Annotated in this window: 44 protein-coding genes and 1 other annotated feature (1 of these 45 running past the window's edge); of the genes, 7 read left to right on the top strand and 37 right to left on the bottom strand. The window is 41.2% G+C overall.

Annotated features, from left to right (window positions below):
• From CSX02_RS02200 to CSX02_RS02190, 3 genes are all read right to left on the bottom strand, one after another.
• Nucleotides 1–791, bottom strand: the 5' portion of a protein-coding gene (locus CSX02_RS02200) for an NADP-dependent isocitrate dehydrogenase (RefSeq protein ID WP_099385465.1). The gene continues 421 nt to the left of window position 1, outside the view; 791 of the gene's 1,212 nt are visible here — the first part of the coding sequence; its start codon is at nucleotides 789–791; the stop codon falls past the left edge of the window.
• A gap of 73 nt (nucleotides 792–864) precedes the next feature.
• On the bottom strand, nucleotides 865–2,145 hold the full coding sequence (locus CSX02_RS02195) for an InlB B-repeat-containing protein (protein WP_099385464.1): 1,281 nt from the start codon (nucleotides 2,143–2,145) through the stop codon (nucleotides 865–867).
• Entirely contained in the window at nucleotides 2,132–4,222 is a 2,091-nt protein-coding gene (locus tag CSX02_RS02190; protein WP_031545496.1) for an elongation factor G, read from the bottom strand. Before CSX02_RS02190 ends, CSX02_RS02195 begins: the two co-directional genes overlap by 14 nt.
• 172 nt (nucleotides 4,223–4,394) lie before the next feature.
• Between CSX02_RS02190 and CSX02_RS02185 the strand changes: the two genes are divergently transcribed.
• On the top strand, nucleotides 4,395–5,492 hold the full coding sequence (locus CSX02_RS02185) for a prephenate dehydrogenase (RefSeq protein ID WP_099385463.1): 1,098 nt from the start codon (nucleotides 4,395–4,397) through the stop codon (nucleotides 5,490–5,492).
• A gap of 9 nt (nucleotides 5,493–5,501) precedes the next feature.
• Here CSX02_RS02185 and aroA read toward each other — a convergent pair whose 3' ends face one another.
• The 6 genes from aroA to CSX02_RS02150 form a co-directional block, all read right to left on the bottom strand.
• The gene (gene aroA / locus CSX02_RS02180; RefSeq protein ID WP_099385462.1) at nucleotides 5,502–6,731 is read right to left on the bottom strand and encodes a 3-phosphoshikimate 1-carboxyvinyltransferase; all 1,230 of its coding nucleotides are present in this window, start codon (nucleotides 6,729–6,731) and stop codon (nucleotides 5,502–5,504) included.
• 67 nt (nucleotides 6,732–6,798) lie between these two features.
• Nucleotides 6,799–7,137 (bottom strand): PilZ domain-containing protein, encoded by a 339-nt coding sequence (locus tag CSX02_RS02175; protein WP_031545502.1) that lies wholly within the window; start codon nucleotides 7,135–7,137, stop codon nucleotides 6,799–6,801.
• A gap of 80 nt (nucleotides 7,138–7,217) precedes the next feature.
• Nucleotides 7,218–8,255 carry a tRNA preQ1(34) S-adenosylmethionine ribosyltransferase-isomerase QueA gene (gene queA, locus CSX02_RS02170; RefSeq protein ID WP_031545504.1) on the bottom strand — a complete coding sequence of 346 codons (1,038 nt, stop codon included), beginning with the start codon at nucleotides 8,253–8,255 and terminating at the stop codon, nucleotides 7,218–7,220.
• A gap of 14 nt (nucleotides 8,256–8,269) precedes the next feature.
• On the bottom strand, nucleotides 8,270–10,690 hold the full coding sequence (gene pheT / locus CSX02_RS02165; RefSeq protein ID WP_099385461.1) for a phenylalanine--tRNA ligase subunit beta: 2,421 nt from the start codon (nucleotides 10,688–10,690) through the stop codon (nucleotides 8,270–8,272).
• Nucleotides 10,691–10,713: 23 nt separating this feature from the next.
• Entirely contained in the window at nucleotides 10,714–11,736 is a 1,023-nt protein-coding gene (gene pheS / locus CSX02_RS02160; protein ID WP_031545508.1) for a phenylalanine--tRNA ligase subunit alpha, read from the bottom strand.
• A gap of 56 nt (nucleotides 11,737–11,792) precedes the next feature.
• Nucleotides 11,793–12,024: a binding site (T-box leader), on the bottom strand.
• Nucleotides 12,025–12,366: 342 nt separating this feature from the next.
• Nucleotides 12,367–12,711: a hypothetical protein gene (locus CSX02_RS02150; protein WP_099385460.1), complete on the bottom strand. Its 345-nt coding sequence runs from the start codon at nucleotides 12,709–12,711 to the stop codon at nucleotides 12,367–12,369.
• Nucleotides 12,712–12,843: 132 nt separating this feature from the next.
• Here CSX02_RS02150 and CSX02_RS02145 point away from each other — a divergent pair, with 132 nt between their 5' ends.
• Nucleotides 12,844–13,221 carry a response regulator gene (locus tag CSX02_RS02145; RefSeq protein WP_099385459.1) on the top strand — a complete coding sequence of 126 codons (378 nt, stop codon included), beginning with the start codon at nucleotides 12,844–12,846 and terminating at the stop codon, nucleotides 13,219–13,221.
• 75 nt (nucleotides 13,222–13,296) lie between these two features.
• A complete protein-coding gene (locus tag CSX02_RS02140) occupies nucleotides 13,297–14,112 on the top strand; it encodes a chemotaxis protein CheX (protein ID WP_242970397.1) in 816 nt (271 codons plus the stop codon).
• A gap of 33 nt (nucleotides 14,113–14,145) precedes the next feature.
• Here CSX02_RS02140 and thrC read toward each other — a convergent pair whose 3' ends face one another.
• Nucleotides 14,146–15,642, bottom strand: coding sequence for a threonine synthase (thrC, locus tag CSX02_RS02135; protein WP_099385457.1), 1,497 nt, complete (start codon nucleotides 15,640–15,642; stop codon nucleotides 14,146–14,148).
• A 111-nt stretch (nucleotides 15,643–15,753) separates the two neighbouring features.
• On the opposite strand from thrC, the gene CSX02_RS02130 reads away from it, so the two are divergent.
• Nucleotides 15,754–16,554, top strand: coding sequence for a hypothetical protein (locus CSX02_RS02130; RefSeq protein WP_099385456.1), 801 nt, complete (start codon nucleotides 15,754–15,756; stop codon nucleotides 16,552–16,554).
• On the opposite strand, the gene leuD is transcribed toward CSX02_RS02130, so the two are convergent.
• Nucleotides 16,541–17,029, bottom strand: coding sequence for a 3-isopropylmalate dehydratase small subunit (gene leuD, locus CSX02_RS02125; RefSeq protein ID WP_031545519.1), 489 nt, complete (start codon nucleotides 17,027–17,029; stop codon nucleotides 16,541–16,543). The two genes, CSX02_RS02130 and leuD, sit on opposite strands and share 14 nt — an antisense overlap.
• 38 nt (nucleotides 17,030–17,067) lie before the next feature.
• Nucleotides 17,068–18,327, bottom strand: a complete 1,260-nt coding sequence (leuC, locus tag CSX02_RS02120; RefSeq protein WP_031545521.1) for a 3-isopropylmalate dehydratase large subunit — start codon at nucleotides 18,325–18,327, stop codon at nucleotides 17,068–17,070.
• A 155-nt stretch (nucleotides 18,328–18,482) separates the two neighbouring features.
• Here leuC and CSX02_RS02115 point away from each other — a divergent pair, with 155 nt between their 5' ends.
• Both CSX02_RS02115 and CSX02_RS02110 read left to right on the top strand, forming a co-directional pair.
• Nucleotides 18,483–19,385, top strand: a complete 903-nt coding sequence (locus tag CSX02_RS02115; RefSeq protein WP_099385455.1) for a LysR family transcriptional regulator — start codon at nucleotides 18,483–18,485, stop codon at nucleotides 19,383–19,385.
• Nucleotides 19,382–20,149, top strand: a complete 768-nt coding sequence (locus tag CSX02_RS02110; RefSeq protein ID WP_189281287.1) for a DUF6062 family protein — start codon at nucleotides 19,382–19,384, stop codon at nucleotides 20,147–20,149. Before CSX02_RS02115 ends, CSX02_RS02110 begins: the two co-directional genes overlap by 4 nt.
• A 46-nt stretch (nucleotides 20,150–20,195) precedes the next feature.
• Here CSX02_RS02110 and leuS read toward each other — a convergent pair whose 3' ends face one another.
• The 8 genes from leuS to CSX02_RS02070 form a co-directional block, all read right to left on the bottom strand.
• Nucleotides 20,196–22,610, bottom strand: a complete 2,415-nt coding sequence (leuS, locus tag CSX02_RS02105) for a leucine--tRNA ligase (RefSeq protein WP_099385454.1) — start codon at nucleotides 22,608–22,610, stop codon at nucleotides 20,196–20,198.
• A 121-nt stretch (nucleotides 22,611–22,731) separates the two neighbouring features.
• The gene (gene ilvC, locus CSX02_RS02100; RefSeq protein WP_099385453.1) at nucleotides 22,732–23,757 is read right to left on the bottom strand and encodes a ketol-acid reductoisomerase; all 1,026 of its coding nucleotides are present in this window, start codon (nucleotides 23,755–23,757) and stop codon (nucleotides 22,732–22,734) included.
• A 45-nt stretch (nucleotides 23,758–23,802) separates the two neighbouring features.
• Entirely contained in the window at nucleotides 23,803–24,300 is a 498-nt protein-coding gene (gene ilvN, locus CSX02_RS02095; RefSeq protein ID WP_031545531.1) for an acetolactate synthase small subunit, read from the bottom strand.
• A gap of 118 nt (nucleotides 24,301–24,418) precedes the next feature.
• On the bottom strand, nucleotides 24,419–26,488 hold the full coding sequence (topA, locus tag CSX02_RS02090) for a type I DNA topoisomerase (RefSeq protein ID WP_099385452.1): 2,070 nt from the start codon (nucleotides 26,486–26,488) through the stop codon (nucleotides 24,419–24,421).
• A 27-nt stretch (nucleotides 26,489–26,515) separates the two neighbouring features.
• A complete protein-coding gene (gene dprA, locus CSX02_RS02085; protein WP_099385451.1) occupies nucleotides 26,516–27,601 on the bottom strand; it encodes a DNA-processing protein DprA in 1,086 nt (361 codons plus the stop codon).
• Entirely contained in the window at nucleotides 27,601–29,124 is a 1,524-nt protein-coding gene (locus CSX02_RS02080) for a YifB family Mg chelatase-like AAA ATPase (RefSeq protein WP_099385450.1), read from the bottom strand. Before CSX02_RS02080 ends, dprA begins: the two co-directional genes overlap by 1 nt.
• Before the next feature lie 122 nt (nucleotides 29,125–29,246).
• On the bottom strand, nucleotides 29,247–29,867 hold the full coding sequence (locus CSX02_RS02075) for a DUF5662 family protein (protein ID WP_099385449.1): 621 nt from the start codon (nucleotides 29,865–29,867) through the stop codon (nucleotides 29,247–29,249).
• A gap of 1 nt (nucleotide 29,868) precedes the next feature.
• Nucleotides 29,869–31,740 carry a glycogen operon protein GlgX gene (locus CSX02_RS02070; RefSeq protein ID WP_099385448.1) on the bottom strand — a complete coding sequence of 624 codons (1,872 nt, stop codon included), beginning with the start codon at nucleotides 31,738–31,740 and terminating at the stop codon, nucleotides 29,869–29,871.
• 86 nt (nucleotides 31,741–31,826) lie between these two features.
• On the opposite strand from CSX02_RS02070, the gene CSX02_RS02065 reads away from it, so the two are divergent.
• Nucleotides 31,827–32,150, top strand: a complete 324-nt coding sequence (locus CSX02_RS02065) for a DUF1292 domain-containing protein (RefSeq protein WP_031545542.1) — start codon at nucleotides 31,827–31,829, stop codon at nucleotides 32,148–32,150.
• Here CSX02_RS02065 and CSX02_RS02060 read toward each other — a convergent pair.
• From CSX02_RS02060 to CSX02_RS01980, 17 genes are all read right to left on the bottom strand, one after another.
• Complete coding sequence (locus tag CSX02_RS02060; protein WP_031545544.1) at nucleotides 32,137–33,963, bottom strand: ATP-dependent helicase; 1,827 nt, start codon at nucleotides 33,961–33,963, stop codon at nucleotides 32,137–32,139. The two genes, CSX02_RS02065 and CSX02_RS02060, sit on opposite strands and share 14 nt — an antisense overlap.
• A gap of 21 nt (nucleotides 33,964–33,984) precedes the next feature.
• Entirely contained in the window at nucleotides 33,985–35,439 is a 1,455-nt protein-coding gene (gene gltX, locus CSX02_RS02055) for a glutamate--tRNA ligase (protein WP_099385447.1), read from the bottom strand.
• A 20-nt stretch (nucleotides 35,440–35,459) separates the two neighbouring features.
• Nucleotides 35,460–36,617: an AAA family ATPase gene (locus CSX02_RS02050; protein ID WP_099385446.1), complete on the bottom strand. Its 1,158-nt coding sequence runs from the start codon at nucleotides 36,615–36,617 to the stop codon at nucleotides 35,460–35,462.
• Between the two features lie 2 nt (nucleotides 36,618–36,619).
• Nucleotides 36,620–37,459: a hypothetical protein gene (locus CSX02_RS02045; RefSeq protein ID WP_099385445.1), complete on the bottom strand. Its 840-nt coding sequence runs from the start codon at nucleotides 37,457–37,459 to the stop codon at nucleotides 36,620–36,622.
• 9 nt (nucleotides 37,460–37,468) lie between these two features.
• A complete protein-coding gene (locus CSX02_RS02040) occupies nucleotides 37,469–38,689 on the bottom strand; it encodes a DUF5716 family protein (protein WP_031545551.1) in 1,221 nt (406 codons plus the stop codon).
• Between the two features lie 12 nt (nucleotides 38,690–38,701).
• A complete protein-coding gene (locus tag CSX02_RS02035) occupies nucleotides 38,702–42,250 on the bottom strand; it encodes a DUF5717 family protein (RefSeq protein ID WP_143248122.1) in 3,549 nt (1,182 codons plus the stop codon).
• 54 nt (nucleotides 42,251–42,304) lie between these two features.
• Nucleotides 42,305–44,734 (bottom strand): cation-translocating P-type ATPase, encoded by a 2,430-nt coding sequence (locus CSX02_RS02030; RefSeq protein ID WP_099385443.1) that lies wholly within the window; start codon nucleotides 44,732–44,734, stop codon nucleotides 42,305–42,307.
• Between the two features lie 24 nt (nucleotides 44,735–44,758).
• Nucleotides 44,759–46,150 carry an NADPH-dependent glutamate synthase gene (gene gltA / locus CSX02_RS02025; protein WP_031545557.1) on the bottom strand — a complete coding sequence of 464 codons (1,392 nt, stop codon included), beginning with the start codon at nucleotides 46,148–46,150 and terminating at the stop codon, nucleotides 44,759–44,761.
• The gene (locus CSX02_RS02020; protein ID WP_031545559.1) at nucleotides 46,150–47,040 is read right to left on the bottom strand and encodes a sulfide/dihydroorotate dehydrogenase-like FAD/NAD-binding protein; all 891 of its coding nucleotides are present in this window, start codon (nucleotides 47,038–47,040) and stop codon (nucleotides 46,150–46,152) included. The genes gltA and CSX02_RS02020 overlap by 1 nt, the downstream gene beginning before the upstream one ends.
• A gap of 28 nt (nucleotides 47,041–47,068) precedes the next feature.
• Nucleotides 47,069–48,013, bottom strand: coding sequence for a TIGR03943 family putative permease subunit (locus CSX02_RS02015; protein ID WP_031545561.1), 945 nt, complete (start codon nucleotides 48,011–48,013; stop codon nucleotides 47,069–47,071).
• A 56-nt stretch (nucleotides 48,014–48,069) separates the two neighbouring features.
• Nucleotides 48,070–49,197 carry a CobW family GTP-binding protein gene (locus CSX02_RS02010; RefSeq protein ID WP_099385442.1) on the bottom strand — a complete coding sequence of 376 codons (1,128 nt, stop codon included), beginning with the start codon at nucleotides 49,195–49,197 and terminating at the stop codon, nucleotides 48,070–48,072.
• A gap of 140 nt (nucleotides 49,198–49,337) precedes the next feature.
• Nucleotides 49,338–51,332: a 2-isopropylmalate synthase gene (locus CSX02_RS02005; RefSeq protein WP_099385441.1), complete on the bottom strand. Its 1,995-nt coding sequence runs from the start codon at nucleotides 51,330–51,332 to the stop codon at nucleotides 49,338–49,340.
• A 196-nt stretch (nucleotides 51,333–51,528) separates the two neighbouring features.
• Nucleotides 51,529–53,343 (bottom strand): glutamine--fructose-6-phosphate transaminase (isomerizing), encoded by a 1,815-nt coding sequence (gene glmS, locus CSX02_RS02000; RefSeq protein ID WP_099385440.1) that lies wholly within the window; start codon nucleotides 53,341–53,343, stop codon nucleotides 51,529–51,531.
• Nucleotides 53,344–53,618: 275 nt separating this feature from the next.
• Nucleotides 53,619–54,689 carry a DUF5050 domain-containing protein gene (locus CSX02_RS01995; protein WP_099385439.1) on the bottom strand — a complete coding sequence of 357 codons (1,071 nt, stop codon included), beginning with the start codon at nucleotides 54,687–54,689 and terminating at the stop codon, nucleotides 53,619–53,621.
• Entirely contained in the window at nucleotides 54,682–55,893 is a 1,212-nt protein-coding gene (locus tag CSX02_RS01990) for a hypothetical protein (RefSeq protein WP_099385438.1), read from the bottom strand. The genes CSX02_RS01995 and CSX02_RS01990 overlap by 8 nt, the downstream gene beginning before the upstream one ends.
• On the bottom strand, nucleotides 55,894–56,589 hold the full coding sequence (locus tag CSX02_RS01985; protein WP_099385437.1) for an ATP-binding cassette domain-containing protein: 696 nt from the start codon (nucleotides 56,587–56,589) through the stop codon (nucleotides 55,894–55,896).
• Between the two features lie 2 nt (nucleotides 56,590–56,591).
• Nucleotides 56,592–57,419 carry a hypothetical protein gene (locus CSX02_RS01980; RefSeq protein ID WP_099385436.1) on the bottom strand — a complete coding sequence of 276 codons (828 nt, stop codon included), beginning with the start codon at nucleotides 57,417–57,419 and terminating at the stop codon, nucleotides 56,592–56,594.
• Between the last annotated feature and the right edge of the window lie 252 nt (nucleotides 57,420–57,671).

Here is a 57,671-nt window from a genome sequence, read left to right as displayed (position 1 = left end):
ATATAGCCGCCTTCGGATTTCATTACACGGGCAACCGCATCATCGATCAGGGTATAAAAGTATGTAATTCCGGCCTTGTCAAAAGCATCCTTATATTCACGATCAAAGATTTCCTGGAAGATATCTTTGAAGGTATGATCATATTTCTTGGAAATGGTGTCCTTGGTTGCAAACCACAGATCCTGCTTGGTATCGAGTGCATATTTGAAGCAGCTGTGTGCAAAACTTTCGATGGAATCGCAGAGATTATGCTGTCCCTGAATCACACCGGCGCCCTTGAACTCATGAATCAGTTCTCTGGTTTCCGTTCCGTCTGCAGCAGTATAAACAAGTTCTGCTTTTCCGGCAGCCGGAATTTTCATCTCAGTTGCCTTATATACATCACCATATGCATGCCTTGCAATGGTAATTGGTTTTTTCCATGTTTTAACATTCGGTTCAATTCCTTTGACGACAATCGGAGCACGGAAAACGGTTCCGTCAAGCATTGCACGGATCGTGCCGTTCGGGCTCTTCCACATTTCTTTTAAATCATATTCTGTCATACGCGCAGCATTCGGTGTAATGGTTGCACATTTTACTGCCACACCGTATTTTTTTGTTGCATTGGCTGAATCTACAGTCACTTGATCATTGGTGCGGTTTCTCTCTTCCAAACCAAGATCATAATATTCTGTCTTTAAATCCACAAACGGAAACAGTAACTCATCCTTGATCATCTGCCAGAGGATTCTGGTCATCTCGTCTCCATCCATCTCAACCAACGGGGTGCTCATTGTAATCTTGTTCATAATTTCTCCTTCACACTCGGCATTTACAGCTTTAGTTCATTAAATTAAAGTATAAAAGCCACATGCGATTTCGTCAAGGAAAAATTTGCTCGGAAATATTAGGAATAATCAGCAATTTATCCAAAGGGTATTCCGCAATCCCCTTTCCGTCAGTGCCAAGATAATACTTTTCTCCCGCAGTTTCAAAAACGATATGGATATCATTTTCCGGATCTATATCAATTTCTTCCGATCCCGGTGGCATTTCCACTTCCGCTACAGGCCTGTTTGGCTGTGCCGACAAATCCGCAACCGACTGATAGATTTTCAGATAGGAGGAAGAATTGCGACCGTAGGAAGTACTCAGATAGACATGACCGAAGGAGTCAAATGCGATTCCCTGCACTTTGGACGGAATTGTATAGCCTCCCATCTTCTTTAATGTATTGCGATTCCCATCATAATAATAGGATACCAGTTTACCGTTCATCAAAATATTATGTGTGGCGACCCAGATTCTGCCATCATAAAAACTGATGCAGGATGGTTTGTTGCTGACCTTATACGAATCTACCACAGCGGAAGCATCAACGACTTCCCCTCTGTTTTTATTTACCATCAAATCGATAAAATCAAGCGAAATCCGCTCGATTGTCATGCGTTTGGAATTGCATACCCAGACATTTAAGCCATCAAAGGCAACGCCTCCGAGATGGCTCTTTGGATCCATCGCAAGCGTCACAAGATAAGAATTGGTTTCGCGGTCAAATACCATCAATTCACCCATTGCATTTTCCTGTGTGGAATAGGCTGTAATCAGAACATATTTTTCCGTAAAACAGAATCCCTGCGGTAATTGATCTGTACTTGAAATCATGCGACTGATAAAATCTTTTTCTTTTGTTGATGGCATACCCGGAATATTTAAATCTTCAAGAAAATAATAATCCATATTCTTTAATGCATAATAATCTGCCGAAGTGGAAAGAAATGAAAGTTTTTCCTCATAAGGATAATGCATTACATTCCCGACATTATCAATATTGGCATCCCATCTGGCATACAATACCAGTGTCATTGCTGAAGAAGTATCCACCCAATGAACTCTGTGCGTATAATGACTGTCCAGATACCAGCCTTTGAAAGCAAATCCGTTTTTGTAAGGTGCACGCAAATAGATTTCCCCTTGATCTGTGGTAAAATCCGATTGATTAAAGGGATTATTGGTACCGCCAAACAGGATATATACAATATGCGTATGTCCCTGATGTCCGTCAGGGAGTACTTCTGCATGTAAAGAACGGGGAGCGATTAAAATCGCTCCCCAGAATATCAGCACAAACAGTATGCATTTTATAATACTACTCTTCTGCATCAACAATCTTGTTTGCCCTTTCCTGAATTTCTTTGTCTGCAACTTCCGGTGGAGCCTGTTCATATCTGGAGAACTCATATGAGAAGGTTCCGCTGCCGCTGGTCATTGACCGAAGCTGCGTATTATAACCATATAATTCAATATATGGAATATCTGCAACGATTTCCTGCGCACCGTTATCGGTTGGATTCATACCCATGACACGTCCGCGTCGCTTATTCAAATCGCCCATGATATCTCCGGTATACTGATCCGGAACGACGACCTTTAATGTCGCAATCGGCTCAAGCAATACAGGTTTCGCTTTCATAAATCCATCTTTAAATGCGCCTTTTGCAGCTACTTTAAATGCCATTTCCGAAGAATCAACCGGATGATAAGAACCATCATAAAGAACTGCCTTCACACCGATGACAGGATATGCGGCAAGCGGTCCGCTTAATACCGCCTCTGCAATGCCTTTCTCTACCGCCGGGAAGAAGTTCTTCGGTACAGCACCGCCGACAACACATTGATCAAATTCATATGCCTCTTCCATATTGCCGGACGGCTCGAATGTCATCTTAACATGACCATACTGTCCATGTCCACCGGATTGTTTCTTGTATTTGTATTCCACATCCGCTTTCTGCTTTATGGTTTCTCGGAATGCCACCTTCGGGCGCTTCAATTCGATATCCACTTTGTACTTGTCAAGCAGGATGGATTTGACAACATCCAGATGCTGATCGCCCATGCCATATAGAAGCGTCTGTCCGTTCTCACTGTCATTTTCATGACGAAGTGTCAGATCCTCCATCATCATCTTTTGGATTGCCTGAGAAATCTTATCCTCATCGCCTTTGTTGACCGCTTTATAGCGCATCGATACATAAGGCTTGGAAAGATTCGTACGCAAATAAGCGACCGGACGCGCTTTTGTGGAAAGCGTATCTGTTGTCAATGTCTTGCTGAGTTTCTGCAATGCGCCGATATCTCCGGCATGCAATTCCGAAACCTCTTCTGCTTTGCCACCGCACATCACATAGATATGGCCAAGCTTTTCTTCCGTATCACGATGATAATTGTAAAGGACATCATCTGTCTTGATGACACCTGAATTCACTTTGATCAGAGAATATTTTCCGATGAACGGATCCACAATGGTCTTAAATACATATGCTGACTTTGGTTTTGAGAAATCATAATTGGCTTCAAAAACTTCATTGGTCTTCGTATCAATTCCCGCACATTCTACTTTTTCCGGAGAAGGGAAATATTTCACGATATCCGCCATCAATGTATACATTCCGCGTGCAAGCGTATTTGAGCCCATCAGAACCGGAACAATCGATCCGTCAAGAACATTCAGGCGCAGTGCGGAACGAATCTCATCATCCGAGAATTCGTCGCCGTTAAAATAGCGGTCCATAAATTCCTCACTGGTCTCAGCCACAGCTTCCAATAAAGCTTCACGACATAATTTCAGATTATCAAGAGAATAGTCCGGAACTTCAAATTTGTCCACGCTTCCGGATGCATTCCATTTCTTTGCTTTTTGCTGGATTACATTTACATATCCGACAAATTCCTGGTTTTCACGAATCGGCAGATGGAATGGAGCAATCTTCTTGCCATACAGGTTCTGCAAATCTTCTACGACCTGTCTGTAGCTTGCATTGTCAATATCCATCTCCGTTACAAAAATCATACGAGGGAGTTTGTATTTATCACATAATTCCCAGGCTTTTTTTGTCCCCGTTTCAATTCCGCTCTTGCCTGAAACAACAATAATGGCAGCATCTGCGACCGAAACCGCTTCTTCCACCTCTCCTACGAAATCAAAATATCCCGGAGTGTCGAGAATATTGATTTTGTACTCTCCCCAAGGAATAGGAAGGACGGAAGCAAAAATAGAAAACTGACGTTTCTGCTCTTCTTTGTCAAAATCGCTGATGGTATTCTTATCAGCAATTGTTCCCATGCGGTTTGTCATTCCTGCCAGATAGGCCATTGCCTCTGCAAGCGATGTCTTGCCGCAGCTTCCGTGTCCCAAGAGTACAACATTACGAATCTTGTCGGTTGTGTAAACATTCATGGTAAAAATCCTCCCGTATAAAATTTTAGTATGGTTATATTCTACTAATTAACGAATGATTTTACAATAGATTTATGCAAATTTACCATATATTCTTTTTGCCGGAAATACTATAAAATAAATTTATTGTAATTTATGAATGTAACAAGTAAAAGGAATACAGAAAAGAATTATGAAACTCGATAAAATTGGATTCATCGGACTCGGTCTGATCGGCGGATCCATCGCCATGAAATTAAAAGAATTGCATCCCAATGCACAGATCATTGCAACCGCTCACAGTCAGTCTACCATAGAGACAGCGCATAAAATGGGGATCATTGAAAATGACAGTCTGCTCTCCATTGATCGGTTTGCATCCTGTGACTTGATTTTTTTATGTGCCCCGGTCGAAAAAAATATTGAATATCTGACAAAGCTCAAACCGGTCATCCAACCGGACTGTATCATCACTGATGTCGGAAGTACCAAAGCAACCATTCATGAAAAAGTAAACGAGCTGGGGTTAAACAGGCAGTTCATCGGCGGACATCCTATGACAGGATCGGAAAAAACAGGAATCGCCTATGCCAATCCGCTCTTTTTGGAAAATGCATATTATATCATTACACCTACCGAGCAGACCGCTCCGGTTCATGTACAGCAATATGTGGAAATGGTACGTTCATTTGGTTCAATTCCACTCGTGCTTGACAGCCAAAAACATGATCGCGCCACTGCGGCAATCAGTCATTTGCCGCACATGATTGCTTTTTCGCTGGCCAATTTTGTGGAGTCCATTGATGACGATGATGAAATTATGCGCACCATTGCTGCAGGCAGTTTTCGTGATATGACCCGCGTCGCCGCTTCAAGTCCGGCCATGTGGGAAAGCATCGCAAGCACCAACCGCAGTCAGATTATTCGTTTAATGGATGAATATATTGCCTTTTTTAATGATTTGAAGGAAAAGATGGTTCATTATGATGCCAAAGAAATCACCGATTATTTTGAAAATGCCAAAAATTATCGTGATTCGCTGAATCTGCCGGGCAAGCCGGGCAAGAGTATGGTCCATGAAATTTTCCTTGACCTGAATGATGAAGCCGGAAAAATTGCCAATATCGCAACCATTCTTGCCTATCATCAGGTCAATATCAAAAATATCGGAATCATTCACAACCGTGAATTCGAAGAAGGTGTTCTGCGCATTGAATTTTACGAAGAACAAGCCAAAGAACGCGCAATCTTATTGCTCAAAGGACATAATTTTGTCATTCATGTCCGCTAATAATCAAACTTAGTACAAATCCTGTTCAAGGCATTCGAAATAATTCTCGAATGTCTTGCGACAGCACATCGGATTTTCAATGATAATCCCATCTATGATCAGCCCCGGCATCGTAAATGCCATTGCCACACGATGATCGTCAAACGTCTGAATCTGCGCCGCATGCGGTTTGGACGGATGAATTGTAATCACGCCATCAGATTCGGCAGCCTCAATTCCCATTTCTTTTAAATTACACAAAATCGCATTGATCCGGTCGCACTCCTGCATCCGAATATGATCGACGCCTTCGATTTGGACATCGGAATCTGCAAATACTGCAATCGCTGCCATGGTTAAAGCCTGATCCGAAAATTCACTGAAATCAAAACTGCCTCCGTGCAACTGTTTGCCCGGAATCAGTTCAATGCCTTCTTCCGTCTCTCTCAACTGACATCCCATTTTCTCTAAAACATGTAAAAAAGCAAGATCTCCCTGCATACTGTCAAAATGTACATTTGCCACTATGCTCTTTTGTCCGAGAATCGCTCCCATCGCATAAAAATAGCATGCTGCCGACACATCCGGCTCAATGATATAATCGCCGGTATGAAAATCCGCAATCATTTTTTCGGTAATTTCGACATATTTCATACCATGCGTTCCGGTAATATGGATTTCAAAGGCTGGCGGCAAAAGCGGTTTTGCAATCAAAAGAGCACTCAAAAACTGGCTGCTCTTGTCTATGCAGACCGTCGTGCTGTTTGTACGCAGACGCCCCATCCCGATTGTAAACGGAAAATGATACGGTTCCTGCTCATATTCGATTCGGACGCCGATTTCTTCGAGTGCACCAAGCAGTTCTTTCATCGGGCGTTTTTGCATCTGTTCGGAACAGGTCATGCGATATCGACCGATTGACAGCCCCAGAAAAGCAGTCAGAAAGCGTGCTGCAGTTCCGGCACTACCGACATATACCTCTGCACATTCCTTTGGAATACGACCGCCAAGTCCGGTGATTGTCACACATGCATTTGTTTCATCAATATCCACTTCAAAACCCAAATCCAGCAGAGCCTGCATGAACACACGCGAATCATCGGAAAACAGAACAGAATGCAGACAGGTTTTCCCGTCCGCCATCGCAGCCAGAAGCAAGGCACGATTAGTAATGCTCTTCGATCCCGGCACCTGTGCATGAATTTCATGTGGGTTTGTAACCGGTCTGACCGGATAAAGTTCGAGTTGATTTGCTTTCATAAAATTCTCCTCATCGTAAGAAAAAAGGCCCGCAAACTGCAGGCCTTTGAAAAACATGTTCTAAATTTTATAAATCATTGAAAATCTGATAAATATCAATCTTTAATGCATCCGTATCTGTCATGCCGATAAAGATGGCACCATAATGATATTCACCGTCTCTTTCTTCTCCACGAACGATCTCAATTACCGCATCGACAACTTCTTTTGTCCAAATCTGAATCTTGGTATCATAATAAGTGCCGACTTCAAGCTTCTGATTCGCACGGAATCCAAGACCGCTGCGGGAAATATCTGTGACATTCACATGCACATACTTTAATGTAGTAACCCCATCCTCATCCAATCTTTCCAATTGAACTGAGACATCCAAGTCTAAGCGTTTGTGCTTTCTTTTTTCTTCCATTGTAAAAATCTCCTGTCCTGTGATATAACAACCCGATTTAACTAATATCATCATATTACAAGGAGCATATTTTTACAAGTTTATTTTTCGTCATCCGTGATAAACATGGCATCTCCGAAACTGAAGAAACGATAGCGTTCTTTCACCGCCTCTTCGTAGGCAGCCAATACATGTTCTCTTCCCGCAAGTGCTGAAACAAGCATGACTAACGTAGACTCCGGCAAATGGAAATTGGTGATCAGGCAGTCAATCACCTTAAACTGATAACCCGGATAGATAAAAATCTGGGTCCATCCGCTGGTTGCCTTCAGGAAACCATTTTCATCCGCGGCAGATTCCAATGTTCGGGTGCTTGTGGTTCCAACAGAAATGACACGGTGTCCGTTTGCCTTGGTCTGGTTGATCAAATCCGCGGCCTCTTGCGTGATCTGATAATATTCCGAATGCATATGGTGGTCGAGTACATTCTCCACCTTTACCGGTCTGAATGTACCCAATCCTACATGCAAAGTAACCTCAGCAATCAAAACCCCTTTGTCTTTTACTTTCTGCAGCAGTTCTTTTGTAAAATGAAGTCCGGCCGTCGGTGCGGCAGCTGAGCCGTCATATTTCGCATAAACGGTCTGATAACGATTTTTATCTTTGAGTTCATGCGTGATATATGGCGGAAGCGGCATCTGGCCAAGCTGGTCGAGAATTTCCTCAAAAATGCCTTCATAAGTAAAATGAATTTCACGATTTCCTTCTTCAAGCACATCGGTAATCTCACCGTGCAGCAGTCCGTCACCAAAAATCACCTTGGCGCCCGGCTTTAATTTTTTGCCCGGACGGACAAGACATTCCCAGTTGTCGTTCTCTTTGCGCTTCAGCAACAGAACCTCAACATGAGCTCCTGTTTCTTCTTTTACGCCAAAAAGACGGGCCGGAATGACTTTTGTATTATTTAAAACCAGACAGTCACCCGGATTTAAATAATCAATGATATCCGAAAAAATCTTATGTGTTACCGCACCTGTTGTCCGGTTTAATACCATCAGTCTTGAAGAGCTTCTGTCCTCAAGCGGATCCTGCGCAATCAGTTCCTGTGGTAAATCATAATAAAAATCTTTTACATCCATTTTTTTGCCTGCTATTACGCTCTGAGTGTTGCCCCGAGATTTTCTTTTAAGTCATTTAAGATGGTCTCAACAAAGCCTTCCACCTTTTTGCCTTTCAATTTTTCATCTCTCGGAGTAAATACAACCGAAAATGCCATACTCTTCTTGTCATCCGGAAGCTGACTTCCTTCATAAACATCGAACAGTGTAACAGAGGTGACATAATCGCATGCAGCATAGATTCGTTTTTCTACTTCTGCACAGGTTGTATTCTTATCTACAACAAAAGCGAAATCTCTCTTTTCTTCATCAAATTTTGAAATTGGTACAAATACCTGTGGCTTACCATAATACTTCGAAAGAACACGAAGGTCAAGTTCCATCACAAAAGAATCCACGGTCATATTCAGCTCATCGGCCACTTCGTAGGATACTTTTCCGACATAACCAACCGTTTCCCCATCGCAGGAAACAATTGCTGTCTGATATGGATGAAGGAATGTCTTTGTGCCTGCTTCATAATCAAATTTCACACCAAGTGTATCGGCAACTACATCACCAAGTCCCTTGATGGTAAAGAAATTCTCTTCTTTTCCAAACACACCGATGCAGATAGTTTCTCTCTCATCCGGATATTCGGTCAACGGAAGAGACTTTGGAATGAAGATATTGCCAAGTTCAAAAATGCGTCCTTCCGTGATTCCTTTTTTCTGGTTTCCAGCCATTGCACGGAGCATTTCCGGTGCCAGTGTGGTTCTCATCAAAGACAAATCAATATTGATTGGATTGATCAGCTGAATCGCATTGCGCTCTTTCGCATTCTCCGGCAAACGAAGGAGATCCAGGTCACTTGGGGAGAAGAAAGAATAATGCATACCTTCATAAGCACCTGCAGCACAGAGTGCACGTTTGATCTTTAATTCACTCTTCTGACGCAGATTCAATCCACCCATGGTTACCTGCGCGGTAGGCATGAAAGTAGATTTGACATGATCATATCCATACATACGGATTACTTCTTCCGCAACATCCGGATAATCTTCCATATCTTCACGATATGCCGGGATCTGTAAAGTCAGTTCATCGCCGTTGATTACCGGAGCCATATTCAGGTTGGTAAGAATTCGGACAATATCCTCATTCGGTACGGTAATTCCCAATACGCCATTGACTTTATTAATCGACACTTTCATCTCGGTCGGCTCAACGGAGTTGCCGGTATTCTGTTCAAAATGGGAAGCCGAAACGGTTCCGCAGCCCAGCTCTTCGATCAAATGAAGCGCACGCTTCATCGCCATCACGGTTGTATATTCGTAAACGCCCTTTGCATATAAAGCGCTGGAATCCGATGCCTGTCCAAGGGCACGGGATGACTTGCGGATATTGTCTCTGGCAAATTTTGCAGCCTCAAACATTACCTCAGTCGTATCATCTTTGATTTCGGAATTTAAGCCACCCATGATTCCGGCCAAAGCAACAGGCTTTTTGCCGTCGCAGATAATCAGATTCTGATCATTTAATTCAAATTCCTTCTCGTCGAGTGTCACGATTTTCTCGCCTTCTTTTGCACGGCGAACACAAATTTGATTGCCTTCGATAAAGCGATAATCAAACGCATGCATCGGCTGACCAAATTCTTTTAATACATAATTGGTGATATCGACAATATTGGAAATCGAAGAAATTCCGGTCAGTGCCAGACGACGTCTCATCCATGCCGGTGAAGGTCCAATCTTGACATCATATACATAATGTGCCGAATAACGCGGACACAAATCCGTCGCTTCTACCGATACCGAAAAATCATCTTTCATTGTATCCTTCGGTGTAAAATCCAAAGAAGGTGCTTTTAATTCCTTGCACAATACGGCAGCAACTTCTCTTGCGATACCGTAAATGCTCTGGCAATCCGGACGGTTTGCCGTAATTGCAATATCATAAATCTGATCATCCAGACCAAGAATCGGCTTCACATCCGCTCCGATCGGTGCGTCCTCAGGCAATACCAAAAGACCGTTGTATCCTGCTCCCGGGTAAAGATCCTCATTTAAGCCAAGTTCTACTCCGGAACAAAGCATTCCGAAAGAATCATAGCCGCGCAATTTGCCCTGTCCGATTTCCATCACGCCTTCGATGGTTACATGATCTTTTGCTGTCGCATAAACCGTTGCTCCGATTAATGCAAGCGGATATTTGCCGCCGGCTTTCACGTTATCTGCGCCGCAGCAAATCTGGAGGATTCCTGCTTCTCCCGCATCCACTTTGCACAAATGCAAATGGGTATCCGGAATCGGTTCACACTCCTTGACATAACCTACTACGACCTTTGAGATATCTTTGCCGACTTCATATCGCTCTTCTACCTCAAATCCGCATGAAAATAATTTATCTTCCAACTCCTGTGGAGTGACATCAATATCTACATATTCTTTTAACCAGCTCAGTGGTGCTAACATAATGGTATCTCCTTTCCCAATTTCTAGTCGTCAATCTGCTTTAATACACGCATATCGGATTCAAATAACAATTTGATATTATTGATTCCGTACTTGAGCATTGCAATACGCTCAACGCCGATACCAAATGCAAATCCACTGTAGATGTCCGTATCAATGCCGCAGCCTTCCAGTACCTTTTTGTTGACTACACCGGCTCCGAGCACTTCAATCCATCCTGTTCCCTTGCAGAGTTTGCAGCCTTTTCCGCCGCACTGGAAGCAGCTGACATCAACTTCTACGGATGGCTCGGTAAACGGGAAATAAGAAGGTCTCAAACGTGTTGTAGTACCTTTTCCGAATACTTCCTGTACGAATTCATCCAGCATACCCTTCAAATCGCAAAGTGTGATACCTTTGTCCACGACCAGTCCCTCCATCTGAGAGAACATTGGTGAATGGGTTGCATCATCATCGGAACGGAATACCTTTCCCGGAGAAATGATTTTAATCGGTGGCTTCTGATTTTCCATAACATGAATCTGACCAGCAGAAGTCTGTGTACGAAGCAAAAACTCCGGAGACAGATAGAATGTATCCTGCATATCACGCGCCGGATGATCCTGCGGAGTATTTAAAGCAGTGAAATTATAATAATCCGTCTCGATTTCCGTTCCTTCATATACTTCAAATCCCATTGAGCCGAAAATATCGGTCAACTGATTTTTCACCTGTGTGATTGGATGCAAATTGCCATGCGTATGCTTGGAAGAAGGCATTGTAACATCGATTTTCTCTGATTCATAACGCTTTTTAAGTGCTTCCTCTTCGAATTTTACCTTTTTTTCTTCAAGCAATGCTTCAATGGCTTCTCTTGTCTCATTGACAAGCTGTCCCACTTTCGGTCTGTCTTCCGGGGCCACATCTTTCATGCCCTTTAATACAGCAGTCAATTCACCGGTTTTGCCGAGTACAGCCATACGAACATCATTTAATTTTTCCAGTCCGTCTGTTGCTTCAATTGCTGCAATTGCTTTTTCTTTAATCTGTTGCAGTTTCTCTTTCATTGTCTTTCTCCTCTTTTTTCTGAAAATAAAAAAAGCTCCGTCACCTTATCTGCATAATAAGGGACGAAACTGTCTGTTCCGCGATACCACCCTGATTCCCGTATTCATGGAATACGGACACTCGGTTTTGCTTAACGCGCATCATACGGCATGGACTAATCTTTTGTTCACCCATGCAGCTCCTGTGCGAAATTCAATGTTCATCCTGAATAAGAAAATTTACAGCCGGTGATTTTCTCTCTCTGGAAGCGGTGTTGATCATCTACTGAACACATTCATTGCCTTTATATTTATGAAACTTTTGCTATAATACCACAGCAAGTAAAAAAAGTCAAAAAATCCCGGAAGTGCCGGTTCTCGCGATTTAGACTCCTAGCGCATAGCCAGGTGGGTAACCGCAACTTACACCTCTGCCGTCCCCTAGCCTGTCGTACGGTGGCTGACGGCTCCGACAAGTCGGCATGGCCAGCCCAGGGGGGCATGACATTAATGAAGCAATTTAAGAATCCCATGAAAAGTAGATGTAGGTTCTAAATAGCAAGAGTTATCGTGCACTCCAGGTACCTTTATTATACCTTTCATCCAACTTTTCTTCAAGACCTTTGACAACGACACTTCCTGTTTTTGTGATTACATATCCTTGAAATATTTCTTTAACGCACGTCGATACTGGAAAATGAACAAAAAAAATACAATTAAAAACAGTCCCAGTGTCGGATAATTTGCCCATGATATCACCTTAAAATAATCCAAAAGGAAACCGGCAATACCAGCTATCAGCGATGCGATGGAAAAGACAATCATCCACGGATAAATTGCATCGATAAATGCTTTCTCGTCCACACAATTTTTAATCAGTTCCTCTCCCATAACTGATTTATGAATTTTTCCGCTCTTTTTCATTCCGATTCCAACCACCAAAAGATAGATTGCGGCAGCCAAAATACAGAAATCAATAATATAAATTGAATTCATAAAAGCACCTCCATATATTATTACTTATCATACTATATTTTTAATTTCTTGTCATTGCAAATCCGACAAAAATCGTTGAAATCAAATAGTGTTTCATGTAAAATATGAATATAAATGAACGAGGTAAATCATATGGATATTAATACTTGCAAAATTTTAATTACAGATGATTCCATTTTAGCACGCAAACAATTAAAAGATATTATTCTTACCATCGGCAATCCTACTTTTATTGAAGCGGTTGACGGGGCTGATTGCGTGGAAAAGTATCGCAAGCATCGTCCGGACATTGTGTTCCTTGACATTGTTATGCCAAAAATGACCGGGAATGCTGCAATTGAGGAAATCATGAAAATCAATCCGGATGCTTTTATTATTATCTGCTCTTCCATCGGCACCAAATCTCAATTAAAGAGTGCACTTGAAGCCGGTGCAAAAGAATTTATCCAAAAGCCAATCGAAAAGGATCAAGTAATTGAGACCATTACGAAGCGTATAAAAGGGAGATAATATATGTATACTCAATTTTTTGGCAACTATCTCTTGGCACATAATTATGTTACGCAAGAGCAACTTTTTGATGCCATGAAACGAGAGTCCGATGCCCGCATGCGACTTGGTACGCTTGCAATCAGCAAAGGATATATGACCGCTCAGGAAGTTGAAGAAGTCATCATTGCACAAACTCATTTAGGTCGCAAATTCGGCGAAATTGCTGTTGAAAACGGTTTTCTTACAGAAGAACAGGTCATGACGCTCTTGCGCGAACAAAGTCCTGATTTTTTACTTCTGGGACAGATTCTGGTGGACGATGGCATTCTTTCGCATGCAGATCTGGAAAATATCATTGCAGATTATCGTTCCGAAAATGAAATCATCGATTTGGAAATTAATTCCGACAATCATGAAGTCATCACGCATCTGATTGACAATCTTTTTTGCAGTGAACCGAACATCACATCTGAGAGCAAAAATTATTTTGAATTATTATTTAATGATTTTATCCGCTTCGTCGGTGAAGATTTCACCCCATTACCTGCGGAATCAATCACAGCTTTCCCGGTTGATTATTGCATTACGCAATCAATTGAAGGGGATTATCAAATTCGCTCATTCCTTTCAATGGACGAAGAAACTGCAATTGCATTTGCTTCGCGCTATGTGGGCGACAGTTTCATGGAATATGACGAATATGTACAAGCCTCTTTGGAGGATTTCCTGAATCTACATAATGGATTATTCATTGTCAATGCATCCAATTTTGCTTCTGTGGAATTGTCCATTACGCCACCGGAAATCATCAAAGATCCGATTATTGACTTCAAACATTCAGCATATCATTTCCAGGTATTATATTCCTTTGGAATTGTTCATTTTATCATCGAATTATTATCACATTAAAAAATGCCCTGCATTTGCAGGGCATTTTCTGTATTATTCATTAATTCCAAGGAATTTCTTAACCACCTTCGGCATCTCTTCCACTTCACATACAATATCATGTACAACCGGTGCGGTACGAATCTCCTCGATTGCATTCGGAATTGCAACATTTCCAATTTTGCTCAATTCATCAACCAGTTCAAAATCGCTCATCGATGCATATTTTTCGCTGTCGATTGCGTCCATTACGCTTCTTGTAAATTTAAACGGGCTGGCCGTCGAAGCAATCACAGTCACAGTCTTATCATCGGTATCCTTGCGATATTTACGATATACACTGCTTGCTACAGCGGTATGGGTATCAAGGATATATCCGGTTTTCTCATATACATCCCTGATTTCCTGCTTTGTGCCGGCTTCATCCGTATAATTTCCGTAGAAGTCCTTCAGCTGTGCTTTCATTTCATCGGTAATCTGATATTTTCCGTTTTCTGAAAGCGATTTCATAAATTCTGCATTTGCTGCGGTATCATTGCCGCAAATACGATAAATCAGACGCTCCAGATTTGAGCTGATCAAAATATCCATGGATGGAGAATTGGTTAAAATGAAATCACGGTTGCGGTCATAACATCCGCTCTCAAAGAAGTCATACAATACCTTATTCTCGTTTGATGCACAGATCAATTTAGCAATCGGCACACCCATATTTTTTGCGTAAAAAGCAGCCAGAATATTACCAAAGTTTCCTGTCGGAACCACAACATTGATTGGCTCATCTTTCTGAATCTTGCCATTTTCAAATAATTTGGCATAAGCATATACATAATAAACCACCTGTGGTACAAGACGGCCGATATTAATCGAATTTGCGGAGGAGAACTGGAATCCTGCGGCATCCAGCTGTTCTTTGAGCTGTGCGTCATTAAACATCTGCTTCACGCCGGTTTGCGCCTGATCGAAATTACCTTCAATTCCGACTACGCAAGTGTTGGCTCCCTTCTGGGTTACCATCTGCTTTTCCTGAATCGGGCTGACACCATGTTTTGGATAAAATACTACGATTCTGGTTCCTTCCACGTCTGCAAAACCAGCAAGCGCTGCTTTTCCCGTATCTCCGGAAGTGGCTGTAAGAATCACAATATCATTCTTAATCTGATTTTTCCGTGCAGAAGTAATCATCAGATGCGGAAGAATCGATAAAGCCATATCCTTAAATGCGATGGTTGCACCATGGAATAATTCCAGATAATAAGCATCATCCGCGTAAACCAAAGGTGCGATTTCTTCGGTGTCGAATTTTTGGTCATATGCTTTTGCAATACAATTTTTCAATTCTTCTTCCGTAAAGTCCGAAAGGAATAATTTCATCACCTCATATGCTGTCTCCTGATAAGAAAGCTTGGCGAGTTCTTCCATACTTTTTTCCAAAGCCGGAATATGGTCAGGGACAAATAAACCGCCATCTTCAGCCAATCCCTGAAGGATTGCCTGTGAAGCAGTCAGTTTCTTGCTGTCAGATCTAGTACTTGAATATAATACGCTCATCAGATTACCTACCTTTCTATCTCTGAAATATATTATCGGAATCGTTTTGCACTGTCAATCAAAAAGCAAGAATGATATACTATATTAAGAAATTTGTTTAAGGAGTCTTCAATGTTACCCGGAGTATATAAAGCATACAGAAAAGACGGTACGCTCTATTACCGAGCAAGCATCACCTATCAAAACAAACATATCAGTCTTGGCAGTTACGAAACCGAGGCTGAGGCAAGTCATGCCTATCATCATGCAGATCAATTGTTAAAAAGTGACTTATCTATCGAAAACGCATTTTTTATGACGCGCTATCTTCCATTTGAAAAAATCGTAAGTTTATGTAATTTCCGCGACAATCATATGTATGTCGCCACGCCTGTCTATCTCAGGCGCAATTATTTCAGTTATTATCTGTCGATTCAAAAAGAATTGAAATTCGACATTGATGATTTGTTTTATTATTCCAACAAAACCATTATGCAACGCAAAGGACATCTGTTTGTCAACGATTACGGTATGCAAATCACCATTTTAAGCCGCTATGGGATCAAACCACATGCCGTACTCGGACGCGATTATGATTTTGCCAACGGGGACGATACGGATTTGCGCTATTCCAATGTCATTGTCATCAATCCGTATTTTGGCGTCACACGCCAGGGAGAAGGTCCGAATTACAAATATAAAACCGTATTGCATATCAAAGGCAATCATGTCGTTGGGATCTACTCCTCACAGGAAAAAGCCGCCATCGCTTACAACAAAGCCATTGATTTGGCCAAGGATGCCGGCATTACCAAAGACTACCCGAAAAACTATATCGAAAGCTATTCAGGCGAAGCATATCAAAAAGTATATGACTCCATCAAGCTTCGCCCGAAATTTCTGTCTTATCTGCAATCAATTATTTCTGATTGATATAATTGACCAAACCCTCACAATCAATGATTTTCTGCATAAATTCAGGGAAAGCCTGTCCCTGATAGGTTTCATTGGTTGTGATATTGGTAATCACACCGGTGTCAAAATTGACTGTCACCTCATCTCCCGCCGAAATATTTGCAGCTGCCTCAGGGCATTCGATAATCGGCAGTCCGATATTGATGGCATTCCGGTAAAAAATACGGGCAAATGTATCTGCAATTACACAGGAAACACCGGAAGCTTTGATTGAAATCGGTGCATGTTCACGCGAAGAACCGCATCCGAAATTCTTGGTTGCCACAATAATGTCTCCCGCCTGTACGCGATTGACAAAATCAGGGTCAATATCTTCCATACAATGGGTTGCCAGTTCCTTCGGATCTGAAGAATTCAAATATCTGGCAGGAATAATTACATCCGTATCCACATTGTCTCCATATTTAAACACATGACCATGTGCGTCTTTCATTGTCATATCCTCCTTATGAAATAGAATGATTCGTATGATTATAATTCATCCGGTCCGGAAATTTTGCCGGTAATCGCACTGGCCGCTGCCACTGCAGGGCTTGCAAGATATACCTCTGAATCAACATGTCCCATACGGCCGACAAAATTACGGTTGGTCGTGGAAACACAGCGTTCGTTTTCTGCCAGTACTCCCATATATCCACCCAGGCAAGGACCGCAAGTCGGTGTACTCACAATCGCACCGGCTTCAATGAAATCTTTCAGCAATCCCTCTTCCATCGCCTGCAGATAAATCTTTTGTGTTGCAGGAATCACGATCGTACGAACATTTTTTGCCACTTTTTTGCCGCGCAAAATATCCGCTGCGATTCTCAAATCATCCATTCTTCCATTGGTACATGAACCAATGACAACCTGATCAATGGTAACATCGCCCACCTCATCAATGGTACGGGTATTTTCAGGAAGATGCGGGAAAGCCACCGTCGGTTTCAGCTGTGACAGATCGATGACATATTCTTCATCATATTCTGCATCTTCATCCGCCTCATATTCCACAAACGGTCTCTTGGAATGCTCTTTCATATATTCTCTGGTCAGATCGTCCACCGGGAAAATTCCATTCTTTCCACCGGCTTCAATTGCCATATTTGCAATTGTAAAACGATCATCCATCGAAAGATACGCAATGCCGTCTCCGACAAATTCCATGGAGCGATACAATGCACCGTCCACGCCAATCATTCCGATAATATGTAAAATAATATCTTTTCCGCTGACCCACTTGGCAGGCTTATTTTTGAGTACAAATTTAATTGCACTCGGAACCTTAAACCACGCCTGACCTGTTGCCATTCCTGCAGCCATATCCGTACTTCCGACACCGGTCGAGAACGCGCCGAGTGCGCCATAGGTACAGGTATGCGAATCCGCACCGATAATCACATCACCGGCGACAGTCAGTCCCTGTTCCGGCAATAATGCGTGTTCAATTCCCATTTGTCCGACATCAAAATAATTTGTGATTTCATTCTTGCAGGCAAACTCGCGCACGCATTTGCAATGCTGCGCAGACTTAATATCTTTATTCGGTGCAAAATGATCCATTACAAGTGCGATTTTATCCTTGTGGAACACCCCTTCGACTTTCATTTTTTCAATTTCATGAATTGCAACCGGAGAAGTAATATCATTTCCCAAAACCAAATCAAGGTCTGCCATAATCAGTTGTCCTGCTTTTACACTTTCGAGTCCTGCATGTGCAGCCAGAATCTTCTGGGTCATTGTCATTCCCATTATTTGTTCCTCCTAGTAATATTAATGTAAATTAAAAGATGATAGATTTAGACAAATTCATGTTATCACATGTCATTTCATAAAAACAATACATAATAAACATATTTATCATAACATAATATTATGTTATAATATCAAAAAAACGGAGGTGGAATATGACACAAAATTTATCATCCTATTATATTTTTTATACCGTTGCCAAAGCAGGAAATATTTCCCGTGCTGCCAAAGAGCTTTTTATCAGTCAACCGGCAATTTCCAAATCCATCCAAAAACTCGAGGACTCCTTAAACTGCAAATTGTTTACCAGAAGTTCCCGCGGTGTATTGCTGACCTATGAAGGCCAGATTTTATATGATCATGTGCGTTCCGCTTTCACTTCACTCAATGAGGGCGAATTAAAATTGCGTGAATCCATTGATCTCGGGCTCGGAAAAATCAAGATTGGTGTCAGCTCCACTCTCTGCAAATATATCCTGTTGCCTTATCTCGAGGAATTCGTGCATGAGAATCCGCATATCAATATTTCCATCCAGTGTCAGTCAACCAATGAGACTTTAAAATTGCTTGATGAAAGTCAAATTGATATCGGACTGATCGGCAAGCCGTCTGCCAATCGCAATCTGATTTTTGATTCCATCGAGGAAATCGAAGATATCTTTGTGGCAAACGGTGATTATTTAAAAAATTTAAAGATGCGTAATATTAATGATGACGAAATCTTAAGTCATGCGAATCTGATTTTGCTTGATTCAAACAATATGACCCGCCAGTATATCGATAATTATTTAAAAGAACAGGATATCGAAGTATCGGAATCCATCGAAATTTCAAGTCTGGATCTGGTCATTGAATTTGCAAAAATCGGACTCGGTGTCTCCGCAGTCATCAAACAGTTTGTCGCCGATGAATTAAAGGATCATTCTTTGGTCGAGATCCCGCTTGCTGCCCCGATGTACAAACGCGAAGTCGGCTTTGCATACAAGCCGACCAAAACACCAACCAAAGCGCTCTCCAGCTTTATTCGGTTTTATAAAGAAAAAGGAATTTTAAAATGAAAGAACAGTTACATACCATCCCAATCAATGATGCCATGGCCAATGCCGGCGAATGCCCGTTTTGCTATATGGAGCGCAAAACGGAAGAACATGCAATGGATTTTGTTCTCGGTCACGGCGCCTCATATATGGAGGCAGACGTCCGCGATATGACCGACAGGGAAGGCTTTTGCCGGAGCCATTTCAAGAAAATGTATGACTACGGGAATGCGCTTGGCAATGCCTGGATTCTAAAGACCATGTATTTACGTCGCATGGAAGAATTTGAAAAAACCATGAAGCATTTCAAACCGGCTTCAGGCTCAACCAAAGGCTTATTCAAAAAGAATAAAGAATTATCCACTGACAATGCAATCATTGACTGGATTACACATACGGAGGAATCCTGCTTCATCTGCAAAATGGTCGACCGGACATTCGATGCATATATGAAAACCTTTTTTGCCATGTATCAGAAAGATGCTGATTTCCGCACCCTGGTAGGACAGACAAAGGGCTTCTGTTTAAGCCACTTTAAAACGCTTCTGGCTTATGCGGATATTCACTTGAATGAGAAACAAAAACAGGAATTCTACGATATGATTCTGCCGCTTGAGCAGGACAATCTCAAGCGTGTCTATGAAGATATCGCCTGGTTCATCGAAAAATTTGATTATCAGAACAAAGATGCGGACTGGAAAACTTCCAAAGATGCCGTACAAAGAGGTATGCAAAAGTTAAAAGGGTCAGATCCTTCTCTTGCTCCTCATGTCATCAAAAAATAAGCAAAAAGAGCGGTTGTGCAACCGCTCTTTTTTATTTGCTTTTCTTTTATTTTGCAACAATATTTACAATCTTGCCCGGTACATAAATCTCTTTGATAATATTTCCGGTGAGTTTGTCTTTCAATGCTTCTTTTGCAACAGCAAGAACATCATCTTTCTGTGCATCCTTTGCAATGGAAATGGTTGCACGGACTTTTCCGTTTACCTGTACGGCAATTTCAACCGTATCATCCACCAAAGCGGAAGCATCATATGTCGGCCATGACTCATATGCAATGGTCTCATTGTGTCCCATAATCTGCCAGATTTCTTCTCCGACATGCGGGCATACGCAAGAAAGCATTTTAATCAGGCCTTCTGCATACGCTCTTGGGCATTTGCCGACTTTATAAACTTCATTGACAAAAATCATCATCTGACTGATTGCGGTATTGTAACCAAGGGATTCAAAATCATCCGTTACTTTTTTAACAGTCTGATTGTAAATCTTGGTCAAAGCTCCGTCATCGGTATCGGTCAGATTCTCTGCAACCGTAAAGAAATTCCAAACACGGGTAATAAAACGCTTTGCGCCCTGTACATTATTGTCATTCCATGGTTTAGAAACCTCAAGTGGTCCCATAAACATCTCATAAAGACGAAGGGTATCTGCACCGTATTCTTCGACTACATCACTTGGATTGACAACAAATTCCGGGAATCTCTTACCCATTTTAATACCGTTGGATCCAAGAATCATACCCTGGTGAACCAGTTTTTTGAATGGTTCTTTGACAGGAGAAAGGCCATTGTCATACAGGAATCTGTTCCAGATTCTTGCATACATCAAATGTCCGACAGCATGCTCCGGTCCTCCGACATAGAGATCTACCGGAAGCCAGTGCTTCAACAATTCCTGATTTGCGAATTCGTTTTCATTATTCGGATCGATATAGCGCATGTAATACCATGATGATCCGGCAGAACCAGGCATGGTTGACGTTTCACGAATACCGTCTACACCATTCTGATGATACTCTTTCCACTCAGTCGCATTCTCAAGCGGTGCTTTTCCGTTCTTTCCCTTATAATCTTCGAGTTCCGGAAGAATCAACGGAAGCTCCTCATCCGGAAGGAAATAGATGGAGCCGTCTTCCTTATATACGCAAGGAACCGGTTCTCCCCAATATCTCTGACGCGCAAAAATCCACTCACGGAATTTATAATTTACTTTTCTTCTGGCAACGCCCTGTTTCTCAAGCTTGACGGTGATGGCTTCTTTTGCCTCTTCTACCGTAAGTCCGCTAAATTCCTCGGAATTGATCAGTTTGCAACCTTTTCCGAGATAATCCTGCTTTTCAAATGCACATTCAGAGACATCTCTTCCGTCGATTACCTGAATCATGTCAATCTTGTGTGCGATTGCATATTCAAAGTCACGCTGATCATGACTTGGTACAGCCATAACCGCACCTGTTCCGTAACTTGCAAGTACGAAATCACCGATGAATACCGGCACTTCCTTACCGTTGACCGGATTGATGGCATAAATGCCCTTCAGGCAGCAGCCTGATTTGGTCTTATTCAATTCTGTACGGTCCATATCACTCTTCTTTAAAGTCTCATTGATATAAGCCTGTACTTCCTCTTTGTTCTCGACGCGATCCATCAGACTCTGAACAATTTCTCCATCCGGAGCAAGAACCATAAAGGTAATACCGTAAATGGTCTCGATACAGGTGGTAAAGATAGAGAACTTTCCTCCACCGACAATATCAAAATCCACTTCCACACCGGTGCTCTTGCCAATCCAGTTGCGCTGCATCTCCTTGGTTGATTCCGGCCAGTCGATTTCATTTAATCCTTCGAGCAGTTTCTCTGCAAAAGCAGGCTGGTCAATTACCCACTGCTTCATATTCTTGCGTACAACAGGATATCCTCCGCGCTCAGACTTACCGTCAATGACTTCGTCATTGGACAATACGGTTCCAAGTTCCTCACACCAGTTTACCGGCATGTCAATGTGCTTTGCATAGCCTGCCTCATATAATTTCTTGAAAATCCACTGTGTCCATTTATAAAAGCTCGGATCACTGGTGGCAATCATCTTTGACCAGTCATAATCAAAGCCAAGCTCTTTTAACTGTTTTGAGAAAGTCTTGATATTTTCCTGTGTAAAACCGTTTGGGTGATTTCCGGTGGTAACGGCATACTGCTCAGCCGGAAGACCGAATGAATCATATCCCATCGGATGAAGGACATTATATCCCTGCATTCTCTTCATTCTTGACATAATATCAGTTGCTGTATATCCTTCCGGATGACCGGCATGAAGACCGACACCGGATGGGTATGGGAACATATCAAGCGCATAATATTTTGGCTTTGAGAAATCCCAGACATCTGTCTTGAATGTCTCATGTTCCTCCCAATATTTCTGCCATTTCTGTTCAATTGCTTTGTGATTATAAACTTCTGCCATATTGGTTCCTCTTTATTCCAATTTCTATTTTTTTAATACACTAAAAACCATTTAACCACATTCGGTTAAAAAATACAAGCAAATAGGGGCATCTTGCGATGCCCCTTTCATTCGATAAGGATTAGTTGTTGATGAATTTATCCTCTTCGTTGTTCCAGCTGTAAAGCTTACGAACTTCCTCACCAACCTTCTCTGATGGATGCTCAGCTGCAAGCTTTCTCATAGCCTTGAAGTGTACCTGACGGCCTGCCGGGCTCATGTCAAGCAAGAACTGCTTTGCGAAAGAACCATCCTGAATGTCAGCAAGGATCTGCTTCATAGCCTTCTTTGTATCCTCAGTGATGATCTTAGGACCGGTAACATAATCACCGTATTCAGCAGTATTGGAAATAGAATATCTCATTCCTGCGAATCCTGACTGATAGATCAAATCTACGATTAACTTCATCTCGTGGATGCACTCAAAGTAAGCATTTCTTGGATCATATCCTGCTTCACAAAGAGTTTCGAATCCAGCCTGCATCAATGCGCAAACACCGCCGCAAAGAACAGCCTGCTCACCAAAGAGGTCAGTCTCTGTCTCTGTACGGAAGGTTGTCTCAAGAACTCCAGCTCTTGCTCCACCGATTGCAAGTGCATAAGCAAGTGCAAGATCAAGTGCTTTTCCTGTCGCATCCTGTTCAACAGCTACCAGACAAGGAACGCCCTTTCCTGCCTGATATTCGGAACGAACGGTATGTCCAGGTCCCTTTGGTGCAATCATAGTAACATCAACATCCTTCGGAGGAGTGATGCAACCGAAATGAATATTAAATCCATGTGCAAACATCAACATATTTCCCGGCTCAAGGTTTGGCTCAATGTCCTTCTTGTACATATCAGCCTGTAATTCATCATTGATTAAGATCATGATGATGTCAGCCTTCTTTGCAGCTTCTGCAGCAGTATATACTTCGAATCCCTGCTTCTCAGCCTTTGCCCATGACTTGGATCCTTCATAAAGACCGATGATTACATGGCATCCTGACTCTTTTGCGTTTAACGCATGTGCATGACCCTGGCTGCCATAACCGATGACTGCGATGGTCTTTCCATCGAGTAAAGAGAGATTACAGTCTTCCTGATAAAAAATTCTTGCTTCTGACATCTTAATGTCCTCCTTCAAAGTATATTATTTTATTATTTGCATGTTTTAAAGCATTTTCACATCATCAGAGCCGCGTGTCAGTCCTGACAAACCTGTTCTCGCAAGCTCCAAAATCTGAAATCCGTCTAACAAATCTATGAAAGTATCAAGTTTATCCTGTGTGCCATAGACACGAACAATCATGGAATCTTTTGCCACATCAACCACTTTTCCGTTGTAAATATCAGTCAATGTAACAATCTGCTGACGATTTAGTGCATCAGCACGAACCTTGACAAACATCAATTCTCCAAATACTGAGCTGCCCGGTTCTAATGTTTTGATATCGCAGACATCTTCAAGTTTCCAAAGTTGTTTTTCAATCTGCTCAAGTTCCTGCTCATCCCCGCTGGTCACAATCGTAACTCTCTCATAACGAGGATCTGCGGTTACACCGGAAGAAATACTGTCAATATTGTATCCTCTTCTCGAAAAGAGTCCTGAAATACGACTGGTAACACCCGGATTGTTTTCAACAAGCAATGATAAAACTAATCTTTCCATAAATCTATCTATCCTCTTCTAAAATAACATCTTTTGAATCATATCATTAGATGAATCTTTCGTCAAGTAAAGTTTAAAAGTGTCACACTGCAAATCGTTCAGATGAATTATTTTCATCTTAGTCTTCTTGCTTTTCGAACACGAAACCGCATTCTGCATCAGCACAGGCAATCTTATTGCCCTTTTGTACCATATATCCGCCACACTTTGGACACTTGTCGGTCACAGGGCGTGCCCATGACATGAAATCACAATTCGGATTATCAATGCATCCATAGAATTTACGGCCCTTTTTGCTCATTTTGATTACGACATCCTTGCCGCACTTCGGGCAGGCAACACCGATTTTCTCAAAATACGGCATGGTATTGCGACATTCCGGGAATCCCGGACATGCAAGGAATTTTCCATAGGGACCATATTTAATGACCATTTGGCGTCCACAGACTTCGCATACCTCATCCGAAACCTCATCCGCGATTTCTACTTTTTCAAGTTCTGCCTCCGCTTTGGAAACCGCTTTTTCCAGATCCGGATAGAAATTTGCAATGACGCTCTTCCATTCTACGCGGCCTTCTGCAACCCCATCGAGGAGTGCTTCCATATTTGCCGTAAAATTCTCGTCAACAATGGTAGAGAAAAACTCATTCATAATATTATTGACTGCTTCTCCAATCTCTGTGACGTAGAGATTCTTATTTTCTTTTGTGATATAACGACGTGCAAGAATCGTGGAAATAGTCGGTGAGTAGGTACTTGGACGACCAATGCCGAGTTCTTCCAATGTCTTTACCAGGGATGCTTCCGTAAAATGTGCCGGTGGCTGTGTGAAATGCTGCTGCGGATCGAATTCCTGAAGCATTAACTCAGATTCTTCCGTCAATCCCTTTGTCAGCGTATTGCTCTTTTCCTGTGCCTCGTCTGACTCCACATAAACACTCATAAAGCCATCGAACAGAACGCGTTGTGATGACAGACGGAATTCGCAGTTTCCTCCGGAAATCGTAACGGAAGTGGTTTCATACTGTGCATTTGCCATCTGGCTTGCAGCGAATCTGCGCCAGATCAGCTGATACAGACGAAACTGATCTCTTGAAAGAGAATCCTTGATATCTGACGGAATACGATTGATATCAGACGGACGAATCGCCTCATGCGCATCCTGTGCATTGGAGGAATTCTTTCCGGAAACTGTTGCATCATGATATTCTTCCCCATAGGTGTTACGAATAAATTCAGCAGCAGATGCCTTTGCCTCATCCGAAATACGAACAGAGTCGGTACGCAGATAGGTAATCAAACCGATGGTTCCATAACCCTTGACATCAACACCTTCATATAACTGCTGAGCGATGCGCATCGTCTTTGAAATCGGGAAATTCAAAAGTTTTGATGCGTCCTGCTGTAATGTACTGGTTGTAAACGGAAGAGGTGCCTTTCTGGTGCGTTCTCCTTTTTTAATAGAAGAAACATGATAGCTGGCACCCTTTAAGCCCTCTATGATACGATCCATCTCTTCTTTGTTTGAAGCAGCAAATTTATTGCCGTTGACAGAGACAAGTTTTGCAACAACAGGTTTCTTTTCCCCTTTGATTGCAAAAACCGCATCCATGCTCCAATACTCCTCCGGGATGAATGCATCGATTTCAGCCTCACGATCACAGACGATGCGAAGTGCAACAGACTGTACGCGGCCTGCAGATAATCCTCTCTTCACTTTCTGCCAGATCAAAGGACTGATACGATATCCCACCATACGGTCAAGCATACGACGTGCCTGTTGTGCATCCACGAGATTCATATCAATCTCGCGTGGATTTTTCAAAGAAGTCTTTACCGCCGTCTGCGTAATTTCATTAAAGCTGATACGGGCGACTTTCTTGTCTTCCAGCTTCAAAGCCTTTGAAAGATGCCATGAAATCGCCTCCCCCTCACGGTCAGGGTCCGTTGCGAGATAGATTTTATCTGCTTTTTTGACTTCCTTGCGGAGTGCAGCAAGCACTTCTCCCTTTCCACGAATGGTAATATATTTCGGTTCAAAGTCATTCTCCGCATCAAACCCAAGCTGACTCTTCGGGAGATCACGCACATGTCCGTTTGATGCCATTACTTCATAATTCTTGCCCAAAAACTTTTTAATTGTTTTCACTTTTGCCGGTGACTCTACGATCACAAGATTTTTTGCCATGAATAAAAACCAATCCTTACATGAATTTTATAGAATTTTTGTCCGAACAAAAAAATTAGCCGGTGACTCTGCAATTACTTCTTTTTCTATCATTTGCTCCAGATATCGCAACAAATCAGAGAATGAAAAGGAAGTTTTTTGCATGAGTACTCCGATACTTGTCGGGGTAAAATCGATTAAACTATATAACAAGCGTTCTTCTTTTTCAAGTATATTTTTCAAATCCGTTCTTTTTGACAATGAAATATGATTCAAAATTCCGATATCTTTCAAAAAATCTTCCGCCGAAATATAAATTCCGCAGCCGTCATGAATCAGTTGATTACACCCCTCACTTAAGCTGTCGGCAACCCGTCCAGGCACAGCATAAACATCCTTTCCCTGCTCGAGCGCATAATCTGCCGTAATCAGTGAGCCACTCTTTTTTCGTGCTTCTACGACCACAATGCAATTTGACAATGCTGAGATAATGCGATTGCGCATCGGAAAATGATAATTCTGCGCAGGCGTACCCGGTGGATATTCCGAAAGGATTCCGCCTCCCATTTGCACCAGTTCCTCATACAGATAACGGTTACTGCGCGGATAAATCACATCAACACCGCACCCGAGCACCGCAAATGTCTTTCCATTCTTTTCCAGACATCCCTTGTGTGCATCCGCATCAATTCCAAGCGCAAGTCCGCTGATGACTGGCACATTTTCCTTTGCCAGTGCATTTCCCAGCATGCGGGCAACCATCTGACCATAGGCAGACCGCTGTCTTGCTCCAACTACCGCGACTGCATATTGCAAATTATCCGGCAATTTCCCGCGATAAAAAATCGAATATGGCGCATTTGCGATTTCCCGAAGACGAATTGGAAAGGCATCATCCTCCAATGTCACAAAACCAAGGCCTGACTCCAAAAATATATTCCACCGGCGCTGCCAGTCGGTATTCCTGCGCGATTCAATCAGCATATCTTTGTTTGCCTGACTCAATCCCTGAAGTTGCATAATCTGTTTTTCGCTTGTATGAAATAATTCTTTTGCATTATGAAATTGTTCCAAAAGATAAAGCTTCTTACCGGGGCTGATTTCCGTCAGATGCGATAACCAATAACGATACATCACTCTACCTCCATCGAAAATTCATCCGGATTCCGGTAACAAAGCGCTTCTTTTAAATGTGCTTCCGCAATCTGTTCTTTTCCGTCCAGATCCGCAATGGTTCTCGCGACACGCAAAATCTTATGATAGGTTCTTCCCGTAAATTGATAATGTTCAAACATATGCTCCATCATTTTTTCCAGATTTGTGGAAAGCGCGCAAAATTTCCGGATGCGCGATGCCGGAATCTGACTGTTATGCAAAAAATCTTCATTTTCATAACGCGCATATTGTCTCTGATGGCATGCAATTACACGCGCCCGAATTGCATCAGAGGATTCATTTTGCTTTTTTTGTGTCAGATCGTCAAAAGACAACGGTTCAGCCCGCACAAACAGATCAATCCGGTCTATGAGCGGCTGTGACAGTCTGCCATAATATCGCCTGCGCATAGCCGGCGTGCAACGACATTTTTGCATATTCGGATAATATCCGCAATTACATGGGTTCATCGCCGCCATCAGCAAGAAATCCGAAGGATAAGATACAGTCCCGTTTTGCCTTGTGATATGAATCTGATTCTCTTCCATCGGTTCCCGAAGCACTTCAATGGTGTCTTTATCAAACTCCGTCAATTCATCCAGAAATAATACGCCGGTATGCGCCAGCGAGATTTCTCCTGGCATAAGATTCATGCCCCCTCCTGTCAATCCCGCTTTGGTCACCGTATGATGCGGATTGCGGAACGGGCGCTCCCGCAACAGTCCGCCCGATTCAGCCAGCAATCCTTTGATGCTGTATATCTTTGAAATTTCCAACTGTTCTTTTGCCGTAAGTGGCGGCAAAATGGAAGGCATACGTTCCGCAATCATGGTCTTTCCTGCACCGGGAGGTCCGATCAGAAGCAGATTATGCATTCCCGCAGCGGCAATTTCGGCTGCTCTGCGCAAAAACAGCTGTCCGTTTACGTCACGAAAATCCGGATATTGCTTTTCCTGTGCCATCGATTGCATCGCAACGAAAGGCTCATAGTTTCCGCCCTGCAAAAAAACAAATACCTCTTCAAGCTTTGAAAAACCGTAAACACTTGCGCCCTCAATCAGATTTGCTTCCGCACAATTGGACAAAGGGATGATAAATTTGTGAATGCCTCTGGCAATCGCATCCGAGACAATCGGAAGTACCCCGTTCACCGGGAGCAGATCTCCGCTCAGATTCAGTTCTCCGATTACGAGATATTCTTCAAGGCGTTTTTCCTCTACCATTCCCAATGCACTCAAAACACCAAGCGCAATCGGCAAATCAAAGGACGCTCCATCTTTTCGTATTTTTGCCGGTGACAAATTCACCGTAATGCGCTTTGCAGGCAATAAAACGCCCAGATTATGCAGTGCTGTCCTGATTCGTTCTTTTCCTTCCCTCACCTGTGTCGATATATTGCCGACCATATCAAAAACAGGAAGTCCCGGGCTCATATCGACTTCCACAAGCACCGGAATCGAAGCAATTCCATACAATGCTGCCGTCTTTATTCTACTGTACATAAATTCTCCTACCGGGGAAAATGTCACAGACTCGTGACAATTGAATAACCAAAAAAGATATTATTAACTTATCAAAATCTGCAACGACTTGCAAGCGCTTCCAACAAAAAAGCGCCCGAAAATCAGGCGCGATTTTGATAATTTAATTCTTTGGTTCGATTGATTAATACTTCCTCTTCATACGGGATTTTTGATTTAAGAACCTGGTGTCTGATAAAATGCTCCGTATATTTTTCTCCTTTTACGGCGAGCATGGTCAAAAGATATTCCAGCAAGGCTGCGGTATCCGGATGAATCATATAAGCCGGCTTGCTGCGGTAAAAATACAGCAATGCGCTTTCGTCGGTATACTGATCCTTTTGATAGTTTTTTGAGGCACAGACACGGTCGACATACATTTCGCAGACGTAACGGATTGGCATTTTCATGCCACCCATTCCAAGTTTTTGCGCATCGAGCGGTTTATCTTCCGGTTGCATATAGTCAATCCAGTATTCCAGATGATGTTTATTGCGCCCCTTATGGTGAAGCCATGCACGGGAAACCCCTTTGTCCATACGTTCTGCATTATTTGGACTCATTGTCCCCTGATAATATTTTGCTCCCGGCAAAAATTCCGTGAGCGAATATTTGGATAAATCATGCAAAAGTCCCTGCTTATAGAGACCGATGCGAAAGCAGCCGCGCATCACCAGAATTTTATGTCTTGTAATTGTTCTAAAATGTTTCCAAGGATGATACATGTTATTTTCCTATCAAAATTTTTACTGACATTGGAGAAAGCTCCAACTTTTGCAGATTCTTTACAGGAATCGGCTCCTCATAATAATCACAGTCCATATCAGCCGTATCTACCTGCAAATACCATTTGCGACCTCCCGACAATTTTGGCAAAGCCAGCTGACTTGTGCCGGAAAAGAAGTTATAAGCAATATAGACATCTTCTGTCCTGGTTTCATCGGCAGAATAGGCGCCGCAATACATCACACCGATTGCCATATTTCCCGGATTTAAGTCCGTCATCCATGCATTGACGCCATGAAGCGACAAATCCGGTGCTCCAAGTGTCTTATAATCGGAAAATGTAAAAGGCTTCTTTGATGCAATCACAGGATGATTCTTTCTAAATTGCAATAAAGAGGTCACAAAGCCAATATCACGGCGACTCTGTGCGTTTTTCTTCCAGTTGATCCATCCGATCTCGTTATCCTGGCAATAGGCATTATTATTGCCTTCCTGAGAATTTTTGAATTCATCGCCGGACCAGATCAGTGGAACAGATTGCGCAGTCAGGAGCATAATCCATGCATTTTTCCATTGACGCTTTCGCGCATTGAGTATACCTTTCTTGCGGGAAGGTCCTTCCACGCCCTGGTTGCTGCTGAAATTCCACGGATTACCGTCCGCATTGCCCTCTCCGTTTGCTTCATTATGGCGATCGTTATAAGTAAACAAATCATTCAATGTGAAGCCGTTATTTCCGGTTATATAATTCACATAGCTGTAATTAACACCTTGTTTACGCTGCTGATCCATGAATTCGGTCATATCCGCATTCAGATGGTTCAATACTTTTTTCGCCGGATACTGATATTCGTCACGATATACAAACAGATTCTCATGGCGGCTCTGATCAAACAGATAGGCATCAAATCCAAGATAAAACAATTTGGTGCGTGACAAAACCGCATCACTTGCGATACTGACAATCGGCAGATTGTCCCCCAGCAGATGAAATCCATCCACATGATATTCAAGCACCCAAAACCTGAGCACATCAAGAATCAGATTGTGATTGGTATATTCCGGGAAATAGATTTCCATCACAAGTTCCATATCATGATTGTGCAGCTCATGAATCAGGGCTTTCAATTCATTGGCCGCCTTTTGCGGATTGTATGCATAAGAAGATTTCACCGCAAAATAATTGCCCGGTCCGTATCCCCAAAAATTCACCTTGGTAGAAATCTTTGGCTCCTCAATCGGCGCAATCATGTCTTCCTTTGCCGGTTTCCACTTCACATAATCCGGCAATTCGTGTTTTTGCGGGATCGTCATTTCTTCGAATTCATAAATCGGCATGCATTCCAATGTCGTCACACCGAGTGCGCTTAAATACGGAATCTTTTCCTGTAAACCACGGAACGTACCGGCATACTTTTTGCTACAGCCCCTGTCCATAGTAAACCCACGCATATGAAGCTTGTATAATACAAGCTCTTCCCGCTTGCGCTCCGGAAAATGATCATTCTTCCAGTTGAAATTTTCTTTCAAAAAGCCTCCGGATAAAACAAAATCCTTCTCTTTTCTTCCGAAATCCATCCATTTTTCACGACCGGTTATGACTCTGGCATATTCATCGAGGATTCGTTTGCCATTGATATAATAATCATATTCATAATCGGCCGGTCGAAATCCGACAATTTTCACCGAACGCAAAGAACCGCGGCAATATTCCGCCGGCACATCAATCATAATTTTTTCTTTTGTCTTTTTTGAAGACAGACAGATTTTGCATTCGTCTTCCTTTTCTCCAAGAAATGTAAAAACCGCGCCATTCTTTAAAGATACAGTTCCGCGAATCGCATAATCGCCCTCATACATTTTATAATTCATTATTTTCACCGTCCAATTAAAAATTATACCCATTTTGTCCCATTTTGTATATAATGAAAGAAAAACATTTCAAAAAGGAGACTGATATGGCAGAAGAAAAAATCACACCGGTAACCGAAAGCGAAATCGACAACATTCGTGTTTCACTCGATTTGGATGACGGTTCCAAAGTTGAATGTAAGATTTTAACCATCTTCGAAGCTGCCGGTAAAGAGTATATTGCTCTGCTTCCGCTCGATGCAGACGGAAAAGAAAACCCGGATGGAGATGTTTATCTTTATCGCTATGCAGAAGACGAAAAAGGAATTCCAAGTGTCGAATATATTGCTGATGCTGACGAATATGAGGCAGCAGCCGATCGCTTCGACGAACTTTTAGATGAAGCATATTACGATTCTATGGATGAATAATTTCTTCCACAAAACGGGATACCATCAAATCCGAGTGTGTGGACTTCACACTGCAGATATGCAGTGAATCCATCGCTCTGGTCATTCCCACATAAAACAAACGGCGCTCTTCTTCGATTTCTTCGTCTAAGAGCGCTTTTTTGTATGGCATCACGCCCTCATTCACATCAATCAGTATCACATGTTTAAATTCAAGGCCCTTGGCACTGTGAAGCGTCGAGAAAGTAACCGCATTCACTTTCTTACTGCCACGGTTCATCTCATAGAGCGCTTCCTGCGCAGCGACAATATGATTATTCAGTTGTTCAAATGTCTGATATCCTTTCGCCACACTTTGGAACTCATCCAACACAGCCAGCAATTCTTCCTTTGTGATATCATGTTCCTGCGCAAATTCAATCAGATACTCATCATATCCAATCCCTTTTCGAATATAATTGATTGCCGCATACGGATTCATTTTTGCAATCAGATTCAAATCCTGACGGAGCTTATAGATGCGTTCCTGCATCCAGGGCTTATCGCGATAATACGCTTCCCATACATCAAAAGCCACCTGCGATTCCCGCAAAGAATCACGGCTCAGATAGCGAAGCGGTTTGTTCATCACCTGATAAAAATCGGCCCGTTCCCGACTGCCCGCAGCCATACGAATATAGGTTCTGATATCTTTCACAGCCCAGTGGTCATACAGATTCGGGATCTGATCGCGCACGCGAAATTCGATATTATGATTCAAAAACTGTTCCATCAATAAGCGTGGACCGGTATTGGTCCGAAACAAAATCGCATAATCGTCTAAGGATTCGTTCTTTTCCATCGCTTCACGCATCCAGTCCGTGATGGATTGGTTTTGTTTCTCCTGTGAATCAAAATAGTGTATCCGAAAAGCATCCGGATGAGCAGGCCGTGACGAATGGACCGCTTTATCAAACCTGACTTTGTTATGCGAGATCAGTTTCATGGCTCGATCCGTAATCTGTTTGTCACATCGATAATTGGTATCAAGCAAAATCTGCACCGTATCCGGATAGGTTTCCGGAAACCGTAACATAATCTCCGGCTTTGAACCTCGAAAACGATAGATGGACTGATCGTCATCGCCCACAACAAACAGATTGTTTTGCGGCTGTGCCATCATTTTAATAATATCAAACTGAATCTGATTGATATCCTGAAACTCATCAATCAAAATATATTGATATTTTTGCTGCCACAAAGCCAGAATGTCTTTTCGCTGTTCAAACAAATCATATGTATAAGTCAGCATATCGTCAAAATCAATCAGCCGATTGTTTTGCAAATACTGATGATAATCCCGAAAAATATCTCGAAAAACCGATTCTCCGCATGATTTCGAATAAAAATATCGAATATCAATTCTCGTATTTTTTACCAGCGATATTTCAGAAATCAGATTGGCACATAATTCATTTTCATCCCGCGCATCCAAATGATATCGGTGCACAAGCTCCCGCATCAAATTATATTTCACATTTTCGCGAATGATATTGTCCGCATCAAAATGATAAGCAATTTTCAGTATCATAAAAAAGATGGCATGGAATGTTCCAAATGTCACCTTCGTCTTTTCCTGACCGATTAGTTGCAGGAATCGTTCTTTCATCTCCGTCGCTGCCGCTTTTGTAAATGTAATTACAAGAATTGCAGAAGGATCTACATGATGTTGTTCAATCAGGGAACGGATACGATGCGTAATCACGGTTGTCTTGCCGGAGCCTGCTCCGGCCAAAACCATAGCAGGGCCATCACATACAGCGATGGCCCTCTTTTGAGATTCATTAAAATTCATGAAAAAACCTCAGAAACAGTCTTATTTAGAAAGTAATTCGATAGCTGCTTTGATACGTGCAACAGTTTCGTCTTTTCCAAGCACTTCCATCAATTCGGTTGCACCACCCGGAGTCATCTGCTTTCCGGATACAGCAGTACGAATCGGCCACATAACATAACCATTCTTAACACCTGCAGACTGCACATATTCGCAAAGCATTGCATAAAGAGCATCATTGGAATAATCTTCCTGTTTCTCAAGCAACGGCAATACGGCCTGTAATACTTCCAGAGAAGATTCCTTTGTTGTTTTCATCTTTTTATGTACATACATTTCTGTATCATATTCAGGAACCTGCTCAAAGAAATCGATATGCTCTTTGATGTCAGGGAAGATTTCGATACGGGTCTTTACCATAGCCGCAATCTTCTTTAAGTCATAGTCCTTTGTGATTACTTCCTTGATATATGGCTCTGCCATCTCATAAAAGCGATCAAAGTCCATTGCCTTTAAGTATTCTCCGTTCATCCATTTTAATTTGGTGAAATCAAATACAGCAGGGCTCTTTGACATATGATGATAATCAAATTTACGAATCAGCTCTTCAAGACTCATAATCTCCTGATTGTCTTCCGGAGACCAGCCGAGTAATGCCACAAAATTGACAACGGCCTCTGTGATAAATCCCTGATCCAGCAAATCTTCAAATGAGGAATGACCACTTCTCTTTGAAAGCTTTTGATGATTCTCGTCTGTAATCAGCGGACAATGGATATATACCGGCACATCCCATCCAAACGCCTCGTATAAACGGTTGTATTTCGGAGATGAAGATAAATATTCATTACCACGCACAACATGGGTAATGCCCATCAAATGATCATCTACAACATTGGCGAAATTGTAAGTCGGATAACCGTCTGATTTGATCAGAATCATATCGTCCAGCTCCGCATTGTCAACGGTTATATCGCCATAGATTTCATCTTCGAAAGTAGTGGTTCCTTCTGTCGGGTTGTTCTGACGAATGACATATGGTTTTCCCGCAGCCAGATTCGCTTCTACTTCTTCCTTGGAAAGATGCAGACAGTGCTTGTCATAAATCGAAATCTCTTTGCCTGCCACAGTCTGCTTCAATCCTTCCAGACGCTCTTTGTCGCAGAAACAATAATATGCCTCACCTTTTTCTACCAGTTGCTTGGCATATTTGAGATAAATACCTGCGGCCTGTCTCTCAGACTGTACATATGGTCCACAGCCCTTGTCTTTGTCCGGTCCCTCATCATGAACCAGTCCTGTTTTTTGCATGGTGCGATAAATGATTTCTACCGCGCCTTCCACATAACGTTCCTGATCCGTATCTTCAATTCTAAGAATGAAATCTCCGCCTTCATGCTTTGCAATCAAAAATGCATACAATGCAGTTCTTAAATTTCCTACATGCATTCTCCCTGTAGGACTGGGAGCAAATCTTGTTCTAACCTTATTACTCATATTAAGTCTCCTCTATATATTTATATAGCGCCCTGATTCAAAGAATCCAGGCGTCGTATAATCGATTCAATCTGTGTCCGGTTCTCTCCTTCATCGTCCAGATAGACGAGCGCCTTCTCTTTCATCTGATGGAGGGCGTCTGTATTATATTCTAACCGATTTCTCAGCTTTTGTCTGCGGACAATCAAATTATGTTTTAATTCCACCATCTCTTTTTTATCACAGATGGCATGCGGATAATTGATCCAAACGCGGGAATCATACAATTGTAATTCCTGCAACTGACGAATCAGTTTTTCATTGTAATAATTCAAATCATCATTCGCTTCGCGGAATTTTTTGCGTTCTTTTACCGCCTCGAGATACTGTTCATAATAATACAACAATTCCCGCGAATTTTGAACATGATATTTTTCGCATGCATAATCAACCGCGTTTTTGATATTGACATATTTGATTTTTACGCGGTTTTCAAGCGAAATCGTATGATTGAGATTGATATCACATTGCTGAATATCTTTCTGACATTCCTGTTGGCGCACCATGCAGACACTGCCGACCAAAGCGACCAAAAACATGCCGATAAACATCGGCAATGCCACATCCAGTTGAAAGGCAAGCGTCAGAGTGACATAAATTCCCAGCAAGGTTGCAAACAGAACGAGCAGCCAGACTGAAATCCGTTTGAGCTGTTTCAATTCCTTCTTTGCACTTTTTTTATCGATATTCAAAGAGAGTTTTTCGCCTTCGAGCACATGCAGGTCCCGTTCGATTGCCGCCAGATAGGTTTCGTTGGATTCGAGACGTTTAATCGCCCGTACCAGTTCCTGTTCATTTTCCTGGAATTGCGCAAATTGACTGTCCGAGATACGGTTTCGTGTCTCGAGCAGTTCATCCCGCACATGATTCAGATTTGAAATCTGTGTCGCTGTATCCGCAAGCTTAGATCTCTGTTCCGGCAACAAATCCTCAATAATCTGCATATCATTCAAATATGCGGACACAATGCGGTATTCGTCGCGGATATTTTCGATTTCCCGCGACATATCAATCATCTGCTCGCACAATTCTACCGAAACATGTTTCTTTTCTTTGGACTGCGACAGTTCATATGACAAATCCTGTGTCTCTTTTTTTGTTTTATGCCTTTGAAATAATTTCTTTAAAAAAAATGCCATTTTTATACTCTGCAAATCCTTCGGTATTCATCTTTCCATCCGGCAAGCAAACGCTCTGATTCTTTTGCAAACCGCACACGGTCGCCGGTATTGATTTCATCCGCATATTTTGCCAATTGTTCTTCGAAATCTTTAATATCCTGATTTCTGCTGTACATCGAAAGCTCGTTTTTGATTTCGGTAATCTGCATATCATCGAGACCATGCTCCAAAGCCGTCTTCATAAAAGCATCATCATCCTTCAGACATCGATAAGCAAACAACCATTCTTTTAATGTCTCCGGATCCTGATTCTTGTCATAAGCAGTCTTGTAATAATCAATCGCTTCCCGGAACATATACAGTCTCGCATAGGCAGTCCCGAGATTGTGATAGATATTTCCAACCACGACCGGATCTGCAAGCTGCGCATCCGTCGAAGTCAGCAAATGCTTATAGGCATAGATGCTGCACAGGTATTTTTCCTTTTCCATTAAACGGTCGGCACGCATCTTGTCAATTTCAAAATCACTCTTTTCCTCCATCTGACAGAGAACGGCAAGAATATCCGCAGCCTGCGCCGGAGTAAAATAATAGGATTCTTTGAGAATGTATTCCACAAATGAGGACAGCCTACCATTGTCACGCATAATATCACGCAATTTTTCAGCCATGGTGCGCAATCCGAGCTCTCGTTCCAGCCATGCGCACAATTCCTCACTCATAAAATCGGAGTCCAGTAGATAAACATTATTTGCGATATAATAATTCAATTCTTCAATTGAGTAAATATTGATGGACAACCCGTCTATATAATACGGCATTGCCGCTATTTGCTCATTACATAATAATAATTCACCCATGAATGCTCCTTACATGGTCATCGTATATTTCCATGTCTTGTCCGTACTGCGGAATATTTCCCCAAAGCCGAGATCTCTCATCTCGATTTCAACTTTGTCTACTGAAATTGGCTTTGCTTTGATGCGAAGCCGTGTCGTCTTGTCCGGTCTCATTGGCAAATCGGTCAGTTCGAGTGTCTCGATGCTCGCCTCGCGCGATCTCGGCAGCTGTTTCCAGAAGTCAATCTCATGTGACCCGGAAAGAATGACTTCACACTCGCCTTCCATTTCAAACCAGTTTTTTCCGGCACTGATCAAATTGTAGAATTCCATATTACCACGATTTTTCATTTTGAGAGAAACATTAAATTTCATCTCGTTTTCGCCCATATAAATGTATGGCCAGTCTCCGGTTGCCGCCGCATAGCATGCGCCTTTTGAGAACAGATTATTGCCCATAAAAGCACGGCGACCACGACACAGGAAATTCAAAGACTGCTTCATCCAGTCTCCTTCAAAACCGTCTCCGACCAGATAAACCGATGAAACAATCTGATTTTCAAAAGACTTGTTTAAAATCCGCAAAAATTCCAGATCACGGTCTCCGCCAAGTGTTTTCTTCTGACTCTCAAGGATTGTAATTACCTGAGGTTTGGTGCGCATGTCGCGCTTCAGATAATAGGAATAAAGCAAATCGCGTTCATAACAGAACAGATAAACATCTCTGGCCCACAGCCGTTCATCCTGATGAAATGTGTAATAATAAAAACTCTCCCGATGATCGATTACCTGAAACTGTTCCCTGGTCAGTCCCAATTTGCCGGCAATATTCCAAAACAAATCCATATTGTCACGCGAAAGGCGCTCCACACACAGAACCAGTTTGTCAAATCCCTGCATGGCCCCAAGTCGTTGCGTCAGCTGAATCAACTTTTTGATAAACAGCGCAAGCAGTTCTTTTGCATCATAGACTTCATCATCAATATGAATCATTTCTCCGACAAGAGCCCGGCGAAGCAGCGCATCCACACAGACAAGGTCAGAACTCTTGGCCATTTTGACCGCCTCATCTCCGTAATACCACATGCTGAGATTCTTGCGCTTGGCCAAAATGGTCGGAATACTATATACCTCGCTTCCTGCCACAGTGCTGACCGTCTCCGGCTCATCCATATTCGGTTTGTAATAACTTACCATTGCTGATTTGTCATTCAAATCAATGCCTAAATAAATTGGTTCATTCTCTGACATAAATAGCCTCTTCTACAAAATATGGAATGCCTCTTTGCTGACTTCTTCATATCCGAAATACCGGTTCATGGTCTTCAACAATGCCGCGTCTTCCTGCAATGTCTGCGAAATCATCATCTGGTTGAGCAGATTATACCGACTCTCTTCTCCATCCGAATAAACATCGTTATTTAAGATTTCACAGCTTTCCGATACTTCTACCACAGCAGATTTTTCTTCCGAAATATAATAGCGGATACGTTCTCCGAAAAACATGACAAAGCTCTTGACGAATATGCCGTCATATACATCCACCATATCCTCTGCCACAAAGGAGTCATCCGCCTCGTTCATGCTGTAGTGCAGCACGACATGACTGAGCGGATTCGCACGATATTCCAGAAATACCTTATCATAGAAATGATATTTTGCCACCAGACGCTTATCCAGCTTTTTATAAAAGGCAAAATTCATATTCTTATTCGTGAATTCCGAAAGCAAAGCATCTTCGATGGCAAACTGTTCTTCCGAAATAGTCGGAAGCTCGGATAATCGCTTTAAAAGAGCCAGTTTGCAGGCATCATTCAGTTCAAAGCCGCTCATATAACGGCCTTCGAGCAGACCAAACACATCCGACGTCAATTCTTTTGATGCGACAAAATATTCGTGAGACATATAAGTGATATATGCCATTACAATCAGTTCTCTTCCGCCGCAGTCATAATAATGCGCAAAAATATCAAAGGTCGTATAATCAAGCTTGCCGGAATACATCAGCTGTGTCAGAATTTTTTCTTCCAAATCAAATGTATCAATATCATAACTGCGCGATGCTTTCCACAATTTGATCATAAAATTGGACGGACCGGTATAATATTTGCAAAGATAATTCAAAATCAGATCCGTATATTTGCCATCATAGAATACTCTCGTGCAAAAACGGGTAATATGATCGTCTTCCTCATACTGATTCTCCAAAATCAGGCGATTGCAAAGAGAAACCTTGTATGATTTTCCGACCTGATTGATTCCAAACTCTTCGACCGCTTCCACCGCCCGCTCATACAGATGATTCTCTACGAATTGTTCCATCAGATATTTACGCGCAGTCGCATCATAATCATGGATGTCAACTGTATCAAGGAATTCCTTCATTACAGAATCATATTCCGCAACAGACAGATAACGAATGATTTCCGGCACCATCTCGCTCATAAATTCTCTCGAGAAATCTTCTGCGAACAGGATTCTCCTGAAGAACTGTTTATCTTCCGGCTGGAATGTCAGATAATTGCGCTTGCCCTGGAATCTGTAAATCACATAAGACGGTTCATCCGGAGCCAGAAGCATGGATTTTTCCAGATAATTGCGCGCATTCATCAGCGGCTGCAGGCGATAGGAAACGCTACCTGCATAACGATGCCCGCTTTCATCTTCAAATAAAATCACATAATCTTTCGAAAAGAGCTGGAAATATGCAACATTATTCTGAATCGGGACAATTTGCGGATCTTTCAGCTCACGCTGGTAGATAATCGCACGCACCAGGTGGTTTTCGAACACAATCAGTTTGTTCGTGAAAACAATATGTGCCAGCGAATGCGCAATTTCCTCATTGACCAGACCAAGGTCCAACATATCTTCATATAATACTGCCAGATTGTCATCCATATGTTCCGCTTCGACCTGTTCCATTGCAAAGCGTCCCATCGTACGCCGGTACTGGTCATAGGTCTCTTTGTCCGACTCTTTTGCTGCAATAATATTATTATAGAGCACAGCCAGTTTGCGATATGGCAGATTGCTCTCATATCGGAAATACATGCGGATCATCTTTGGCAAAGAAGAGATATTGCGCTCTTCCATTGAAGTCAGATATGCCTCATACAATCCGGTCACACGCAATTCCAGTTCGATGCCTTTGGCATACCATTCATGATATGTCTCATCAAACTGTTCGGTTCGAATCAGATAGCTGACAATGGTGCCCACATATTCCGGTTTCGGATCTGCCTGATATGCTGCACACATCAATTCATAATATGTATTGGAAAACTCCTTCGTATAGGCAAGAATCTGAAAAATCTGGGCCGCGATATCCTTGTTCATTGCCTTGTGACGCACTGCCCATCTGAGCAATCTCAACTCAAACAAATCCAGTTTGGTCAACAGATACGGATCCTGCCAGATCAAATAATATGCTTCCAAATATAGGTAAGGTGAGGTACATCCACGATTCACCCAATATTCAATTGCCTTTAATTTCAAGGAGCTGTTATTATAATAGCTCTCATCCAGGAATGTCAGAATCCAGAAAACCAACATGGAATTCGGATTTTCTCGGAATATCAGTTTGATTTCCGCAGTCATCTTATCCACATAAACAGGCTCGCGTTCCAGCAGTGTCTGAATATAGAGATAATATGCCCAAATCGGTGACTCGCGATCCGTCCAATCGCGCTTGAAATCTTCCAGAATCCATTCGCATTCCTGACGCTGTCTGTTGATCAACAACGCCTGCGCTTTCATCAAAAGGTACATTGGTTCATCCGGCTCAAGTGCATGCAAATGATCCAGAATCGTAACTGTTTCATTGGACCAACTGCCCGTCACAAGGCGTTTGAGACGATATGCCTGATACAATTCGAGCAAACCGATTTGACTCTCTTTGATATCATGTCTGCGCTTTCGCGCCTCCATCTCGTCCGAAGATAATGTGCCAAGTACCGTAACCGGAATTTCAATCTCCTGATAAGTTGATTTCAATCGAATCCGGCCATAATTATTGCCTGCATGAAGCGCCTCTTTGCGCACAAAAAAATCAACCTGACAGCTGCTTCCGATAAAATCATCTGTCTGGATTTTTTTCTTCGGGATATCGATAAATTCCGAATCGCTCGAAAGTGTAATCTCAATAAATCCCCATCCGTCTTTTTGAATGGAAATGGAATCTTTTTGTGAATCTTCCAAATCAGAAAAAGTAAAATCACTTCTGTCGCATGAAAAAAGAACCCTTTGCTTTTTCCCGATACCGACAAGGAATTCTTCCATATTACGGTTAGATGGTTTTGCGCCCATCATTCCCCTGTAAATCATGGATTCTTTTACTTCGTTCGGCTTGATGATATTTTGAAAGCCCTTATGATAGAACAATTGATATGCTTCATCCCAATGTTCTTTCGCAAGGCATGAGAAATCATAAAGATTCTTAATGAATCCATTTGTGGAATCCATATAATTCTTGAAAATTGTGACAACAAAAGGAAGACTGTATTCAAATCGATTGGATACAATCACAAATTCGCCCTTTAAAACTTCCTGGTCAATGAGCCCTTTGCTATGAAGTTGATAACGAATACGCACTTCCTCTCCATCAAACTGCGGGGTCAGACACTCCATCCGCTCATTTGTGGAATAACAAACTCCTCTAATCTTCATTCCGTTTTGACTGGTAAGGGAAAAACTACCGGAATAATCTTCCCCTTCGATTACAGTCAAAGATAATGATTCATCGGAGAATTGAATAACAGGAACATCGTATTCAAACTTGCCTCTTGCAAGTTGCTTCATTCGATTTCTCATAAATCACAAGTACTCCGCAATTAATTAATAAAATTATACAATAATTTTCATCTTTTACAATGATGTTTTCTTCCCATTTTTATCTCTTTCGAGAATCCTTTCATTGATATGATCAAAAATAATTGAAAGATATCGTAATACCGGTTCCGTCATGATTGCAAATACGACGGTAAGCATTGCACACTGCTTGGTAATTGCCGTAATTGAGAAGAAATCACTCATAAAGAACATGCCAAACAGATAGCCGAGAATGACAATCACAAGCATGCTGACATGCAGAACATTCATCGGTTTTGAAATACGATATAAAATCATAAATCCGACAATTCCCACCAAAACCGTACAAGAGGTCGACAGGCATTCGAGATCCACATCAAACTCACGGCAGAAAAATACCAATCCACTGACAGCCAGGAAATCTGTTACGCCGGCCGGAATTGATTTCAGGAATACATTGGTCAGGAAATGCCCTCGAATTGGATTCTTGTTCGGTTCCAGAGAAAGCACAAACGACGGTGCTCCGATGGTAAACATACTGATCAGCGAAATCTGCGTCGGCTCAAGCGGATAATCCCACATCAGCAGTACAGAGAAAATTGCCATCAGCATGGAGAAGATATTCTTCACCACATAAAGACTTGCCGTTCGCTCAATATTGTTGACCACGCGCCGTCCTTCCATGACAACGGATGGCATTTTTGCGAAGTTCGAATCCAGCAATACCAGCTGTGCCACATTCGAAGCGGCTTCACTTCCTGAAGCCATTGCGATACTGCAATCTGCCTCCTTCAGTGCCAATATATCATTGACACCGTCGCCGGTCATGGCAACGGTATGTTTTTTTGCTTTCAATGCGAGGACCAGACTCTTCTTTTGGCTCGGTGTCACGCGACCGAATACGGTATAGCGATCGACTGCATCTTTCAGATCTTCCTCAGTTTTTAATGTCGTCGCATCCACATAATATTGCGCATTTGCAATTCCGGCTTCCCTCGCAATGACGGATACCGTAAGCGGATTGTCTCCTGAAATTACTTTGATTTCCACATCACGCTGCGCAAAATAACCAAAGGTATCCTTCGCTCCCTCTCGAATCGGATTGGAAAGCATGACAATGCCAAGCGGAACCACCTTTGCATTCAGACGTTTTCCGTCCAGCTTGCCTTTATATTCACCAAAAACAAGGACACGATATCCCTGCTTTGAATATTCTTCGATTTGTCCGGAAATCTTTCCGAGTTCGTCTCTCATGACAAATTCAGGGGCGCCAATAACATAAGTTGCATTTTCAAATGCGACGCCTGAATATTTGGTCTCAGACGAAAAGGTTGAAATCTGTACCGGTTTTTTGCCGGTTGTCTTTTGAAAATAAGCCTGCAGCGCACGCATGGTCTCATTATCGGTCGGCAATGCAGCCGCAAAATCCGAAATTTTTGCATGCAATTCGTCCAGCAATGCCTCCCGCTCCGTCTCACCGGTCAGACATGGTTCAAACGAATAAACCTGCATTCCCGGTTCCGTAATGGTACCGGTTTTGTCCACACAGAGGACATCTACACGTGCAAGTGTCTCGATGCATTTCATATCATGAATCAAAACATCACGCTTTGCCAATCGGGTTGCAGACAATGCCATTGCAACCGATGCCAGCAAATACAGACCTTCCGGAATCATTCCGATTACAGCCGCGACCATGGATGTAATGGAATCCGCAAAACTTCCCTCGTTGATAAAATAAGATTGCACAAATAATGCAACACCAATCGGAATAATCAAAATACCCATCACGATGATCAATCGATTCAAAGACCGGATCATCTCTGATTGTTCCCCTTGTTTGCTCTTAGTTGCCTGAATCGTCAAACGGGACATATAAGAATCCGCTCCGACTTTTTCCAGACGACAATATGCTTTTCCGGACACAACAAAACTTCCGGACATCAAAGCATCACCCGGATTTTTGGCAATTTCATCGCTTTCTCCTGTCAAAAGCGATTCATTGACCGCGAGACTGCCCTCCACGACAACCGCATCGGCCGGAATCTGTGCACCTGCTTCAAGGATAATGATATCATCGAGAACCAGCTTTTCTGCATCTACAACATATATATTGCCGCCGCGAACCACCTGCGCCTGTGGTGCATGCGCAAGGATCAGCTTGTCCAATACTTTTTTGGAGCGCACCTCCTGCACAATACCGATTAGCGTATTGCAGACAATAACCCCCAAAAACATCATGTCCTTGAATGCGCCAACCATTGCAAGAAGCACACCCAAAACCGCAAATACACCATTAAAGTAAGTAAAGACATTGCTGATTACAATATCCTTAATGGACTTGGTAGAGGATTCTACTTTTTTGTTGTATGCATTTGCGTGAAAACGAGCCTTAACCTGTTCTTGGTTAAGGCCCTGATAAGGATGCGGGTTGACTCGTTCAATATTTAATTGACGCGATGCTTGATTTCTCGTTGATTCGTCCATCAAACATACCCCCTTGTTTTTCTTTTATCGAGCTGATAACAACTCATCAATTCCCTTTGCAGCAGCTTTTCCTGCACCCATGGCAAGAATAACGGTTGCTGCACCTGTTACGGCATCTCCACCGGCAAATACAGCCGCCTTTGAAGTTGCACCGGTCTCTTCATTTGCAACAATACATTTTCTGCGATTGATATCCAATCCCGGAGTCGTAGAAGAAATCAAAGGATTTGGAGAAGTTCCAAGTGACATAATCACGGTATCACATGCAATCTCATACTCAGATCCCGGAATTTCCACAGGGCTTCTTCTTCCGGATTCATCCGGCTCCCCAAGTTCCATCTTGATGATGCGAATGCCCTTTACCCATCCGTTCTCATCTACGAGAATTTCGGTTGGATTCTGAAGAAGGTCAAAGATAACTCCTTCCTCTTTTGCGTGATGTACTTCTTCCGCTCTTGCAGGAAGTTCTTCTTCACCACGACGATATACAATATGTGTTTCAGCGCCAAGACGAAGTGCGGTTCTTGCTGCATCCATTGCAACATTTCCACCTCCGACAACAACGACTTTCTTTCCTCTTGAAATCGGAGTCTCATAGCCTTCCTTGAATGCCTTCATCAGATTGTTTCTGGTTAAGAATTCATTTGCAGAAAATACGCCATTTGCCTGTTCTCCAGGGATTCCCATGAATCTTGGAAGTCCGGCACCGGACCCGATGAATACTGCATCGAAACCTTCTTCTGCCATAAGTTCATCAATCTTGGTTGATTTTCCGATTACCACATTGGTTTCAATCTTAACACCAAGTGATTTCACATTTTCCACTTCAGCAGCAACTACTTTGTCCTTTGGAAGACGGAATTCCGGAATACCATAAGAAAGAACTCCGCCGGCCGCATGAAGCGCTTCAAAGATCGTCACTTCATAGCCAAGCTTTGCCAAATCCCCTGCACAGGTAAGTCCTGCAGGGCCGGATCCGATGACAGCCACTTTTTTGCCATTGAGTTTTTCTGCCTTCTTCGGTTTTACACCATTTTCGCGTGCAGTATCTGCAACAAAACGCTCGAGTTTTCCGATTGAAACAGGATCGCCCTTAAATCCTCTGATACATTTTCCTTCACACTGTGATTCCTGTGGGCATACACGGCCACAGACAGCCGGAAGCGCTGAAGATTCAGAAATAATCTGATATGCTTCCGTGAAGTTACCAAGTTTAACCTGCTCAATAAATGCAGGAATATTGATAGAAACCGGGCAACCTTTTACGCACTGAGCATTTTTACAGTTCAGGCATCTGGTAGCCTCAGCCATCGCTTCATCTGCATCATAACCCAGACATACTTCTTCAAAATTAGTCGCACGCACCTTCGGATCCTGCTCGCGTACCGGAACTCTTACTAATACATTCACTTCCATTATTTGTCACCTCCGCAGTGTCCGCATCCGCCATGATGAGTCTCGCCCTCTTCATATGCAAGTTTTGCGCGACCTTCTTCTGTCTTGTATTGTGCCATACGGGCCATTGCCTGGGCAAAGTCAACCTTATGTCCGTCAAATTCCGGTCCGTCAACACAGGCAAATTTCACCTGTCCATCCACCAAAAGACGGCAGGCGCCACACATTCCGGTTCCATCAACCATGATAGGATTCATGGATACAATGGTTGGAATTTCAAGCTTCTTGGTCAATTCAGATACAAACTTCATCATGATCATCGGTCCAATGGTCACGCACTGATCATATCTGACACCTTCATCATATAATGCCTGAAGCTGCATGCATCCATTACCATGGAAACCATACGATCCGTCATCTGTCGTAACATACAGATTTTTTGCTACGGATTTCATTTCCTCTTCATAGAAAATCAAATCCTTGTTGCGATATCCGATAATGACATCTGCTTCGATTCCATGCTCATGCAACCATTTTACCTGCGGATATACCGGTGCTGTACCAAGTCCACCACCGATGAAAACAATTTTCTTTTTCTTTGTCTCTTCAAGGTTCTCTTCCAGACATAATTCTGATGGGCATCCGAGTGGTCCTACGAAGTCTTCCAACGCCTCTCCCTGGTTCAAAGACATCATTCTCTCAGTGCCGGCACCGATTGTCTGTACCACAATGGTAACCGTTCCTTTTTCTCTGTTGTAGTCGCAGATGGTAAGCGGAATACGCTCGCCATATTCATCTGTCTTTGCAATAATGAACTGACCAGGCAAACAGTGCTGTGCGACACGCGGTGCCTCTACTTCCATCAGAACAATATTGCTCTGCAACATTTCTTTTCTGACAATTTGATACATAATTTCCTCCTAGATTTTCTTCTCTCAATTACGAGAAATATACCAATTCATCCTCCGGTTTTTCCGTCGGTTTGATATCGATTGGATAAAGTACCGGTCCTTTTCCTTTGTATTCTCGTGCAAATTCAACACGAATTTCACCGGTAAAATCAATCCAGCTCTTGTGCTCTAATTCCTGTTCGTTTTCATATTTACATTTAAAGCCAAGGAACTGAATATCTTCCACGCAACAAGTCATTACAAATCGACCCGGGACAAAGAAGCCCTTCTTTAATTTTTCCGGATTATAAACCAATGCCTTGAAGTGGATTTTTTTGCGATCGTATTTTTTATAATTCTCCATACAATCCATATACCAGATTGCATAATCTGCATCCGGCAAATCAATGACATCTGCATCAATATCAAACGGAAGTTCTTCCGGTCTTTCATCGATGGTGCCATCTTTGCGCTCATATACCACCTGCGCTTTACGATTGATATTTTTAATCATGCGGCGCAGGTGTCCGCGATCGGTTTCATCATCTGTACGATTAAAAATCACAACATCAGAGATAAAAATCTGATCCTGCATCATTGCACGCATATTATTCAAATACAAATCAAATGTCGTAGAATCGATTGTCATCAATGTCTGGATAATCAACCAGTCCTTTGGCAATTCCTGATCTACAATTTTATCAGCCGTCCATGTTCCGTTGTATTCGAGAAATACAATCTGCGGATGATATTGATCATTAATTTCATTCAGTTTATCCAGATTAAATTGTTCTTCGGATTCGATTTCAACCAGCTGCAAATTCTTTTTTGCCAATTCTGCTTCGTCGAATTCCACTTCTCCGTCTTCGCACATCAAAACGATTCCCGGCGCATCTTCGCCAAAATCATTTTCAAACAAAGTCTCTTTAATCAGAGAAGTCTTTCCACTGTCCATAAATCCGGTGAACAAATATACAGGAATTTCCTGTGCCATATGCTATTACCTCTTCTAATCTAATCTTATCTTATAATAATTATCGCCATTGTAATTTAGGCAAGTCCAAAAATTTCCTCAAGCTCATGCTCATGAATTTCTGTTCCGATCACTACAATTCGGCCTGTATAATCCGGTTCGCCGTCACGAAGCTCATATTCACCCGGAACCATATCGAAATAAATCCATCCGCCATTTACATCTTCTACCATTCCTTTTGCACGAAGGATGTGATCCGATTCTGCAAACTGCTTCAAGATTTCCTCAATTCTTGCGCGTTCAAACTTATGAGGGGTCTCTTTTCCCCAGCTTGTAAATATATCATCAGCATGATGATGGTGATGGTGGTCATGATCATGGCATCCGCAGGTGCAATTTTCATCATGATCGTGATGATGCTCGTGCTCATGGTCATGATCATGATGGTGCTCGTGATCGTGATCATGCTCGTGCTCGTGGTCATGATGATGCTCGTGATCGTGATCATGATCGTGATCGTGATGATCATGGTCATGATGGTGCTCATGCTCATGTTCCGCTTCTTCCTTTTCATGTGCGGCTTCCGCCAAGACCTTTAATTCCAGATTGTCTCTTCCCTCGATTACTTTTAAAATCTGTTCTCCGGAAATTTCCTTCCAATCGGTTGTAATGACAGCTGCCTTTGGATTCAGATGCTGAATTTCCTTGGTACAAAATTCCAGCTGCTCAGGCGTCGCATTTTGAGAGCGGCTTAATACAACCGTTGTTGCATATTCGATCTGGTTATTGAAAAATTCACCGAATGCTTTCATCTGTTTACGCGCTTTTAAAGCATTGACAACTGTCACAAGCGCATTTAATTTCACATCCAGTTCTTTTTCGATATTAATCACACTGGTCATAACATCAGATAATTTTCCAACGCCTGAAGGCTCAATCAAAATACGATCCGGATGATATTTGGAAATTACCTCGCGTAAATTGGTTGCAAAATCACCAACCAAAGTACAGCAGATACATCCTGAATTCATTTCTGTAATTTCAATGCCGGCATCTTTTAAGAATCCGCCGTCAATGCCTACCTCACCGAATTCATTCTCAATCAAAACAATCTGTTCACCCTTGTACGCTTCCTCAATCATTTTCTTGATAAAGGTTGTCTTTCCGGCTCCCAAAAAGCCTGAAATAATATCAATTTTTGTCATTTTTATCTACCTCCTAATCCTTTCAGGAATATAATCTTTCACTAACTTATATATTTTACTAGGAAATTGCAGTAAATGCAAATGAATCTTATTCATGCAACAGGGACTGTCACAAAGGACAGTCCCTGAAATAATACGATTTATGATTCACCTTTGTCATTGCGATATTGACTTGGTGTTTTTTCAAATGTTTTTTTGAATGTACGATTAAAATGTTCCACCGTAGGATACCCGACTGCATTTGCAATGGATTCAATTGACATATTGCCGTTTTTCAACATGCTTTTTGCTTTTTTCAAACGAATATGTGCCACATGTTCTCCAAATGTTTTTCCGGATTTATCCTTAATATATTTCGAAATATACGGCTCGGAAAGTTTGAATTGTGCCGCCATGCTCTCCAAAGTAACATCTTTGAAATTATTTTGAATATAATTGAGCATTGCGGTCAGACGCTCATCCTGTCCTTCTTCTTTTTCTTCTATTTGCGGCAATTTATTAACTGCAACCACAAGCGCTCTGATTGATGCCTTAATAATATCCTCATCCATGCCGGCGCCCCAGAAGTTCTTTCCATTGCAGGTAATTCCTACATACGCAATTGCTTTGGATGATGAGCCGTGGGAAAGTGCATGTTCTTCATAAGTTGAAAGTTCATAGCTGACATCGAAAAATTGCTTCAAGGTATTGCTCACCGCATCCAAACGACCATTTCCATATGCATTGACAATGGCTGATTTGTCCCGGTACTGGATTGTCGTCTCCGCCATGATTCCATCTACCTGCTTGAAGTGAGCATCCGGAATACTGAAATACGGGGTCCGAGTAATATAATTCTCTTCAAAAATATTATAAATCCATTGTGGTGAAAGCTCTTTATGATTCTCATCGGATACCTGTTTCACAAGATATCCAACCTCCTCGCGCATCGCTGCAGGAAGTGAAATTGAGAAATTATTTTTCAAAATATAAGCTACCCCACCTTTTCCGGACTGACTATTGATACGAATGACATCTGCATCATAAGTTCTGCCGACATCAATCGGGTCAATCGGAAGATAAGGAACAGTCCACTCCTTTAACTGCTTTTCTTCTCTCCATGCCATACCCTTTGCAATGGCATCCTGATGAGAACCTGAGAAAGCTGAGAATACCAAATCACCGGCATATGGCTGTCTCTCATGAACATGCATACGAGTCAGACGTTCATAGACTTCACGAATTTGCGGCATATTATGAAAATCCAGTTTCGGATCAAGGCCATGAGAATACATATTCATCGCAATGGTAATAATATCGACATTACCGGTTCGCTCACCATTTCCGAACAATGTTCCTTCAATTCGATCGGCTCCTGCAAGCAAACCGAGTTCTGCATCCGCCACGCCGGTTCCTCTGTCATTATGTGGATGAAGTGATAAGACAACATTGTCTCGATACTTCAAATGCTTGCTCACATATTCAATCTGTGTTGCAAACACATGAGGCATTGCTGTTTCCACAGTTGCAGGAATATTGATGATGGATTTGTTCTTCGACGGCTGCCATACATCAAGTACTGCATTACAAACCTCAACTGCATACTCAACTTCCGTTCCATGGAAGCTTTCCGGAGAATACTCAAATGAGAAATCGCCTTCTGTTTCATCCGCAAGCTTTTTAAGAAGCTTTGCTCCGTCAATTGCAAGCTGCTTAATCTGTTCTTTATCTTTCTTAAACACCTGCTCGCGCTGTGCAACAGATGTAGAATTGTACAAATGCACAACCGCATGAGGTGCGCCCTTTACCGCTTCAAATGTTTTGCGAATAATATGCTCACGAGCCTGTGTCAATACCTGAACTGTCACATCATCCGGAATCATATCCCGTTCAATCAGAGTCCTCATGAAAATAAATTCAGTCTCTGATGCTGCCGGAAATCCAACTTCAATCTCTTTAAAACCGATATCCACAAGCATCTGGAAAAATTCAAGCTTTTCATCCAAGCTCATCGGTTCAATCAAAGCCTGGTTTCCATCGCGTAAATCAACTGAGCACCAGATTGGTGGATGCTCAATATAATCCTTTTTCACCCAGTCTGTCTCATAGATTTCCGGGAGAAAATATTGTCTGATATACTTATCTGCGTTTTTCATGTTGACTCCTCCTCTTGTTCATTAGTGTTATGCTAACACTAACAACAAAATAAGTCAACACTTTTGATAAATTTCTTTGACGATTTCATCAATCTCTTTGAACAAATTTAATTCCGTCTCTAAACGCTCACATGCAACAAAAAGCTCTATGATTTATCATAGAGCTTTTCATATATTGCATTTATAAAGCGATCAATTATTCAACTGTAACTGACTTTGCCAGATTACGCGGCTGGTCCGGATTCAAACCTTTTCCAACAGAAGTATAATATGCAATCAATTGTAAAATAACAACCGCTTCAAAAATTGCGAATTCATCAGGAACCTGTGGCAATGAAATATGAACATCACAGATGGAATCGTCTGTAATTTTCTCATCCATGCTCAACAGAATCACATAAGCACCACGCGCTTTTACCTCGCGAATGTTCGAAATGGTCTTGCTATATACATGTTTTTGGGTTGCAACCGCAATCACAGGAACACCTTCTGCGATCAAAGCAATCGTACCATGTTTTAATTCACCTGCGGCATAACTTTCGGCATGAATATAAGAGATTTCTTTTAATTTCAAAGCACCTTCCATTGTTAAAGTATAATCTAATCCTCTTCCAATAAAGAAGGTATGCTCAGAATTAATCATCTGGCGGGTTAATTGCTCCACATCTGAAGCCTTTGCGATGACTGCTTCAATATAATCCGGAACACTTTCCAATGTCTTTATAAATTCTTTTGCATCCGCTTCTGACATTTTGCCAAGAGAAAGACCCAATTTGCAAGCCAAAAGATACATTGTCGCACATTGTACAGTATACGCCTTTGTACTTGCTACAGCGATTTCCGGTCCGGCATGTGTATAAAGCGCATAATGGCTTTCTCTTGCGATTGAAGATCCCTTTACATTAACAAGAGAAATGGTTCTGTCTGTATATTTAGAGGCCAAACGAAGTGCCTCTAAAGTATCAATGGTCTCTCCGGACTGAGAAACCGCAATCACCATTGAATTCTTAGATAAAATAGGCATTTCATAACGGAATTCAGAGGCTATGGTAACTGTAACAGGGATCTGCAAACGATTCTGAATCATGGTTTTGCCAACCATACCAGCATACATTGCAGTACCGCAGGCGATGATGGTGATATCCGTAACTCCTTCAAAGAATGAATCCGGAATCTGATCATCCTCAAAGAATGGCAATCCATTCTTAATACGCGGTGTGATGGTACGGAGAATTGCCTGAGGCTGTTCATGGATTTCCTTAATCATATAATGAGGATATCCATCTTTTTGTGCTGCAGTCACATCCCAATCAACTGTCATATATTCCGGATTTACAGAAACACCTTCTAAAGTCTCCACTTCAATCGCATCTTTTGTCAATGTTAAAATATGACCTTCCGGAACAATAAAATATTCTTTTGAGAACTCAATGAAAGCAGTCAAATCTGATGCAATAAATGATCCGGCTTCACAATGAGTTGCAACAAGCGGGCTCACACTTCTAATAGAGAAAATAGTATTCGGAAAATCCTGAAACATGATGCAAAATCCGTAAGTACCTTTTACAAGGGCTACCGTTTTGCGAATCGCTTCCTTTGGATCTTCTTCATAAAAATGATTCAAAAGTGCAGCTGCAACTTCTGTATCCGTATCAGATTTTAAATCTGATTCCAAATGATATTCTTTTACAAGTTCATGGTAATTTTCAATGATACCATTGTGAATCAAAGATACTCTTCCAACTCTGTGAGGGTGTGCATTTGTAGTCGTAACTCCACCATGTGTTGCCCATCTGGTATGACCGATTCCACAGGTTGCGCTATTCTCATCATCACAAATTGCACGAAGATCCTTGACCTTTCCAATGGTTTTTCTGATATGAATCTTTCCGTCTGCACCAAAATAAGAGATACCTGCACTGTCGTATCCACGGTATTCGAGGCTGGAAAGTCCATCTAATAAAATACTTTGTGCTTCACGGCCACCCGTGAATCCAATAATTCCACACATAATAATGCTCCTTTATTCTATTAATGTCTTTCATTTGTACATACAGTTTGAGAACCTTTGTACACATGAATTACTTCATGCTTTTTCTTCCTCAATACGCAGCTGTATCCACGGATGGGCATCCGCCGAATTTTCGATCACCCACCACCTCGTTAACCGTCTTTGCGGTGCTTGGCGCTAAAGTTTCTAAACTTTTCGAAATCTGCATCTCCTTAATACAGACAAGTCATTTTACCATACTATCCGTGATTCGTCCACTTTATTGCGGGTAACTATTAATCTATACTTTCCGATGAAACATTGTCTTGTATGAAATAATCTTCATTTTTTTCTCGATTCCAATAATATAATGCAGTATAGCAATTTGATGTTTCAACTCCTTGTTTTTCTTCTTTCGTTAGTTCCCTTCCTAAAGCAAGAAACATTCCACTTTCATCAACATAACTAAAATCAAAAATGTTTTCTCGAAGTGTAGTCGTTTTATTATTTAAATCAAGGAGTTTTAAATTTCCTCCTGTTTCGTCATTATAATCCGAAATATAAAAAATGCCTTCTGCCGTCAATAAATATCGATAACAATTATCTTTGATAATCAACTCTTGATTTCCTTGTTCATTCATACGATAAACATTAAAATCTTTTCCGTTTCGATAATAAATATAATGATCATCCAACTCAATCATATTCACTTTATCGTCCAGCAATATATGCTCATTTGAGCCATCCAAATCCGCTTCAAATATTTTCATACTATCATCTTCATATATTATTTTGTCATTTTGGAAAAATAAATACAGGAAGATTGGTCGATTTAAAATGATTTTTTCATTTTTGTCATCCAACGCAATCCTTAGCAATTGAGAGTCTGTAGTAAAATAGATATATTCGTTATAACACCAAATGTTACGAATCGGTTCTTCTGAACGATAAAAAACCTCAGCTTCGCTGTTTCTAATCCGTACAATACTGTAATAATCAGATGAATCGCAAGCGAAATAATCTCCATCATGATAATTTATATAGCTCCAATTATGTTTAGAAATACATGTTAAATCAGCATGCACACATCCTTTTTTCTGGCAAATCGGAAACACGTCATTTGAATTTGTATCATAATAGAATAATTTCATTTCATTAATTAAACATATTCCATTTTCAGGGTAGACATCAGACCAGAATGCTCTTTCGTTAGTATACCATTGTCCGCAATTTTTGTGATTGTATGTATAATCAATTTGTTTTTTTTGCGTTTGGCCTTTTTTCGTTATCGTTTTTGAAATTCCAAACGTTGCAACACCAACAAACAATACTAATATTATTACTTTTATCAATAATTTTTTATTCATATCCAGTTAGCACTCTCCTTGCAAATTGATATTTCTTTTTAGTGAATAAATCAAATAGAATTATAAACAAGCATACTATTAAAAGCGGAATTAAGTATTTATCAATTACAAATGTATTTGTAATTAAGAAGCGTGGCTGTTCAAAATAATATTTTAACTGAACAAAAGCGAAAGGATTGATCAGTCTCCATATTTCATAAAACTTTCCGAATGCATAAGTCGAAATTATATATTCACTATCTGTTGTATAGGCACCATGATATAAATAGTCATAAATAATATTAATTGCAATTGAAATTGCAAAACAAATTTCACTGATTACAATCGAAAGATTTTTTCTTTTCAACAAGCATGATAATGCAATAGTAAACATTGAAAAGAAAAATGTGGTGATTATTCCGGCTAACAATTCAAAAATTATATATTTTACGACTGTATAATTACCTGGACATAATTCAAAACCCTTTGCATAAAACAAAGGAGCAATTAATTCCCATTTCGAAATTGGAAAGCGAATCATACATATAAGATAATATTCAAAATTCAATATTATTTGAATCATAATAGATAACAAAAAAACTATTCGCATTTTGCAGGCTATGTTATTTCGGTAACCATATTTCGTTGTTGCTAAGATAAGCGAAGTATGATTCTTTTCTTCTAAAATAAGACAACCCGCACATAAAATAATCATAATTGAAATTCCTATAAGAATTGGAAATTGATTATCTATTAAAATAGGAATCAAATTACGATTACAAATAACATGTTCCTCTTCATCATCAAAATATTTATGATATGCTTCTTCTCCTATTTCTGCTTTCTTTATTTGATTGGATTTCAGATAAGATTCACGCTTTTTAATTAAATTTATAAGCGCATCCATTTCAGTTAAAGCACAAAAATCTTCAAATCTGTTATCGCAATATTTCCCAGATAATTCCATGGACTCATTTTGAAAAACCATTCCTTCATCTGTTTCAGTAAAAACTTCAGAATAAGCTTTTTTATATTCATCTTCCAGTGTTTCTTGCTTTTCTTCTGTCAATGTACCATTAATATCGCGATAAAATCCATTTAAACTTGTATCATAATTACGACCAACAAATATCAAAGACCATATAAAAATCAAGGCAAAACCAAGCATCAGAATAAAATAGCTAGTTTTATTATGCATGATTTTTTTGAATTCATAGTAATACATCTAACACTCCTCTTCCTGGACAGATAGATATAATTCTTCTAAATGAGATAATTGATCATTTGCAATCTGTTTCTGTATCTGACCATTTTTCAAAAAAATTACATAATCTGATACCTCTTCTACATCAGATACGATATGGGTTGATAAAATTACAATTGATTCATTGGAAAGTTCTTTTAAATATTTCTTAAAATGTGCTCTCTCCTCTAAGTCCAATCCTACCGTTGGTTCATCTAATACCAATAATTTTGGAGAACCAAGGATTGCCTGAGCAATCCCCAGTCTTTGTTTCATTCCGCCGGAATACGAACTAATCTTTTTGAACCGAACGGATTCTAAGTTCATTACATTAAGAACACGATTAACTTCCGTTGAATCTACTTCTTTCAATTTTGACATATATTCAAGGAATTGTTCACCTGTAAAATTATGATAAAAATCTAAATGTTGAGGTAAAAAACCAATACCACTTCGATATTCTTCCGGATTATGGAAAATATCATTTCCATTCCATTCGATTGTGCCGCATGATTTTTCAAGAATTCCAACCATAATATTTAAAAGTGTGGTCTTGCCAGCTCCATTCGGTCCTAATAAACCATATAATCCGTGTTCAAATTCAAGATTAATGGAATGAAGTACTTCTTTATCTTTATAATTCTTAGAAATATTTTTCAGAGTCAATTTATCATTCATAGCTATATAACCCTTTTCAAAAATAATTGTTTAAAATGATTCCAAAAACATAATTCTATAATTAATAAAATTATAAAACCCGTAATAAAATGAAATACAAATCGCAATCCTATCATACTCAAAACTGATATATTAAATATAGAATACTCTCGAACAGTTTCTACACTAATTACCGGGGCTGATAAATGTGTCACTCCATCAAAAATGATACTTAAAAATAATTCTACAAACGTAAATAGTGTCGTAAAAGTGAAGCACACTAACATATTCCATTTTAGTTTTTGCTTACGTATTCTATTAATTCCACATTTCGTGCAGCTACAAATATTAAGAATTGATCTTTTTTCCGTGCTATAGGAAAAAAGAAATAGGATAACTAATATACCAAATAAAAGCCACTCTATCCTTGTTGGATTTAATAAATATTTCAAATACGTATCATTTATAAAATCAGTGTTCTTTTCCTTATCCAAAACGATTTGCTGGTATATTTTTGTGATTTGTTGTTCTTTTATTTTGCATTCATGTAATTCATTCCGATATTTACTATATTCCTCATATGATATTGCATCATTGATATAATCAGATTCTTTAATAGATTCCTGGGATATTATTTCGCAAACATAATCATACTCTTCGGTGATTTGATTCAGTTTTTCCTGAGTAATCGGTCCTTCATATTGTTCAGCAATTTCCTGATACAATTTTTCGCCGTTTGCCCGACTACTGCCAAATAAATGTGTAAAACAAATAATAAAATGGGATAAAACTAAGATAATAATCAATAGAATTACAAGATGATGATTTATTTTTCGAAATTCGTATTTCATAAAAAACTCCCAAGCAAAAATCCCCAAAGCAACTTAAACGTTTTCGTAATCTATATTTAAATTATACTCTATTCATAAAGTAATTCAACAATATGCCAAATCATTTTATTCTAAACAGCAAAAAATCGTTGAAGTGCACAATTTTCAGAAGACGTTTTTGTACAAAAAAAGAACCGTTCAAATGAACAGTTCTAATTCAAGTCTCGCTCGCGAGACTTGGCGCGAGATTTGCGTCAGCGTAGCTGACATATT

This window comes from Agathobacter ruminis (assembly GCF_002735305.1).
In the GTDB taxonomy this organism is placed as follows: domain Bacteria; phylum Bacillota; class Clostridia; order Lachnospirales; family Lachnospiraceae; genus Roseburia; species Roseburia ruminis.
Note: the sequence above shows the minus strand (reverse complement) of the source record. Positions and strands in the feature narration are given on the sequence as shown.

Bases quoted from the DNA above. Each gene is read 5' to 3' on its own strand.
- CSX02_RS02190 (WP_031545496.1), bottom strand. From the start codon at position 4,222: ATGAATGTTTACACAACCGACAAGATTCGTAATGTTGTACTCTTGGGA.
- CSX02_RS02015 (WP_031545561.1), bottom strand. From the start codon at position 48,013: ATGGCACAGGAAATTCCTGTATATTTGTTCACCGGATTTATGGACAGT.
- CSX02_RS02010 (WP_099385442.1), bottom strand. From the start codon at position 49,197: ATGACAAAAATTGATATTATTTCAGGCTTTTTGGGAGCCGGAAAGACA.
- CSX02_RS01980 (WP_099385436.1), bottom strand. From the start codon at position 57,419: ATGAAATACGAATTTCGAAAAATAAATCATCATCTTGTAATTCTATTG.
- CSX02_RS02005 (WP_099385441.1), bottom strand. From the start codon at position 51,332: ATGAAAAACGCAGATAAGTATATCAGACAATATTTTCTCCCGGAAATC.
- pheS (WP_031545508.1), bottom strand. From the start codon at position 11,736: ATGAAAGAGAAACTGCAACAGATTAAAGAAAAAGCAATTGCAGCAATT.
- CSX02_RS02050 (WP_099385446.1), bottom strand. From the start codon at position 36,617: ATGGCATTTTTTTTAAAGAAATTATTTCAAAGGCATAAAACAAAAAAA.
- queA (WP_031545504.1), bottom strand. From the start codon at position 8,255: ATGGATGTAAAAGATTTTTATTATGATTTACCACAGGAACTGATTGCG.
- leuD (WP_031545519.1), bottom strand. From the start codon at position 17,029: ATGAAAGACGCACATGGTCATGTGTTTAAATATGGAGACAATGTGGAT.
- CSX02_RS02140 (WP_242970397.1), top strand. From the start codon at position 13,297: ATGAAACGAGAGTCCGATGCCCGCATGCGACTTGGTACGCTTGCAATC.
- CSX02_RS01990 (WP_099385438.1), bottom strand. From the start codon at position 55,893: ATGTATTACTATGAATTCAAAAAAATCATGCATAATAAAACTAGCTAT.
- CSX02_RS02075 (WP_099385449.1), bottom strand. From the start codon at position 29,867: ATGTATCATCCTTGGAAACATTTTAGAACAATTACAAGACATAAAATT.
- thrC (WP_099385457.1), bottom strand. From the start codon at position 15,642: ATGAGCGTATTATATTCAAGTACTAGATCTGACAGCAAGAAACTGACT.
- CSX02_RS02080 (WP_099385450.1), bottom strand. From the start codon at position 29,124: ATGTACAGTAGAATAAAGACGGCAGCATTGTATGGAATTGCTTCGATT.
- CSX02_RS02060 (WP_031545544.1), bottom strand. From the start codon at position 33,963: ATGAATTTTAATGAATCTCAAAAGAGGGCCATCGCTGTATGTGATGGC.
- CSX02_RS02065 (WP_031545542.1), top strand. From the start codon at position 31,827: ATGGCAGAAGAAAAAATCACACCGGTAACCGAAAGCGAAATCGACAAC.
- CSX02_RS02130 (WP_099385456.1), top strand. From the start codon at position 15,754: ATGTTACCCGGAGTATATAAAGCATACAGAAAAGACGGTACGCTCTAT.
- gltX (WP_099385447.1), bottom strand. From the start codon at position 35,439: ATGAGTAATAAGGTTAGAACAAGATTTGCTCCCAGTCCTACAGGGAGA.
- CSX02_RS02070 (WP_099385448.1), bottom strand. From the start codon at position 31,740: ATGAATTATAAAATGTATGAGGGCGATTATGCGATTCGCGGAACTGTA.
- CSX02_RS02030 (WP_099385443.1), bottom strand. From the start codon at position 44,734: ATGGACGAATCAACGAGAAATCAAGCATCGCGTCAATTAAATATTGAA.
- CSX02_RS02175 (WP_031545502.1), bottom strand. From the start codon at position 7,137: ATGGAAGAAAAAAGAAAGCACAAACGCTTAGACTTGGATGTCTCAGTT.
- CSX02_RS02150 (WP_099385460.1), bottom strand. From the start codon at position 12,711: ATGAATTCAATTTATATTATTGATTTCTGTATTTTGGCTGCCGCAATC.
- CSX02_RS02195 (WP_099385464.1), bottom strand. From the start codon at position 2,145: ATGCAGAAGAGTAGTATTATAAAATGCATACTGTTTGTGCTGATATTC.
- CSX02_RS02145 (WP_099385459.1), top strand. From the start codon at position 12,844: ATGGATATTAATACTTGCAAAATTTTAATTACAGATGATTCCATTTTA.
- pheT (WP_099385461.1), bottom strand. From the start codon at position 10,690: ATGTTAGCACCACTGAGCTGGTTAAAAGAATATGTAGATATTGATGTC.
- CSX02_RS02045 (WP_099385445.1), bottom strand. From the start codon at position 37,459: ATGGGTGAATTATTATTATGTAATGAGCAAATAGCGGCAATGCCGTAT.
- CSX02_RS02110 (WP_189281287.1), top strand. From the start codon at position 19,382: ATGAAAGAACAGTTACATACCATCCCAATCAATGATGCCATGGCCAAT.
- leuS (WP_099385454.1), bottom strand. From the start codon at position 22,610: ATGGCAGAAGTTTATAATCACAAAGCAATTGAACAGAAATGGCAGAAA.
- CSX02_RS01985 (WP_099385437.1), bottom strand. From the start codon at position 56,589: ATGAATGATAAATTGACTCTGAAAAATATTTCTAAGAATTATAAAGAT.
- ilvC (WP_099385453.1), bottom strand. From the start codon at position 23,757: ATGTCAGAAGCAAGAATTTTTTATCAGGAAGACTGTAATCTCTCTTTA.
- dprA (WP_099385451.1), bottom strand. From the start codon at position 27,601: ATGTATCGTTATTGGTTATCGCATCTGACGGAAATCAGCCCCGGTAAG.
- CSX02_RS02020 (WP_031545559.1), bottom strand. From the start codon at position 47,040: ATGTATCAAATTGTCAGAAAAGAAATGTTGCAGAGCAATATTGTTCTG.
- glmS (WP_099385440.1), bottom strand. From the start codon at position 53,343: ATGTGTGGAATTATTGGATTCACGGGTGGCCGTGAAGCACAAAGTATT.
- CSX02_RS02035 (WP_143248122.1), bottom strand. From the start codon at position 42,250: ATGAGAAATCGAATGAAGCAACTTGCAAGAGGCAAGTTTGAATACGAT.
- gltA (WP_031545557.1), bottom strand. From the start codon at position 46,150: ATGGAAGTGAATGTATTAGTAAGAGTTCCGGTACGCGAGCAGGATCCG.
- leuC (WP_031545521.1), bottom strand. From the start codon at position 18,327: ATGGGAATGACAATGACCCAGAAGATTCTGGCTGCACATGCAGGACTC.
- aroA (WP_099385462.1), bottom strand. From the start codon at position 6,731: ATGAAAGCAAATCAACTCGAACTTTATCCGGTCAGACCGGTTACAAAC.
- CSX02_RS02115 (WP_099385455.1), top strand. From the start codon at position 18,483: ATGACACAAAATTTATCATCCTATTATATTTTTTATACCGTTGCCAAA.
- ilvN (WP_031545531.1), bottom strand. From the start codon at position 24,300: ATGGAAAGATTAGTTTTATCATTGCTTGTTGAAAACAATCCGGGTGTT.
- CSX02_RS02040 (WP_031545551.1), bottom strand. From the start codon at position 38,689: ATGTCAGAGAATGAACCAATTTATTTAGGCATTGATTTGAATGACAAA.
- topA (WP_099385452.1), bottom strand. From the start codon at position 26,488: ATGGCAAAAAATCTTGTGATCGTAGAGTCACCGGCAAAAGTGAAAACA.
- CSX02_RS02185 (WP_099385463.1), top strand. From the start codon at position 4,395: ATGAAACTCGATAAAATTGGATTCATCGGACTCGGTCTGATCGGCGGA.
- CSX02_RS01995 (WP_099385439.1), bottom strand. From the start codon at position 54,689: ATGAATAAAAAATTATTGATAAAAGTAATAATATTAGTATTGTTTGTT.